Origin of the sequence: Trichocoleus sp. ST-U1, assembly GCF_039961835.1 — a bacterium.
In the GTDB taxonomy this organism is placed as follows: Bacteria; Cyanobacteriota; Cyanobacteriia; order Cyanobacteriales; family FACHB-T130; genus FACHB-T130.
Genome location: NZ_JAMPJZ010000037.1, coordinates 1 through 56,052, shown reverse-complemented (window position 1 = coordinate 56,052; position 56,052 = coordinate 1). Strand labels below are relative to the sequence as shown.

General features: G+C 45.3%; 38 protein-coding genes, 1 tRNA gene, 1 pseudogene and 1 riboswitch. Of the genes and pseudogenes, 16 read left to right on the top strand and 24 right to left on the bottom strand.

Going from position 1 to position 56,052, the window contains the following annotated elements; genetic code table 11:
- Nucleotides 1-84 precede the first annotated feature (84 nt).
- Nucleotides 85-1,158 carry a Gfo/Idh/MocA family oxidoreductase gene (locus NDA06_RS14840; protein WP_190411946.1) on the bottom strand — a complete coding sequence of 358 codons (1,074 nt, stop codon included), beginning with the start codon at nucleotides 1,156-1,158 and terminating at the stop codon, nucleotides 85-87.
- A 384-nt stretch (nucleotides 1,159-1,542) separates the two neighbouring features.
- On the opposite strand from NDA06_RS14840, the gene queC reads away from it, so the two are divergent.
- Complete coding sequence (queC, locus tag NDA06_RS14835) at nucleotides 1,543-2,229, top strand: 7-cyano-7-deazaguanine synthase QueC (RefSeq protein WP_190985912.1); 687 nt, start codon at nucleotides 1,543-1,545, stop codon at nucleotides 2,227-2,229.
- A gap of 52 nt (nucleotides 2,230-2,281) precedes the next feature.
- On the opposite strand, the gene NDA06_RS14830 is transcribed toward queC, so the two are convergent.
- Together NDA06_RS14830 and NDA06_RS14825 are read right to left on the bottom strand one after the other, a co-directional pair.
- Complete coding sequence (locus tag NDA06_RS14830; RefSeq protein WP_190411925.1) at nucleotides 2,282-3,814, bottom strand: hemolysin family protein; 1,533 nt, start codon at nucleotides 3,812-3,814, stop codon at nucleotides 2,282-2,284.
- A 154-nt stretch (nucleotides 3,815-3,968) separates the two neighbouring features.
- Entirely contained in the window at nucleotides 3,969-4,661 is a 693-nt protein-coding gene (locus NDA06_RS14825) for a hypothetical protein (RefSeq protein WP_190411926.1), read from the bottom strand.
- 249 nt (nucleotides 4,662-4,910) lie between these two features.
- Between NDA06_RS14825 and NDA06_RS14820 the strand changes: the two genes are divergently transcribed.
- A tRNA-Met gene (locus NDA06_RS14820) sits at nucleotides 4,911-4,983 on the top strand.
- A 360-nt stretch (nucleotides 4,984-5,343) separates the two neighbouring features.
- Here NDA06_RS14820 and NDA06_RS14815 read toward each other — a convergent pair.
- Nucleotides 5,344-5,766, bottom strand: a complete 423-nt coding sequence (locus NDA06_RS14815; RefSeq protein WP_190667913.1) for a hypothetical protein — start codon at nucleotides 5,764-5,766, stop codon at nucleotides 5,344-5,346.
- Between the two features lie 121 nt (nucleotides 5,767-5,887).
- Between NDA06_RS14815 and pyrE the strand changes: the two genes are divergently transcribed.
- Entirely contained in the window at nucleotides 5,888-6,505 is a 618-nt protein-coding gene (pyrE, locus tag NDA06_RS14810; RefSeq protein ID WP_190985913.1) for an orotate phosphoribosyltransferase, read from the top strand.
- 104 nt (nucleotides 6,506-6,609) lie between these two features.
- On the opposite strand, the gene thiC is transcribed toward pyrE, so the two are convergent.
- On the bottom strand, nucleotides 6,610-7,983 hold the full coding sequence (gene thiC / locus NDA06_RS14805; RefSeq protein ID WP_190682926.1) for a phosphomethylpyrimidine synthase: 1,374 nt from the start codon (nucleotides 7,981-7,983) through the stop codon (nucleotides 6,610-6,612).
- A gap of 6 nt (nucleotides 7,984-7,989) precedes the next feature.
- Nucleotides 7,990-8,086: riboswitch (TPP riboswitch) on the bottom strand.
- 222 nt (nucleotides 8,087-8,308) lie between these two features.
- Between thiC and NDA06_RS14800 the strand changes: the two genes are divergently transcribed.
- Nucleotides 8,309-9,442, top strand: a complete 1,134-nt coding sequence (locus NDA06_RS14800) for a GTPase (RefSeq protein ID WP_190531595.1) — start codon at nucleotides 8,309-8,311, stop codon at nucleotides 9,440-9,442.
- Between the two features lie 418 nt (nucleotides 9,443-9,860).
- Here NDA06_RS14800 and NDA06_RS14795 read toward each other — a convergent pair whose 3' ends face one another.
- The 3 genes from NDA06_RS14795 to nblR form a co-directional block, all read right to left on the bottom strand.
- Entirely contained in the window at nucleotides 9,861-10,052 is a 192-nt protein-coding gene (locus NDA06_RS14795; protein ID WP_190411931.1) for a DUF2949 domain-containing protein, read from the bottom strand.
- Between the two features lie 634 nt (nucleotides 10,053-10,686).
- Nucleotides 10,687-11,223: a DUF192 domain-containing protein gene (locus tag NDA06_RS14790; RefSeq protein ID WP_190531620.1), complete on the bottom strand. Its 537-nt coding sequence runs from the start codon at nucleotides 11,221-11,223 to the stop codon at nucleotides 10,687-10,689.
- Between the two features lie 141 nt (nucleotides 11,224-11,364).
- A complete protein-coding gene (gene nblR / locus NDA06_RS14785; RefSeq protein WP_190411932.1) occupies nucleotides 11,365-12,060 on the bottom strand; it encodes a response regulator transcription factor NblR in 696 nt (231 codons plus the stop codon).
- A gap of 743 nt (nucleotides 12,061-12,803) precedes the next feature.
- On the opposite strand from nblR, the gene metH reads away from it, so the two are divergent.
- From metH to NDA06_RS14770, 3 genes are all read left to right on the top strand, one after another.
- On the top strand, nucleotides 12,804-16,364 hold the full coding sequence (metH, locus tag NDA06_RS14780) for a methionine synthase (protein ID WP_190985914.1): 3,561 nt from the start codon (nucleotides 12,804-12,806) through the stop codon (nucleotides 16,362-16,364).
- Nucleotides 16,365-17,032: 668 nt separating this feature from the next.
- Nucleotides 17,033-19,147 (top strand): carotenoid oxygenase family protein, encoded by a 2,115-nt coding sequence (locus NDA06_RS14775; protein WP_199324085.1) that lies wholly within the window; start codon nucleotides 17,033-17,035, stop codon nucleotides 19,145-19,147.
- Nucleotides 19,148-19,509: 362 nt separating this feature from the next.
- Nucleotides 19,510-25,323, top strand: coding sequence for an AAA family ATPase (locus NDA06_RS14770; protein ID WP_190985915.1), 5,814 nt, complete (start codon nucleotides 19,510-19,512; stop codon nucleotides 25,321-25,323).
- Nucleotides 25,324-25,399: 76 nt separating this feature from the next.
- Here NDA06_RS14770 and NDA06_RS14765 read toward each other — a convergent pair whose 3' ends face one another.
- Nucleotides 25,400-25,555, bottom strand: coding sequence for a hypothetical protein (locus NDA06_RS14765; protein WP_190985916.1), 156 nt, complete (start codon nucleotides 25,553-25,555; stop codon nucleotides 25,400-25,402).
- Between the two features lie 6 nt (nucleotides 25,556-25,561).
- Nucleotides 25,562-26,959: a carotenoid oxygenase family protein gene (locus NDA06_RS14760; RefSeq protein ID WP_348251761.1), complete on the bottom strand. Its 1,398-nt coding sequence runs from the start codon at nucleotides 26,957-26,959 to the stop codon at nucleotides 25,562-25,564.
- On the opposite strand from NDA06_RS14760, the gene NDA06_RS14755 reads away from it, so the two are divergent.
- Together NDA06_RS14755 and NDA06_RS14750 are read left to right on the top strand one after the other, a co-directional pair.
- Nucleotides 26,958-27,152: a hypothetical protein gene (locus tag NDA06_RS14755; RefSeq protein WP_190985917.1), complete on the top strand. Its 195-nt coding sequence runs from the start codon at nucleotides 26,958-26,960 to the stop codon at nucleotides 27,150-27,152. The genes NDA06_RS14760 and NDA06_RS14755 overlap by 2 nt on opposite strands.
- Before the next feature lie 200 nt (nucleotides 27,153-27,352).
- A complete protein-coding gene (locus NDA06_RS14750) occupies nucleotides 27,353-27,811 on the top strand; it encodes a YbhB/YbcL family Raf kinase inhibitor-like protein (RefSeq protein WP_190415089.1) in 459 nt (152 codons plus the stop codon).
- Between the two features lie 104 nt (nucleotides 27,812-27,915).
- On the opposite strand, the gene NDA06_RS14745 is transcribed toward NDA06_RS14750, so the two are convergent.
- Nucleotides 27,916-28,536 carry a hypothetical protein gene (locus tag NDA06_RS14745; RefSeq protein ID WP_190415090.1) on the bottom strand — a complete coding sequence of 207 codons (621 nt, stop codon included), beginning with the start codon at nucleotides 28,534-28,536 and terminating at the stop codon, nucleotides 27,916-27,918.
- A gap of 181 nt (nucleotides 28,537-28,717) precedes the next feature.
- On the bottom strand, nucleotides 28,718-28,969 hold the full coding sequence (locus NDA06_RS14740; RefSeq protein WP_190985918.1) for a heavy metal-binding domain-containing protein: 252 nt from the start codon (nucleotides 28,967-28,969) through the stop codon (nucleotides 28,718-28,720).
- A gap of 146 nt (nucleotides 28,970-29,115) precedes the next feature.
- Here NDA06_RS14740 and NDA06_RS14735 point away from each other — a divergent pair, with 146 nt between their 5' ends.
- Nucleotides 29,116-30,213 carry a tetratricopeptide repeat protein gene (locus NDA06_RS14735; protein WP_347277032.1) on the top strand — a complete coding sequence of 366 codons (1,098 nt, stop codon included), beginning with the start codon at nucleotides 29,116-29,118 and terminating at the stop codon, nucleotides 30,211-30,213.
- A 199-nt stretch (nucleotides 30,214-30,412) separates the two neighbouring features.
- On the opposite strand, the gene mnmH is transcribed toward NDA06_RS14735, so the two are convergent.
- The gene (gene mnmH / locus NDA06_RS14730) at nucleotides 30,413-31,591 is read right to left on the bottom strand and encodes a tRNA 2-selenouridine(34) synthase MnmH (RefSeq protein WP_190985919.1); all 1,179 of its coding nucleotides are present in this window, start codon (nucleotides 31,589-31,591) and stop codon (nucleotides 30,413-30,415) included.
- A gap of 106 nt (nucleotides 31,592-31,697) precedes the next feature.
- Complete coding sequence (locus NDA06_RS14725) at nucleotides 31,698-32,879, bottom strand: aldo/keto reductase (protein WP_190985920.1); 1,182 nt, start codon at nucleotides 32,877-32,879, stop codon at nucleotides 31,698-31,700.
- Nucleotides 32,880-32,951: 72 nt separating this feature from the next.
- Here NDA06_RS14725 and NDA06_RS14720 point away from each other — a divergent pair, with 72 nt between their 5' ends.
- Entirely contained in the window at nucleotides 32,952-33,488 is a 537-nt protein-coding gene (locus NDA06_RS14720; protein WP_190985921.1) for a DUF3421 domain-containing protein, read from the top strand.
- A gap of 158 nt (nucleotides 33,489-33,646) precedes the next feature.
- Here NDA06_RS14720 and rpiA read toward each other — a convergent pair whose 3' ends face one another.
- Nucleotides 33,647-34,357: a ribose-5-phosphate isomerase RpiA gene (gene rpiA / locus NDA06_RS14715; RefSeq protein WP_190415094.1), complete on the bottom strand. Its 711-nt coding sequence runs from the start codon at nucleotides 34,355-34,357 to the stop codon at nucleotides 33,647-33,649.
- Between the two features lie 271 nt (nucleotides 34,358-34,628).
- Here rpiA and NDA06_RS14710 point away from each other — a divergent pair, with 271 nt between their 5' ends.
- The 3 genes from NDA06_RS14710 to NDA06_RS14700 all read left to right on the top strand — a co-directional run bounded on the left by NDA06_RS14710 (nucleotide 34,629) and on the right by NDA06_RS14700 (nucleotide 38,979).
- Nucleotides 34,629-36,569 (top strand): tetratricopeptide repeat protein, encoded by a 1,941-nt coding sequence (locus NDA06_RS14710; RefSeq protein WP_190985922.1) that lies wholly within the window; start codon nucleotides 34,629-34,631, stop codon nucleotides 36,567-36,569.
- Between the two features lie 947 nt (nucleotides 36,570-37,516).
- The gene (locus NDA06_RS14705) at nucleotides 37,517-38,527 is read left to right on the top strand and encodes an EAL domain-containing protein (protein WP_242031472.1); all 1,011 of its coding nucleotides are present in this window, start codon (nucleotides 37,517-37,519) and stop codon (nucleotides 38,525-38,527) included.
- A 59-nt stretch (nucleotides 38,528-38,586) separates the two neighbouring features.
- Nucleotides 38,587-38,979 (top strand): hypothetical protein, encoded by a 393-nt coding sequence (locus tag NDA06_RS14700; protein ID WP_190985923.1) that lies wholly within the window; start codon nucleotides 38,587-38,589, stop codon nucleotides 38,977-38,979.
- A gap of 50 nt (nucleotides 38,980-39,029) precedes the next feature.
- Here the strand turns inward: NDA06_RS14700 and NDA06_RS14695 are convergent, their stop codons facing one another.
- From NDA06_RS14695 to NDA06_RS14665, 7 genes are all read right to left on the bottom strand, one after another.
- On the bottom strand, nucleotides 39,030-39,539 hold the full coding sequence (locus tag NDA06_RS14695; RefSeq protein ID WP_190429814.1) for an RNA-binding protein: 510 nt from the start codon (nucleotides 39,537-39,539) through the stop codon (nucleotides 39,030-39,032).
- A complete protein-coding gene (locus NDA06_RS14690; RefSeq protein WP_242047457.1) occupies nucleotides 39,518-40,255 on the bottom strand; it encodes a transposase in 738 nt (245 codons plus the stop codon). Before NDA06_RS14690 ends, NDA06_RS14695 begins: the two co-directional genes overlap by 22 nt.
- Nucleotides 40,256-40,821: 566 nt before the next feature.
- On the bottom strand, nucleotides 40,822-42,975 hold the full coding sequence (locus NDA06_RS14685) for a caspase family protein (protein ID WP_190985925.1): 2,154 nt from the start codon (nucleotides 42,973-42,975) through the stop codon (nucleotides 40,822-40,824).
- A gap of 53 nt (nucleotides 42,976-43,028) precedes the next feature.
- Entirely contained in the window at nucleotides 43,029-46,565 is a 3,537-nt protein-coding gene (locus NDA06_RS14680) for a tetratricopeptide repeat protein (RefSeq protein ID WP_190985926.1), read from the bottom strand.
- A 108-nt stretch (nucleotides 46,566-46,673) separates the two neighbouring features.
- Nucleotides 46,674-47,831 carry a DUF928 domain-containing protein gene (locus NDA06_RS14675; RefSeq protein WP_190985927.1) on the bottom strand — a complete coding sequence of 386 codons (1,158 nt, stop codon included), beginning with the start codon at nucleotides 47,829-47,831 and terminating at the stop codon, nucleotides 46,674-46,676.
- Nucleotides 47,832-48,020: 189 nt separating this feature from the next.
- The gene (locus NDA06_RS14670) at nucleotides 48,021-53,213 is read right to left on the bottom strand and encodes a tetratricopeptide repeat protein (RefSeq protein ID WP_348251760.1); all 5,193 of its coding nucleotides are present in this window, start codon (nucleotides 53,211-53,213) and stop codon (nucleotides 48,021-48,023) included.
- 58 nt (nucleotides 53,214-53,271) lie between these two features.
- Nucleotides 53,272-53,424: a hypothetical protein gene (locus NDA06_RS14665; RefSeq protein WP_190986996.1), complete on the bottom strand. Its 153-nt coding sequence runs from the start codon at nucleotides 53,422-53,424 to the stop codon at nucleotides 53,272-53,274.
- Between the two features lie 74 nt (nucleotides 53,425-53,498).
- Between NDA06_RS14665 and NDA06_RS14660 the strand changes: the two genes are divergently transcribed.
- Both NDA06_RS14660 and NDA06_RS14655 read left to right on the top strand, forming a co-directional pair.
- Complete coding sequence (locus NDA06_RS14660) at nucleotides 53,499-53,993, top strand: thioesterase family protein (protein ID WP_190531567.1); 495 nt, start codon at nucleotides 53,499-53,501, stop codon at nucleotides 53,991-53,993.
- Between the two features lie 79 nt (nucleotides 53,994-54,072).
- Nucleotides 54,073-54,798, top strand: a complete 726-nt coding sequence (locus tag NDA06_RS14655; RefSeq protein WP_190415674.1) for a 2-phosphosulfolactate phosphatase family protein — start codon at nucleotides 54,073-54,075, stop codon at nucleotides 54,796-54,798.
- Nucleotides 54,799-54,888: 90 nt separating this feature from the next.
- Here NDA06_RS14655 and NDA06_RS14650 read toward each other — a convergent pair whose 3' ends face one another.
- Nucleotides 54,889-55,311: a response regulator gene (locus NDA06_RS14650; protein ID WP_190986997.1), complete on the bottom strand. Its 423-nt coding sequence runs from the start codon at nucleotides 55,309-55,311 to the stop codon at nucleotides 54,889-54,891.
- 251 nt (nucleotides 55,312-55,562) lie between these two features.
- A pseudogene (locus NDA06_RS14645) lies at nucleotides 55,563-56,052 on the bottom strand (hypothetical protein); the annotation flags it as partial.

Here is a 56,052-nt window from a genome sequence, read left to right as displayed (position 1 = left end):
CTTCACAAAGGTTCTACTACTAATTATCGCTACTTCTACAACACACCTTCCATTTTTAATTTTTAATTTTTAATTTTTAATTCTTTAGAAGGAAACAGCTACAGCCGGAGAACTCAGACACCGACAATCCCAGTCTGGTTGCTGCCAAACCTGACCATCGAGAGCCATCTGATCGATCAAACTCGCCAGACGCAAAGCTTTAAGCGCCTGTTCGCCGCCTACAGAAGGTTGATTCCCACCGCGCACGCAGTTAACAAAATGCTCTAACTCCGCGTGAAGCGGCTCAATATTACTGGTGTAGACTTTCTCAATTAACCCATCCTGTCGGTAAAGCACCTGACCATAATCTGTCATATAATTTGCAGTCGTTTGCCGGTGAATCAGAATTTCATTGTTGAGAAAATCTGCCTCAGTTAGAGAATTTTTACAATGGGCAGCAATGCGACGAATTTTGCGGTGTGTCACCTTACTGGCTGTTAGCGTGGCGACAATTCCGTTGGCAAAGCCTAGGGTAGCAGTCACGTAATCTAAATAGCCGGAATCAGAGGCACGACTACCACTAGCGGTCAATTTGACTACCGGCGCAGCGGATAGTTCTAGCAACAGGTCAATATCATGGATCATCAGATCCAAGACGACAGAGACATCGTTAGCCCGTTGCGAGTAAGGACTCATGCGATGAGCCTCTAGGGCAAGCAATTCTTCTGTTTTCAGAACTTTGCTGAGTTCTTGAAAAGCCGGGTTAAACCGCTCAATATGTCCTACTTGGAGAATCGAGTGCGATTCGGCTGCGGCATTGACGAGGGATTCAGCCTCGGCAATACTGGCGGCAATTGGCTTTTCAATCAAGACATGAATCCCTGCTTGCAGGCAAGTCATGCCAACCTCATGATGCAGCCTTGTCGGAACGGCAATGCAGACAGCGTCTACATAGGGGATTAAGTCATGATAGTTTTCAAAAAAGCGAGCGCGATACTTACTCGCAGTATCCAAACCCCGCTCAACATTAATATCTGATACACCAACCAGTTCCACATCTTTAAGCAGACTCAGAACGCGGGTGTGATGCTGTCCCATATTACCGACCCCAATCACGCCAACGCGGATCGGTTGCGGCTGGTTACGCTGCTGATGAGCGTCTGGCTGTCTTGCTGGCATGCTATCTTGCACTCCTGTATGCTCCTCCACCACTAGGATTAAATCAATTGGCAACGTTTAGTCGCCTGAGACGATCCAGATGGTATCATAGTGCCTTCTTTTGTGAAGAATTTCAAAGCTGTGTCTAACTTTCTCAAATTCGTGAGATTTATCTTATCTTCCATTTTGTTGAGGTTTGTAAATTAGTAACTGGTAAATGTGTCACTTTCTCTCCCGTCCATTTGGTGAGGACTGAGGGCTGAGGGCTGAGGGCTGAGGACTGAGAGTTGAGGACTGAGGGCTGAGGAATTTAGTAGCCAGTAAGCGGTCAATTATCAAGACGTGATGGTGGGAAACATCTGAAAGTTGGCAGAAGTAAAAATCTGGGGATGAGGGGGCTGGGACGTGAAAGCGGTTGTTTTGTTGTCTGGGGGGCTAGATTCTTCGACGGTACTGTATCAAGCAAAGGTTGATGGCTGTGAGTGTTATGCCATCTCATTCGATTACCAGCAGCGACACCAGCGAGAGTTAGAGTCTGCGACAGCGATCGCTCGCCTCGCTGGTATACGAGAACATCAGGTAGTGGCGTTTGATTTGCGTCGCTGGGGCGGTTCTGCGCTCACAGACAGTACCATTAACGTACCAGAAGGGCGATCGCTTGATGAAATGGATCAAAGTATCCCCGTGACCTATGTCCCCGCCCGAAATACCATCTTTTTGAGCTTTGCCCTCGCTTATGCAGAAACCATCAATGCCCAGCGGGTTTATATTGGCGTTAATGCTTTAGATTATTCCGGCTATCCCGATTGTCGTCCCGATTATATCCAGGCAATGCAGGAAGTCTTTCGACTGGGAACAAAACAGGGACGAGAGGGACAGCCAATTAGCATCATGACGCCCCTGATAGACCTGAAAAAAACGGAAATCATTCAGATGGGGAATCGGCTAGGCGTTCCTTGGGAGCAAACTTGGTCTTGCTATACCGGGAGCGAAGTGGCTTGTGGCGTCTGTGATTCCTGCCAGTTGCGTCTAGCTGCTTTTGCTGAGCTAGGATTACAAGATCCCCTTCCTTATGCAGCGAAGAGTCACTAAAGTTGGGGATATTCCTGCCGTTAACGAGAGGCAAGTGAAAATCTAAACGCGATCATTCAAAATTTCTGCTGAATCCTGATTCCTGATTCGTTATTTCTGATTTCTTGGTGTCATCTGCTGCAACCTTGGCATCTGAGACATTTGAATCTGAGCCATCTGAATCTGACATATTTGAGACATCAGACCCGTTAGTTTCATTGCTAGCAACTGTCGCCTCTCGTCGGTGAATGCGAATTTGGTGCAGGCGAGGACCCTCGGCGGAAACGATAGTCAGCTCAAGGTTGTCAAAGCGCAAGGTTTCACCTTGGGTAGGAATTCTCTGATAGTGGTAAAGCACGAAGCCGCCCAAGGTTTGGTATTTATCAATCAAGGGCAAGTTGAGATCGAGAAATTCGTTGACTTCTTCCAAATTCATCTGTGCTTGTACCAGAAAAGTTTGCTCATCCAAAATTTGCACAGCTAACTCTTCTTTATCCTCAGCTTTTGGCTCGTAGCCGATAATTTCAGCAATTAAATCCTCAATTGTTACTAACCCCGCGGTGCCGCCAAATTCATCCACAACGATCGCCATTGCCAGGTGACTTCGCTGCATCATCGGCAAAAGTTCGCTTAAAGGCTGTCCTTCCGGCACAAATCGAGCGGGTCGAATCCAAGGCTGAATTGGTGTATCTAAAGTTAGTTCGCCTTTGGCTAGAGGTTCAGCTAACTCTTTGAAGTAGATAATGCCGCGAATATCGTCAAGGGATTCTCCTGTGACGGGATAGCGGGAGTGACCCGTGGTAGTAATTTCATCTAGAAAGATTTGAAAAGTGGCTTCACAGGGAATAGAGGCAATGCTGGTGCGGGGAACCATGACTTCTTCCGCCAACACCTCACCAAACTCAAACACGTTGTTGAGTAACTCTCGTTCTTCAGCTTCCAGTCCCGTAGATTCGCGCTCTGTGGTGATAATCATTTGCAATTCTTCGGGAGTAACGCGCGTATACCAGCCTTGTCCGGTGTACTGAATGCCTACTAGCCGCAAGAGTAAGCGTGTCGATTGGTTGAGAATCCAGATGAATGGGTTGAAAAAGCGGGCGATCGCTCTGATCGGCAGTCCCAAAAACCTCGCCATCTGTTCTGAGTAAAGCAGTGCCACTGATTTCGGGGATAGTTCACCCAAAACAATTTGTAGATAGGCAATCAGGAAGAAAGCAACCGGCACCGAAAGGGAATGAGCGATCGCTGCTTTGACCTCCCAAGATAAGGGTAAGTGCGCGATTGAAGCAGACACGAGGATTGCCATTGTACTCTCACCAATCCAGCCGAGAGCCAAACTAGACAGAGTAATCCCCAGTTGAGTAGTAGAAAGCAGCCGATCGATGCTGCCTTGCAAGTTTTGAACCGTTTTTGCTTGAATATCGCCCGCTTCGACTAGTTGATTGATGCGCGATCTCCGCACCGAAACTATCGAAAATTCAGCGATGACAAAAAAACCATTAATCGCAATCAGTAGTAGCACCGATAATAATCGCAGCAAAACGTCTTGCGCGGTGAGCCTAGGAAAAGCATTCACCGTCAAGATCGCCAACACGGGGGTATCCATCCGTAACCAGGGTATTGGGTATTGGGTATTGGGTAATGGGCAACGAATTGTCGGTAATCGGTCGTCGGTAATAAGTAGTGGGTAGAATCCTCTACCCCCTGTACGGTCATCATACAGAGACAGCTCCTATTACCGACCACTTAACACCTAACGCCTACTTCACCACTGGAATTCCAGACATTTTCAGCTGGAGTTTTTGATCTGGATAATCTGTCAGAGTCAATGAAAGCTGCTTAGCGTCTTCCAGTAAAGCCGTGGGAATACTCACCGTCCCCGAAAAGCTTTGCCCATTCGGTGGCAATTCTCCTGGCAGCCCTTCAGTCACAGCACTTAAAGCTCGACCTTGGTCGTCCGTTACATTTAAGAAGCTATACAGAAACCGTACAGCATTCCCTCCTTCATTCTTCAGGCTCACATTCAGCAACAAAGAACCTCCTTGCTGACGCGCTGAGCCTATCTCCAGCTTCACGCCCTTGTCCTGACTGGTAATCGGGAAATTTTGCTGTTTACTGTCCTGCTCAGAGGTTTCCTCAGGAGTGTTAGGCTTGCTGTCGCTTGTGGTTTCCGCTTCCTTCTGTTCAGGCTTAATAACAGGTTTAGCCTTGCCGCTCATTTGTGCTTTGACACTTGCCAGGATATCAACCTCGCGCAAAATTGCAACTCCTTCTTTACCAGGAGTTGCCCGCTTAGTCCCAGCTAATTTATTGGTAGGGCGCACATCCGGCTGCGTTACTCCTTTAAGGGCTTCATGACCTACAGTAAACCCCCACATCGCACTTACAAAGCCAGCGCCTAACATCATAGCAAGCAAAATTAACGTAAGTGCGACAGTTGAATTTAGTTTCATTGGTTGCTCAAGCTACAAAAATTGCCGCGACACCGATCAACTGCTATACATAGCTTACGACTGACAGCAGTGGAACCTATGATAGCGAATTGGTTAATGTCACGCTGCTAATTTATCTCTATTTTAGAAAACAGCGCTTATAATTTATTATCAGGAATCATACTACGCATCCGCTTTCGAGTGGACTTAGCGTGCATAATTGTATAAAATAACAATCCAGCCAGCAATCTTGGCAACGAAATCAATCACGCGCCCTTGGCCGATTGGGGAGGCAGCGAACTCATAATTCGCCTTCAGACTGGTTCGATTCCGGTAGGGCGCATTCCTATAAATTCGGTATTCTTTGAGTAAATTCCCTAGAATTGCTCTATGGGGAAGTGCAATCCGCTCAGGATAAATGCAGTTTACTAGCGGCTCGCGCTCATCAAGAACCTAATTAATTTAAGTATCTCGGTAATTTAATTTGCTCAGAAATTTCAGCAAAACCTCTGAGAAACCAAAGGTTATCAAATGCTGGAAAGCAACTGAACAAAGTAAGTTGTAACCTCTATTTCAGTTCAAAAAATAGAGTCTATAAAAAACAAGCCCTAGTACCTTGTTTAAATCTCGCTCTGCGAACTTTAAAAAAAGTAGAAGGAAGAAAGACAAGCAAAAATTGTTTGTCTTTTCTTCTTTTTCAGATTTAGGGCTGTGGGGGATTCTCAAACACGAACTCGCTGCCTGTTACGGGTCTACCAGTACCAGTAACGTTTACATTGATAGCTGGGCTTTGCAGAATTGACGAGTTGAAAGGATTCGGGAGATCGGGGGTGCGAATAATAAAGTCACTGGAAGTTTGCTGCCAGAGTAGCTCCCGGTAAAGGTTATCTACTGTCTTAGTGTCTCGCTCGATTTCGTTTTCTGGAAAGCTAGGGCCAATGATGAAATTCAGATCTCGTCGGTAAGATTGGTTGCCGAAAAAGTCTCCAGAGGTTTCACTGATAGCTCGATTAAACAAGTCTGGAATCGAGTTAAAAGTTCCTGACTGGGAGTTAGAGAGTGTAGGCTGAGCGATCGCGCTAGAGGCAATGACAGTCGTAGCGGCACTGAGAACCAATACACTCATGAAATTAGTCAAGCGCATTCCCATCTCGTCCCTCAACTTTGGCTGAATACTATTCTTCAGTTTAAGTTTAGGATGATTGTTGGTCAAATTGTAATCGCTCTACTCTTTTTCTCTCCTAGTGATGATCCACGAAATCCAATCCCAAACTGATTTAACTGGCTCTTATGCTACTGCCGATCTCACAACGCTACGCCAGCAACTGCTGGATTTATTTTGCCATGTGGCTTATAAGGAGGGAGATTTTGTCCTGTCTTCGGGGCAGCGCAGTTCTTACTACATTAATGGCAAGCCAGTCACACTGCATCCCCAAGGAGCTTTGGCAACGGGTCGAATTTTGTTATCGTTGCTGCCGATGAATACCCAGGCAGTGGCTGGATTGACGCTGGGTGCCGATCCGATTGTGACGGCGGTGAGTGTAGTTTCTGCTTATGAAAATCGACCGTTACCGGCGCTAATTATTCGCAAAGAAGCAAAGGGACACGGCACACAAGCTTATATAGAAGGCCCGATTCTCCCTACAGGTGCGAAGGTGGTCGTTTTGGAAGATGTTGTCACGACAGGGCAATCTGCCATGAAAGCCGTTGAGCGGCTGCGAGATGCCGGATACAGCGTTGATGAAGTGATTTCGCTAGTAGACAGGCAGCAGGGGGGAGCGGAGTTTTATCAGTCAGTTGGGCTAAAATTTCAGGCAGTATTCTCGATTCCAGAGATTCAGGAGCGATCGCGCCAACTCAGATAAGGTTTTTAAACGCAAAGAACGCAAAGGTTTTCGCAAAGAACGCAAAGTAATTATCCTCTGTGTTACTTTGCGCTCCCCTTAGCGCTCCTTTGCGTTGAAAATAACTAGCTTTGGGTTACTGGTTCCTTAGCCAAAAACTTCTCTAGTTCTGTCAAAGCATCGGCATCCACTTTAGTCTGCATCGGGCAGAATTTAGGCCCGCACATTGAGCAGAATTCAGCAGTTTTGTAAATATCTGCTGGCAGAGTTTCGTCGTGATATTCTTTGGCGCGTTCGGGGTCGAGGGACAATTCAAACTGGCGGTTCCAGTCGAAGTTGTAACGGGCTTTAGAAAGTTCGTCATCTCTGTCCCTTGCCCCCGGACGATGCCGTGCAATATCGGCAGCATGAGCCGCAATCTTGTAGGCGATTAATCCATTCCGCACGTCTTCAGCATCCGGCAGTCCCAAGTGTTCCTTGGGTGTCACATAGCACAGCATCGCGGTACCGTACCAACCAGCCATTGCTGCACCAATCGCGGAGGTGATGTGGTCGTAACCGGGGGCAATGTCTGTTACCAAGGGTCCCAGCACGTAGAAGGGCGCTTCCGAACACTCTTCCATCTGCTTTTTGACATTAAACTCGATTTGATCCATTGGGACGTGTCCTGGCCCTTCCACCATCACCTGCACGTCATGTTCCCAGGCTTTGCGGGTCAATTGTCCTAAAGTTTTGAGTTCGGCTAATTGAGCGGCATCTGAGGCGTCGTGCTGACAACCGGGACGCAGGGAATCTCCCAGGCTGAAGGAGACATCGTATTTTTTGAAAATTTCGATGATGTCTTGGAAGTGGGTATAAAGCGGATTTTGCTTGTGATGATGCAACATCCACCGTGCCAGAATGCCGCCACCACGCGAAACAATCCCGGTAATGCGATCGCGCACTAAAGGCAAATGCTCAATTAATATCCCGGCGTGGATAGTTTGATAATCTACCCCCTGCTGGGCGTGCTTCTCAATGATGTGGAGAAAGTCATCGGCGGTGAGGTTTTCAATCGTTCCGTGAACGCTTTCTAAGGCTTGGTAAACTGGCACCGTGCCAATGGGAACGGGCGAGGCGTTGATAATTGCCGTGCGAATCTGATCCAGGTTGCCGCCGCCGGTGGACAAGTCCATGACGGTATCAGCGCCATACTTGACTGCCAGCTTCAGCTTATCGACTTCTTCATCCAGATTGGAAGAGTTGGGGGAAGCGCCGATATTGGCGTTTACCTTACACTTCGAGGCGATACCAATCGCCATCGGTTCTAGATTGGTGTGATTAATGTTGGCGGGGATAATCATTCGTCCCCGCGCCACTTCATCCCGAATCAGCTCAACTGGGAGATTTTCCCGCTGTGCTACATACTGCATTTCTTCAGTAATCACACCCTGACGGGCGTAGTGCATTTGAGAGACATTGCTCTGTCCACGCCGCTTAGCGATCCATTCAGTCCGCATATTGAATTCCTCAATTAACAGCTTCCCTCCGCCGGTATTAGCCGGACTCAGGTTCTAAGGGTGTAATCTCAGCCTGTGAATCCAGGCACCCCTAGCTTGATTGACAATATTACCACCAAGCTCTGGTTAGGGCTGGAAGGTTTCAAAAACTTGATGTTTTGCATCACGCTGTGAAGTGGCTACAGAGCGATCGCATTCCTGTGCCGTTTGGGGCATGAGAGCGATCGCACCACTCAGCCTCAACTTTTAGAATTTCAGTAGATTCGCTGAGAGGTTCAAAATTAGACCGCTTACATAATAGCTATAGTTATCCAGAGAATTTCAAATGGTCAACGCAGCATCTGATAGTTGGGATGAGAGAGACTTTTGGGAAAATGTAGAAACTCAATTCGAGGAGAAAGTCCAAGATTTCTCTAAAACTTTGAATATAGCTGTCATCGGCAAGGTTAGTTCAGGCAAAAGCTCATTAATCAATGCACTGCTAAAGCTAAGTCGTAAAAAGGCTATAGCTAATGTGGGCGCTGAGGCTGGTGTAACTACCAAACTAAAAATATTGCGCCTAGATGAACGAGTTAGATTAATAGATTCACCAGGACTTGATGATGTCCGTGCAGAGAATAGTGAGATTACACGAGAATTTTTAAAACATATTGATGTAGGTATACTCGTTGTAACTGGTGCTTCAGATGCCTCTCAGAAAAGATACTTAGATGACCTGCGATCGCACTGTGACTCTGTATTTGTAGTGCTGAATAAAATCGACGAGTGGGATCGGCTAGACCCCTCGGCTTTAGAAAAGGTTATTAATCAGTGGAAAGAGGCACTTCAAATCGAAAAAATTTATCCAGTGTGCGCCTTTGGGTACGATCCCGGAACTCGTCCTGACATTCCACTAGATATTCGTGGTGTGTACGGGCTTCGGGAGGACATTGAAAATTTTTTAGGTTCAAAGGGCAAGGATCTACTACTTGCCCGCCACATGGGTGAGAAAAAACCTTATGTGATAAGTATCATAACGGCGGCTTTAGTTGCAGTGGCTGGTCAAGCTTTCATCCCAGGCTCTGCCGCCTACATCACAGCTACACAAGCTGCCGCAATTGTTTCCTTGTACTATCTGTACACTGGTGAAATTCTTTCGCAAAAATCAGCTCTTGCCATACTACCTGCATTTGCAGCAGAAGCAGCGGGAACGAGTCTTTTCCTGTTCGTCACATCATTTTTACCACCAACAGGGGTTGTTAATATTGCAGCAGCAGGCGTTGCTATGAGTATTACGCTTGCAATATTAGCTACTATCAATCACATACTTGCAAATGGCGCAAAACTTGAGCAAGAGGAACTTCTTAAGTCAAAGTTCCGAACTTACCGCAAGCAAGCAGAAACAGCTTTAAAAGAATTAGCCTTGACAGATGTAAAGGTTTTGCCATCTTGGAAGGCGATTATCGAGAAATTTCTCTAGAAAAGGTTCATTGATTTCACAAACAGCGATCGCACTCACCTATCCCGATACCTATCCACAAGTTAAGAATTTTGGAAAGTGCGATCGCTTTCACGACTAATTACACTTCATCAGGGTTAAGCCCCACCTGGGGTAAGCGTTCTGCTAATCTTTCAGCACGTTTTTGTTCTTCGTTTAATTGGGATGATAATAAAGCGATCGCTCATTGCCAAGCAGCATTTATAAAGGCAGATTATAAGGAAAACTAACTTTTAAAAACTAACAACTAAAAAGAGCGGGTCAAATATTTGACCCGCTCTTTTTGGTGAAGTAAATTGTAATTGAGAACATTTCTTAAGTCTTCGCGGATGGGTCGGGAAAGTACCGACGCCCAATTGCTCTGACATGACTTTCTTGCTCCTCGCCGAATCATCAAGCCTTATGCAGTTTCCAACCAGTCATAGATTTGATCTAACTGTTCCAACGTTACTAAACCGTATTGCCATAGAATCATTGGCAATGGGCCAGGATCTTGTTCCCGACGCCGCAAAGCGATCGCAATCGATGCCTTAGATATTGCTAAATCTTCTTGAAGAAAACGGAGAAATCGAGAAAAATTCGTAGGTGCCATGATGGCTTTTACCCCCTTTGTTGAATCTATTTTGTAATTTAAACCTTGGTTTGTTGAGTAACGGTAGTCAGTATTTTATCTGTCCACCTTTACTCGACTCCTTTTATACTATTTTGCCGCTACTCACTGTAACGCTAGTGTTTCAGATCACCAGCCTGGTGTGACAATTACGGCAGCCGGTATGGGTATTAACAGAAGAATGCTCATACTAGATTCAGGACTTTAGGCATCCCTTCCGGGCTGACCTAGAGAATAAGACTAAAAACTTAGGCTCACTCCCCTTTTTTCTGAAATCTTAGCCGACTGTTGCTAGTGAACTTTGCTTAATATTTTCTTTAGCAATTCACTGAAATCCCTCTGTATTAGGAGAGATTTGCTTGCCTAGAGCGTCTATGCCTCTCACCTCACACCAAATTCCAGGCAAAGCACTCTCATTCTTGGAAGAACCATGTCTCTGGAAGCGAGAATCTAGGTTTAAGCGTAACAATAATTGAAATTTGCAGTCTTAAACTCTCTCTTGGGAAAGAGTAGCTTATTTTTGCGACAAATAGGTTAAAAGAACGAGTAAATTTTTAAATCGTTTCGATAAGGACTATAAAAGACAGCCAGAAAGTCGGTCTGTCTTAGTATTGAGTTACTGAATGGTCACGCGATCGCCTGCCTTCAAACCGAGTTCCGCAGCGCGTCCTCCCCGGAGTTCAATCACCTGGTTAACGGGCGTATTGGGACCATAGGTGGGGCAAAGACTGGTTTTACAGGGAGGGACATCGGCAACGATCTCTTTCACCACTCCATCCAGCATAAAAACCATATCCAGCGGGATGAGGGTATTCTTCATCCAGAAATTGATCGGTTGCGGTGGATTGAAAAGAAAGAGCATCCCGCGATCGTCCGCCAAAGATGTTCTGTACATTAACCCCATTTGCTGTTGTTGGGGAGTCCGCGCTACTTCTAGCTGAATCACCTGACCTGCCATCGTTGCCTTGGCTGAAATTGGCAAAGTTTGACCCCTCTTATTCTGTGCGGGTGATGCTTCCGGTGATGAGTGCGCTTGTTGTGCAGGGGTCGTCGGTGCTGATGTCGGTGCTGATACTGGCGACGCCTGCTGCAATGGTTGCGCGGGTTCCCCACTCTGAGAGGAGGTTGATGGCACCGATGCCGAACATCCCATCAGCAAAACTGCCAGCATCATGACGACTAAACTTGCCTGCTTTTTCACATTGCGATCGCTTTTGGCAGATGTGCCTAAGCGCTGCTCTCTCCAGTCCAAATTCATCCTTAATCCTTGATATTTACGCCCAAAACTCAAAACCTAAGCTTCCCGCAAAACGTATCCGACACCTCGCACTGTCTGAATCAGGCGCTTCTCGCCCTCTTCTTCGATTTTGAGACGCAAATAACGGATATACACCTCAATCACATTCGACTCTCCCATAAAGTCGTATCCCCAAACATTTTCTAGAATCTGTTCGCGGGTTAAAACCTCACGGGGATGCGACATCATATATTTTAGAAGTTCAAATTCCTTCATTGTCAGGTCAATTACTCGCCCATTCCGCATCGCTCTGCGAGTAGACAAGTCTAAAACCAGTTCGCCAAACCGTAACTGTTCGCTAGCACCCGCTTCCGGCTGTAAGTAGAGGCGCACCAGTTGCAAAAAAGCGTCTGTGCGATAGGGTTTGAGGAAGTAGTCATCGGCACCCGAATTTAGACAAGCAACTCGATCTTCTACAGTATCGCGAGCCATCAACAGCAGTACTGGCACGCGAGAACCTGCATTCCTCAGCTGGTTGCACAACTTCAATCCTGAATCCCCTGTTAGCACTCGATCTACGACGACTAAAGCTGGCTGAAGTTCGCAAGCTTGATGAAAACCACTGGTGGTGTCTGGTGCAACCACAGTTGTATATCCAGCCTCTCGCAAATCCATGCTGACACGTTGGACAAGAATTTCGTCGGTTTCGACAAGTAAAACACAGGGAGTGCGGTCAAAAGTAACAGGAGACATAGGCTGCATTGGGGCGCTTTTGCTGCGTTGTTATCTCAGTTTAACTACACTGGCAAGCGTTAGCGAAGCGGGATGCGGTAGCGTCCGTCGCTGCTTTCTTCAATATAGGTAAGTATTCATGCTTAGTATAAAACAGAGGATGGGGAGAGCGAGGGGCAAGTAGCGATCGCCTAAATAAGTTGCCAGACCTAAGATTCCCCTAATTCCCCGATAACTTGAGGAGAACTGGAAAAATCTTCCTTGAAAACAGGGATTTAGGGGGAAAACGATTGTTAGGGTACATAACGACAGGAAACCCCCTTCTAGATGCAAAGTTAGCATAATTTAATTTTCACAAAAACTCTTGTTTTTACTAATAAAAAAAGCAGTTTAATCAGGAGCGATCGCTTTCTTCATCAATTCTTTATAAAAGTCTACTCAGGCTTTCTTCAACCAGACTGGAAGACGCGATCTCTCCCCTTCCTCGGAGCCGGGATTTTGCAAATTTTGTCTAAGTCTTGCCTTAAATAAATGCAAAGCAGGTTTCAGACTGATGGCTTAGCTTTGCTCAATTAAACTACTAATCTCGGTTAAAATAGATTCTGACTTCTTGAGGAAATGACTGCTATGGAACAAAAGACGTCGTTACAGTCTTGCACTTTCATAGTTTTAGTTACTTCCGAAAACGAGAAAGTCTGCAAAATAGATTAAGCTGATCGTTCAAAGCCTAACGCAACTACCTATTCATAAAGACGTCGCCATCTATGACCAGCCCCTTCTTGACTCGCCTCCACAGTCCTGAACGTCCTGTCATCGTCTTCGATGGCGCAATGGGAACTAACCTCCAAACACAAAACCTCACCGCCGCTGATTTTGGAGGGCCAGAATACGAAGGTTGTAACGAGTATCTGGTACACACCAAACCAGAAGCGGTAGAAAAAGTGCATCGGGACTTTTTGGCAGTCGGTGCCGATGTGATTGAAACAGATACTTTTGGCGGTGCCTCGATTGTGCTGGCAGAGTACGACCTGGCGGATCAAGCCTACTATTTAAATAAGAAGGCGGCGGAACTGGCGAAGCGCGTGGCGGTGGAATTTTCGACCCCAGAGAAACCCCGGTTTGTAGCGGGTTCGATAGGGCCAACGACCAAGCTGCCAACGCTCGGACATATTGACTTTGACACACTGCAAGCTTCCTTTGAAGAGCAAGCTGAGGCGCTTTACGACGGCGGCGTCGATTTATTTCTTGTCGAGACTTGTCAGGATGTGCTGCAAATTAAGGCAGCACTGAATGCAGTTGAGGAAGTCTTTCAGCGCAAAGGGGAACGACGCCCGTTAATGGTGTCAGTGACGATGGAAGTCATGGGTACGATGCTAGTCGGTTCTGAGATTAGCGCCGTAGTGACGATTTTGGAACGTTACCCGATTGATATTCTCGGACTGAACTGTGCCACGGGGCCAGATCGGATGGCTGAGCATATCAAGTATCTTTGCCAGCACTCGCCGTTTGTGGTTTCCTGCGTTCCTAATGCTGGCTTACCCGAAAACGTTGGTGGTCATGCTCACTATAAGCTGACGCCGATGGAATTGCGGATGGCGCTGATGCACTTTGTAGAAGATTGGGGCGTGCAGATCATTGGCGGCTGTTGCGGCACGCGCCCTGAGCATATTCAACAATTAGCAGAAATTGGCAAAACTCTGAAGCCAAAAGAGCGCCACTTTAGTTATGAGCCTGCGGCGGCGTCAATTTACAGCGCCCAACCTTACGAGCAGGATAATTCATTCCTGATTGTGGGCGAGCGGTTGAATGCGAGTGGTTCTAAGAAGTGCCGCGACTTGCTGAATGGGGAAGATTGGGATGGGTTAGTGTCTTTGGCGAAGTCGCAGGTGCGGGAAGGCGCGCACATCCTCGATGTCAACGTGGATTATGTCGGGCGCGATGGCGTTCGGGATATGCATGAATTAGTGTCACGGCTGGTAACAAATGTGACGATACCGCTGATGCTCGACTCCACAGAATGGGAAAAAATGGAGGCGGGCTTGAAGGTTTCCGGAGGCAAGTGCCTGCTGAATTCGACTAACTATGAAGATGGAGAGGAGCGCTTCTTCAAGGTGTTGGAGCTGGCGAAGAAGTACGGTGCGGGTGTTGTAATTGGAACAATTGATGAGGAGGGGATGGCGCGGACGGCTGAGAAAAAGTTTGCGATCGCACAACGTGCCTATCGTGCTGCTGTCGAATATGGCATTCCCGCCCACGAAATATTTTTTGACACCCTTGCCCTCCCAATTTCTACGGGTATCGAAGAAGACCGAGCGAATGGAAAAGCGACCATTGAATCCATCCGCCGCATTCGAGAAGAACTCCCCGGTTGCCACGTTATCTTGGGGGTTTCTAACGTCTCCTTCGGTTTAAACCCAGCGGCGCGAGTCGTCCTGAATTCCATGTTTCTGCACGAAGCGATGGCGGTGGGCATGGATGCGGCAATTGTCAGCGCCAGTAAAATTCTGCCCCTAGCGAAAATTGAGCCAGAGCATCAAGAAGTCTGCCGCAAGTTAATCTACGATGAGCGGCAATTTGATGGAGACATCTGCACCTACGATCCGCTGGGAGAATTGACAACGCTATTTGAAGGGAAAACGACGAAACGCGATCGCTCTGGTGATGAAAATCTCCCTGTAGAAGAACGTCTAAAGCGTCACATTATCGACGGCGAACGCATCGGCTTAGAGGAACAACTTACCAAAGCTTTAGAAAAATATGCGCCTCTGCATATCATTAACACCTTCCTACTAGATGGCATGAAAGTAGTAGGTGAGTTGTTTGGTTCCGGACAAATGCAGTTGCCTTTCGTATTGCAATCAGCGGAAACCATGAAAGCAGCAGTGGCATATTTAGAGCCATTCATGGAAAAGAAAGATGCTGGAAATAATGCCAAAGGAACTGTAGTAATTGCTACCGTCAAAGGAGATGTCCACGACATCGGTAAAAACTTGGTGGATATCATCTTGTCAAACAACGGTTACAAAGTGGTTAATATTGGCATCAAACAGCCTGTTGATAACATTGTTGATGCTTTTGAGCAGCACAAAGCTGATTGTATTGCAATGAGCGGCTTGCTGGTAAAATCAACCGCTTTTATGAAAGAAAACTTGGAGGTTTTCAACCAAAAAGGAATTACGGTTCCAGTCATTTTAGGGGGTGCAGCGCTAACTCCTAAATTTGTCCATGAAGATTGCCAAAACACTTACAAGGGTAAGGTGATTTACGGCAAAGATGCTTTTTCAGATCTGCATTTTATGGATAAATTAATGCCTGCAAAATCTTCTGGAAATTGGGATGATTTGCAGGGATTTTTGGATGAAGTTGAGGAAAATGGTCATGCGCCTATTGTACAGGAGGCGTCTCGTGTGCCATTAGAAAATACCACTCAAGAAGCTCAACCCGTAGAAGTAGATACGCGGCGTTCTGAGGCTGTGGCGATTGAAATTGAGCGTCCGGTTCCGCCTTTCTGGGGTACGAAACTATTACAGTCTGAAGATATTCCATTAGAGGAGGTATTTGAGTATCTGGATTTGCAGGCCTTGATTGCTGGACAGTGGCAATTCCGCAAACCGCAGGAACAGTCTCGCGAGGAGTACAATCAGTTTTTAGAGGAAAAAGTTTACCCAATTTTGAAGGAGTGGAAACAGCGGGTTGTAGAGGAGAGTTTGCTACATCCGCAAGTTGTTTACGGGTATTTTCCGTGTCAGGCTAAGGGAAATTCTTTGCATTTGTACGATCCGGAATTTATGAATTGTAAAGATGCGAAAGAAGAGAGGGAGAAGAATGTTGTTGCGACGTTCAATTTCCCTCGTCAGAAGTCCATGCGTCGTCTGTGTATTTCTGATTTCTTTGCACCTATTGAGTCGGGACACGTTGATGTGTTTGCGATGCAGGCGGTGACGGTGGGGGATATTGCGACGGAATTCGCGCAGAAGTTGTTTGCAAATAATCAATACAGCGATTATCTGTACTTCCACGGCTTGGCGGTACAAACGGCGGAGGCTGTGGCAGAGTGGCTTCACGCCCGAATCCGCCGGGAGTTAGGCTTGGGTGCATCAGAACCGGATAAGATTCGGGATGTTCTGGCGCAGCGTTATCAAGGTTCTCGGTACAGTTTTGGATATCCGGCTTGTCCGAATATTCAGGATCAATATAAATTGCTGGAGTTACTAGGAAGCGATCGCATCAACCTTCACATGGATGAAAGCGAACAACTGTATCCCGAACAATCTACGACTGCGATTATCGCCTATCACCCCGCAGCTAAATACTTTAGCGCTTAAACAGTAAGGTGTAGGGTGGGCAACGCTCACCTTACATATCATTAATTATTCCAAAACAAATTAATTGGGCTGTCAAGATTATCTGCAATTACCCAGACTTGTTAAAACAGATAATCGAGGAGCGTTCTGCGCTAGATTGCGATCGCGCGGCGACTGGGTATGAGAATCGCTTAAAAATAATATCCAGCGAACGGAAAATGAATCTAGGAATTTGTAGGTAAATATCAGTTATCTACAGAGGAGTTTCTGTATCGCTTTGAAAACGCTCGGATTCAACACAGGCTAGATATACAGTTTGATGAGCAAATTGGATAATCTCCGATGCTGAAACGGCTGTGCAAAAAGCCAAACAGTTTCAAAGGAGTCAAGTTTACGCAATGTACAGCTTTAGAGATTAGAACTCTTCTTTTTTAAGGAGAATCTAAATTGGTACAGTTTATACCATTTGAGATTTTAAATTTGAATTGTGAAAGCCTTGCCTCTAGGCAGTTTCAATAATTCAAATTTTGCATCGATCAAGCCTAATGGTATTACGTATGCGCTCCCTAAACTCTGCTTTTTAGGAGGGATAAGAAAAAGTTGCACATTGCGTAAGTTTGTTAATTGATTACTTTCAGCAACTTCTTGAGTATTGTACTTCCTTCGATAGAGACACAGACATCAATAACATGAAAGAGCCAATTTTTGACCCAATTCAAGCTGTACCAGGCTGTTGTCCGCCAGTTCCAGAGTCAATAATGACGGCAAATCGCTACGAACTCAGCAACATCAAAATGCAGATTCATGGAGAGCTACCAGATGATTTGCAGGGTCACGTCTTTATCGTTGCTCCAGTAGGCTCTGTCAACTCCGGAGATGCTCCAGATGCTGACGGAACTTCCCTCTTGGCTGGCGATGGGATGATTTATCGGCTTGACTTCGATCGCCAAGGTGAAGTGGGGTTGAAAACGCGGCTGGTTAAGCCGCCATGTTACTACGCCGATAAGGCAACCCGACCTGGCAGCGAGTATGTCAAGTATCAATTTCGCAATCATGGCATTTCGCGATTTTCTCTTTCTCTTGGCTTCCGCAACGAGTTGAATACAGCTTTTCTGCCCATTAAATTTCGAGACGATGCCAACGAGCGTCTGCTAGTAACCTATGATGCTGGTCGTCCCTACGAGATTGATACCGAAACGCTGGAGGTTGTAACTCCGATCGGAGCCAATACAGAGTGGCAATCCGAAACTTCCTTAAAGTTTCCCTTTCCACCCGTTTTGAGTACCGCACATCCAGTTTTTGACCCTGATAAAAGCGAAATGTTTACGGTCAATTACGGTAAATCGGTAGCAAATATTCTCCAAACCATCCCTTTAATTTACGATTTGGATGAACTTCCAGAACAAATCGAGGAACTCCTCAAAGAACTTGCCCGGTTTATCGAAGCACAAGACTTTGTGCAAGATTTTCTCAAGACATTCTCCAATATCTCTCAAAATATCTTGGAATTTTATATGAGGTTGCTTGAGAGAACTACCAACATAGAATTTAAAGATTTCGTCTATTTGATCCGCTGGGATGGTGTAAACAACTTAGAGCGCTGGAAGCTGGTATTACCAGATAGAACCCCCGTCAAGATTAAGCAAACTATCCATCAGATTGGGTTGACAGAAGATTATTTGGTGCTAATGGACACAGCCTTTACGACTGGGGTAGAGCAGTTACTCAGTAATCCTATCCCCCAAAGTAAGGCAACCAAAAGACTTATCAGAGACTTACTTACACTTCGAGAGTTAGCGGATTCTGTCGTGTACATCGTTCGCCGCGCTGACTTGAAAGCGGGACAGCGCCCAGCGTGCAGTCAGCAAGAAGTTGAAGTTGTCGCACGACGGGTTGTGATTCCCCTGGAAGCGGCTCATTTTCTGTTGGATTATGCGAATCCAGATGGAAACATTACCCTCCACGCATCTCATATTTGTGCTTGGGATGTATCTGAATGGCTCCGCGAGTATGATGTCTCTGCCTACAATCCTAAGATTTCTGTCCCGTCTCGCCTGTGTGGGATGCAACACGATGAGATGGACATCAGCCGGATGGGACGCTATGTAATTGATGGAGAAAGCGGTCAAATTTTGGAGTCGAAGGTAATTTCCGATGCTGAGTGTACCTGGGGCGTAGGACTCTATGCTTATCGCCATCTCTTGCCATCAGGTAAGCCTCCGAAACATCTGGATAATCTTTACTGGATCTCTTTTGGGCTATGGAAGCAGTTGCTGACGCAGTTTGTCTTCGACCTGTACAAAGACTATAAGTATCGGGTAGTACCGCGGACGGAGATGCTTCGCCTTGCAGAGGCTGGTATACCCGCTTCTTTGTTCCGGTTAAACACCTCGTCGGAGGAGTCGCTCAAGATTGGCGATCGCTATCAGTTCCCTGCTGGCTATATTGTCAGTTCGCCGCAGTTTATGCCACGCCGCAACAGCGAAGAGAGTTCAGAAGATAGTTCAACCGACGGTTACATTGTTTGCACCGTTTTCACGCCAGACGGCAACGAAATTTGGATTTTCGATGCTCAAAATCTGGAGGATGGTCCCCGGTGTAGATTGAGCCATCCTTCACTGAAGTTTAGCTTGACGATTCACACAGCGTGGTTGGAAAAAATCGCCCCCCGCACAGCCACGTACAACATCCCTGTGCGTCAGGATTACAAGAACTTAGTGAAGCAAAAGTCTCAAGAAATCCAGGATCTATTTGAAACTGAGGTATATCCTCATTTTGAGCCAACTTCGCGATCTGCCTGTTGAGTGAAGCCCTAAATACGCCTCACTGTGTATCGGAAAATATTTTAAGGTAGTAACTTCGTATACAGACGCGATATGTCGCGTCTGTATCTATCTTGGGATAGATTTTTGATATATAAGATTAAGGATGAGGTATTTTTTTGTTTAAAAGCAGTTTCGCAAATACCATTCCACTTTATGCCTGCAACAGCGCTCTCTAGAGCAGCGGCTTGTAAACACGGCGATTGGGGCACAGCCCGATCCTCACGGCATCCGAAGAGCGCATCCGCGCCGCTAGGCGATCGCGAGCGTAGCTGTAGCATTGAAAGAATGAAATAGTAGAAATTTTAGATTTTTTGACTTTTTAAACAAGAAGGGTAAAAGTAATGGTCTTAATATCAGGATACGAAATCACAAATAAAATCTACGAAGGTACAAGAACTGTTGTTTATCAAGGGAAAAGACATCAAGATGAAAAATCGCTTGTATTTAAATTAATTAAAAATAATTATCCAAGTCCTAAAGATATTGCCAGGATAAAAAATGAATATGAAATCATTAAAGCTTTAAATACGAAGGGAGTTGTGAAAACCCTAGGACTCGAGAATCATAAGAATGGATTTGCGCTAGTTTTAGAAGATTCTGGTGGGGAATCACTTAATAAAGTTATTGCCGACAGACCTATAAATTTTAAAACTGTTCTTAAGATAGCAGTTCAGGTTTCAGAAATTATTGGAGAACTCCATTCTCACAATATTATTCATAAAGATATTAAGCCACATAACATCATTTTTAATCAAGAAACAGGGGAAGTTAAAATTATTGATTTTAGTATTGCATCGCGTCTATCTCTAGAGAACCAAACAATCAGCAGTCCCAATTTGATTGAAGGCACGCTTGCCTATATGTCCCCAGAGCAAACGGGTCGGATGAATCGTTCTATTGACTACCGTACCGACTTTTATTCTTTGGGTGTAACTCTTTATGAAATGCTCGTGGGGAAACTGCCATTTGAAACAACCGACGCGATGGAATTAGTTCACTGTCATATTGCCAAACAACCAATCCCTCCTCATGTGTTGGTGCCAGAAATTCCTCTCCCTGTTTCTGAGATCGTGATGAAGTTACTCACCAAGACAGCTGAAGACAGATACCAAAGCGCTGCTGGTCTAAAATTCGACCTAGAAAATTGTTTGATTCAGCTTGAAACGACAGGAGAAATTGAATATTTTATTTGCGGTCAGCGCGATCGCGCAAGCCTTCTGCTAATCCCGCAAAAACTCTACGGGCGTGAAACTGAAGTAGCTACCTTAATGGATGCTTTCGGGCGAGTCAGCCTTGGAGCAACTGAGATGATGCTGGTAAGTGGTTACTCAGGAATTGGTAAGACAAGTGTAGTGAATGAAGTCCATAAACCAATTGTGGGAGTACGAGGATATTTTATTAATGGCAAGTTTGACCAGTTCAAACGAAACATTCCTTATGCTGCTTTAATTCAAGCTTTTTCTGAATTGATGCGACAACTATTAACTGAAAGTTCAGAACAGATAGACATTTGGAAAGAAAAGCTTGAAGCAGCTTTGGGAGAAAATGGTCAGGTAATTATCGATGTCATTCCCGAAGTAGAACTGATTGTTGGCGAACAACCAGTTCTAACACAATTAGGACCATCTGAAGCACAAAACCGATTTAATCGAGTGTTTCAACAATTTATCCGGGTTTTTTGCCAAAAAGAACACCCGCTAGTCTTATTCTTAGATGACTTACAGTGGGCTGATTCTGCATCGCTTAAGTTAATTGAACTGTTAGTAACTGACCCAGATAGCCAGCATCTGTTAACAATTGGAGCATTCCGCGATAACGAAGTTAGTCCAACGCATCCGTTAATCCAAGCGGTTGAGAAAATACAGGTTCTAGGCGCTGTAGTGAATAATATCACTCTTCGACCTTTAGATAGCGATCGCGTCAGCTTGCTAGTTGCGGATACTCTTCATGAAAACGTAGGTACAGAGAGAGGAGAGAAGCAAAATCTCTCCTCTCTCCTTTTTAATAAAACTCAAGGTAATCCTTTCTTTTTAACGCAATTAATAAAAACTTTATACACAGAAAAACTGCTAACTTATAACTTCAGTCAAGGTAGATGGCAGTGGGATATAGAAGAAATCCAAGCGGTTGGAATTACAGATTATAACATTGTTGAATTGATTGCTAGAAATATTCAAAAGTTACCCGATGCAACACAACAAGTTTTAAAACTGGCTGCTTGCATTGGCAATCAATTTAATTTAGATGTTTTGGCAATCGTGAATGAAAAATCTCAATCAGCTACAGCAGCAGACTTGTGGGATGCACTTCAAACAGGTTTGATTTTGCCTCTAAGCGATGCTTACAAAATTCCGCTATCTTTTGACCAGTTACAACAGGAAACTTTGGTTCTTGATGATATAAAGATTAGCTATAAGTTTTTACATGACCGGGTGCAACAAGCAGCTTATTCTCTAATACCCGAATTTGAGAAAAAATCTACTCATCTAAAAATTGGTCAACTGCTACTAGAAAATACTTCTCCTGAAGAAAGAGAAGAAAATATTTTTGCTCTCGTTAACCAATTAAATTTTGGTACTGAATTACTAAACTGTCAATCACAAAGAGATGAACTGGCTCATTTTAATCTCATTGCTGGTCGGAAAGCTAGTACAGCGACCGCTTATCAAGCATCTGTCAATTATCTCAATATCGGTTTAAGACTCTTGGCAGCAGACAGTTGGATTTGCAACTACGAACTGACAAATAAACTCTATGTATCAGCAGCAGAAGCAGAATACCTCAACACGAACTTTGAACAATCAAAGATACTAGCTGAAGTAGCGCTTCAAAATGCGAGAACTCTATTAGATAGAGTGAATATTAATGAAATAAAAATTCAGTATTACATTGCCCAAAATCAGTTGCCAGAAGCCATAGAACTTGGTCAGCAAGTTTTGGAAATGTTGGAAGTGCCCTTAGAGCAGGAACCTTCGCCACACCTAAATGTTGAGGACTGTTATAACCTTCTAGAAATGACCGACCCTTATAAAATGGCAGCCATGAAGATTTTGATAACAATTTCTCCCCCTGCCTTTATCTCAAGTAGCGCGATCGCGTTACCAATTGTCTACACAATGGTCAAGCTGTGTAGCCAATATGGGAATTCTTCCCTAGCTATCTATGGCTATAGCACTTATGGCTTGCTTTTGTGCGGGCCAATGGCAGATATTGATTCCGGATATAAATTTGGCAAACTAGCTTTTCATCTATTAGATAAGCTTTATGCCAAAGAAATTAAATCAAAAATCTACAGTAGCTATTGTGCTTGTATTCTACATTGGAAGGAACATATTAAAGAAACAATAGAATTATTGCGACAATCAATTCAAAGTGGGCTAGAAGTCGGTGATATAGAATTTGCTTGTCATTCTGCTCTATTCTACTGCGAACATTCGTTTCTAGCTGGCGAGTATCTAGAAATTGTTACGCAGAAACAAGCTAACTATATTGAAATGATCGGCAAGTTTAAAAAAGAATTTCAGCTTTACTATGCCAGCATAGGTGGGCAAGTTGTTTCTAATTTAACTGACGACTCATCTAAAAAATCTTGTCTATCTGGTAAATATTTCAATGAAGCAGAAATGCTACCCCATTTATTTGAAACCAATAATTTACAATCTGTATTTGCTGTATATTTTTATAAATTGATGCTGGCTTATTTGTTTAAAGATTACGACAAAGCAATTGAAAATGCTAGAGCAGCATCGCAGCATACTCAACCTATCACAGCCCTAATAGTATTTGTTGAATATAATCTCTACTATTCTTTAACCCTCCTTGCCCAGTACCCTAACCTTACAGCCACAGAGCAACAGGAATACATGGCTATTGTGGCGAAGAATCAGGGAAAAATGCAGCAATGGGCAACTCATGCCCCTACAAATTCTCAACATAAGTATGAGTTAGTACAGGCAGAGATTTACCGAGTTTCAGGTCAAACGCTCAAAGCAATGGAGTATTATGACCGAGCGATAAATGGAGCAAGAATTCAGGGATATATCCAAGAAGAAGCCTTAGCTTATGAGCGGGCGGCTGAATTCTATCTAGCTCTGGGAAGAGAGAAAATCGCTAGAGATCATATGAGTGAAGCATATTATGGCTATGTTCGTTGGGGAGCAACCGCCAAAGTTAAAGAGTTGGAAATAGAGTATCCATACTTAATTTCCCAGATGCAATCAACAGAGCCGAATTCGAGTGAAGATACTGCCACAACCTCAAAAATGACTACTAGTGGTGAAGTTTCAGTGCTGGATTTAGCCACAGTGATGAAAGCATCTCTGGCGATTTCTGGGGAAATTGTGCTGGATAAGTTGCTCGCTTCCTTAATGAAAGTATCTATTGAAAATGCTGGGGCGATAAAAGGTTTTCTCGTCTTACCGAAAAATGGAAAATTGTTGATTGAAGCTGCTGCCTCAATAGATTCATTAGAAGTAGTTGTGCAGCAATCTATTCCAATGGAAACTAGCCAAGATTTACCCATAACAGTAATCAATTATGTAGCGAGAACTCGTTCTGATGTGGTTTTAGAAAATGCAGCTTGGGAGGGAAGATTTACGAATGATACCTATATTCAAAATAAAGAATTGAAATCAGTCCTATGTATTCCTATCATTAATAGCGGTAGGCTTATTGCTATTCTTTACTTGGAAAATAATTTAACGGTTGGGGCATTTACTCCTAATCGAATGGAAGTCCTAAAGCTGCTATCTTCTCAAGCAGCTATTTCTCTAGAAAATGCTCTACTTTACACTAATTTAGCTACAGCTAACGAGCAACTAGAAGATTATTCGCGTACTTTAGAACACCGAGTACAGGAGCGTACGCGAGAATTAAAACTAAAAGAAGCTAGGCTTGCAGAAGCTCAAAGACTGGCACATCTAGGTAGCTGGCAATTTGATATAGAAACGCAAGAAGTTAATTGGAGCGATGAACTATTCCGGATTTTTGGTCTCCACCCCGAACAACCTGAACCCACTTTCAGGGAACATGAAAACCTGATTCATCCAGATGACGTTGACTTATGGTTAAAATCAGTAGACCTAGCGATTGAAAGAGGGAAGGCTTATGAGTTGGAGTTGAGAATCTTTCGCCCAGATAGTTCTATTAGATATATTTTTGTCAAGGGGGAACCTACTTGCAATGCTTCTGGTAAGGTGACTAAGTTATTAGGGACAGCACTGGATATTACCGACCGCAAGCTAGCCGAGTTGGCACAACAACAATCAGAAGCACAATTGAGAGAACAAGCGAAAAAGTTAGAATTGACTTTACGCGAACTACAACAAACTCAATCCCAACTCATTCAAACTGAAAAGATGTCTAGTTTGGGACAGATGATTGCTGGAATTGCTCACGAAATTAATAACCCTGTCAACTTTATCTATGGCAATATTGACTATGCCAATAACTATATCCAAGACCTGCTTGCTTTGATTGGCGTCTATCAGCAGGAGTATCAAAATCCTACACCTGCGATTCAGAAGGCGATGTCAGAAATCGAGTTGGATTTTGTGGTAGAAGACTTGCAAAAACTTTTTGATTCCATGAAAGTAGGGGCAGAGCGTATCAGAGATATTGTCCTTAGCTTGCGGAATTTTTCACGGCTGGATCAAGCTGAAATGAAACCAGTTGATATCCATGAGGGCATCGAATCTACTTTGCTGATTTTGCAGCATCGGCTCAAGAAAGATAGTTTGCATTCTGGTATTGAAGTAATCAAAGAATACGGTCAACTGCCACGAATTTTTTGTTACGCTTCTGAGCTAAATCAGGTATTTATGAATCTTCTAAGCAATGCAATTGATGCTTTAGAGGAAATAAGAAACTCTGGAGAAGAATCAGATAAAAAGCCTACTATTAGTATTTACACAGAAATGGCTTCTTCAAATTTGGCCAGAATTAGAATTGCTGACAATGGGTCGGGAATGACTGAGGATGTAAAAAAGAAAATATTTGACCCATTTTTTACAACCAAGCCTGTAGGTTCTGGTACTGGTTTGGGATTATCGATTAGCTACCAGATCGTGGTAGACAAACACAATGGAAAGCTCAGTTGTGTTTCTTCTTCAGGTCTTGGTACTGAATTTATTATTGAGATGCCGATAAGTCAGTAACCATTGCCAATGCAGTTTGTCGGAATATCCAGGATGCAATATCAACAGAGCGATCGCACTTTACAACCGTTAGGGGTTAATCCCTCGTTCTCGCAGCAGCGTTCCTCATTTGATAGCTGGCGCGGATATCGATTGCTAGTTTTTGTACCATATTGCGATGCCTGGAGCTTAGGGTGGTTTTAGTTGTGGCGATCGCATCTTTGACGATTTCAAAAATGCGATCGCGTTTCACCAAACGTTAGACAGAAGCGCCTAACTGTTCTTCAGAAATCCATGCACCGTGGAAGCCGTAAGGCACGCGCTGAGGGATGAGAACCCGCGCCACTGGTTCAGCAGTCACGTCTTGGGCATTCACCACCACCAGTTCAGAAGTGTCTGTTTCTCGCTCGTGAACGAAGGTGACGAGCCAACCGTCATCTTCAGCAGTAGCATTAGGACGGGGAACAAATACCGCCTCACCGCCATAGCGTCCGCGTCCGAATTTGTGCGTTTCGGACTTACCACTGCTGAAGTCATACTTGATAACACCTTCAAACAAAGGCATGGGATTATTTGCGATCTTTCCCGTATAACCGTACTGCATCGGTCGTCCCATTAGCTGTTCATTCAGACGGGGGAAATCTGATGGCGCATCGTCCAGCATTTCCTCTTTTACCGTACCCGTCTTGAGGTTAAACCGCCAGCGGTACAGACGCGCAGCGTCTCCCTCATTTTCACCGGGTGTCATATCAGTCGTTAAGACACTGGTGGAACTCATGCGACAAGCGACAAGCACTACTTCATCTCCCTCCTCGTAGGCATTGAGAGTATGGAAGACATAGCAGGGGGGACTTTCAAACCAGCGAATGTTGCTGTTATCGCCATGACGGGGGACAATGCCGAAACGACTAGGGCGATCGCGCTCAAACATCAATGGTGGTTTACCCTGCTGCATTCGTGCCATGCTGAAAGTTAGCGGCAGATCCATAAAGATTGTGTAGTGTTCGGTGATGGCAAAATCGTGCATCATCACCCCCATCGGCAAGTCGATGGGAACGGTTCGCAACAGCTCACCCTTCGCTGAAACGACGCTGTATTTTAGGTACGGTGGGGCAAACGAGTAGCCAAAAAACATCATCTCCCCCGTTTCAGCGTCTACCTTGGGATGAGCGGTAAAGGCAGAAACCAGCTTGCTATCGTAAGAGTAAGCACCTGATGTCTCTAAACTGGGAACTTCGATCGCGTGAGGTTCGCCTCCTTCCCAAAGCGCTAGCAGCCGCCCATCGTGCCACACTAGAGCGGTGTTAGCGGTATTTTTAGGAAAATTATAGGGATTGTTGCCTCGTGACGGTTCCATCAACCCCGTCCAAATTGCCTTACCCGCTTCGCGTTCAATATTAAATCCCCGTGTCCGGATATAACGGTTGCGATATTGAGCTTTGCCGTTATTTATTCGCACTCCGTGCAACATTCCATCCCCATCAAACCAGTGATAGTTGCCGATAGGTGGAAATTGAGGATTGGGGCCATTCCGCACAAACATCCCGGATAAATCGGGGGGTAGTTCGCCGATTACTTTCAAGTTGGTGGGTGCGATTTCTTCCCGTACTGGCGCAAAGTTGTCATCTAGATAGGGATTGACTGCGGTTGTGGTCATGCGTTGTGCTGAATCGATTGTCTTATCTATATTTATTTTGATTGAGCTAACGCGATCGCGTCTCACACTATGGTTGTGGAACAAGCCAGATGAAGTGGTTGGGGTGGAGCGAGCAAAGTTTAGAGGAGGATGCGATCGCATCTTTCTCCAGCTCTATCTCTATATGGATGAATACGAACAACTTTTACCCTAAAAAGTCTAAAGCAATCGTGATTGACTACCAGTAAATCGCAAAATATTTCTGTGGCTAAGCCTATTGGTTGAAGAATTTTTCTGTGCCAAAACGCTAATCTACTGGCATTAGCAGGACTATCGCTTAGCGCTTAGAGTTCTGCAAGTAAGAACGATTCGCCAATCACCCCTATCAATCGTCAATCTCTGACACTAAAGACGATGAAACTTGAGAGTACGGCTTTTACTGAAAACAGTGTAATTCCGTCTAAATACACCTGCGACGGCGCAAATATTTCTCCCTCTCTTAGCTGGAATTCCCCGCCAGAAGGTACTCAGAGCCTTGCTTTAATCGTTGACGATCCGGATGCGCCTGGAGACATTTTTGTCCATTGGGTTCTCTACGATCTCCCACCTGAAATTCGCCATCTACCTGGCGGCATTCCCAGCGAAGCAAACCTCGCTGAGGGGGGCGTCCAAGGTAAAAATGATTTTGGCAATTTAGGTTATGGTGGCCCTTGCCCGCCTAGTGGTACGCATCGGTACTTTTTCAAACTCTACGCACTCGATCGACTGTTAGATTTAGCAGCGGGTGCCACTAAAAACAAGGTAGAAGCGGCAATGAATGGTCATATTCTGGCAGCAGCAGAACTCATTGGACGCTACAGTCGCCAGAGATAATCTTGCGGCAGTTCACAATTAATCTACAAAAAAAACACCTTTTCAAAGGTGTTTTTACTGGTGGCTAAAATAAGCCTGCAAATTTGATTTTGAGTCATCAATTCTTATGTGTGATGCCGAGGAGTCCGGGCACCCATAGATGAGCCAATCAGCGATGCTGCTAAACCTAGCAGAGAACCAATTGTAAACGACCAACCTGCCTTCGCTGTGGCACCCGCAATATCACGAGTTTGCTGAGCCGTTACATTAGGCGCGTCGTTGGGTACGTTCACTGCACCTTGTTGCGCTTGATTGACGATTTCCCCAGCATTCGCACCTACAATACCGAATGCGCCTGAGATTCCACTTGCCAACAACCAGGAACTCAATGCCAAAGTTGTCGCCCAAAGAATGGCTCCATTTAACATTGCTGTATTCCGGTTCATCGGACCACTGGCACGGGCTGCTACCCAACTACCCACCAAAAGGGAAATAAACAAAGAGATAATAGACCAAATTCCGACCGCTCTGCCAACATCATCGGCATAGGTTCTAGGTGCGCCGGAACCGGAAATATTAGTAGCACCAATTGCGGCTCCTAAAGCACTCAGAATTAACTGAGTAGCTAAAGCAGTAACAATACCGGCAAAAATGGGACCCCACCTTACACGATCGTGGTACTCAACAATTTGATTGCCAGCAGTTGGCTCAATAACAACCCTGTCTTCTCGATTTGTGTATGACATTGCTCACCGCTCTTCCTGTTTCTATTTTTTATAGAGCTACTTTCTTCTAACTTTCACCCTTGAGTTATACTTTATACTGGTATTTTTCTGGGTATATCTATCAGTAGGAATAATCAGGATATCTATCGATAGAAATATGTGTTCTATTTAAGTGAAAAGCGCGATCGCAATTATTAATAAATTAGTAGAGCTTTACGGCTGTTTCCGTGACAGTAATGAGCAATAAAAAGCCAGACTGGTCGCTGTGCTGCCGCATCCCATTCCGCTCAAAAACTACAGATATATAACTGCCATTCCGTCCGCCGATAATATCATCCAACCCCATCAAAAAAAACCACAGGGCACGACTAGACAAAACGACTTCAGCGGTGATAATTGCTAAATACGCTCTTAACACAGCTTTGTGAACGACATCAGTTGTTGTTACAATCATTAACTGTCCTCGTCAAAATTTCTTTTTAGGCAAATTAGGGGTGTAGACGAGGTAAAGCTCATCCCTCTGCTGTGTTTAGCCATTCTGGATTCATGCTTCCGGAATAGAAACACTGAGCCATTGTAGAAACTCAAGATAAATCGACCGTGCAAAAACAGACTTTATTAGTAGCTAGTCTCTTGTTGGTGCCAGCGCTCGCTACCATCAAAATGCCAGTTGTCCAAGCGGCTCCACTGGTAGCCCAAGGCAGTCAACAGCAGGTGAGCGAACTGCTGCGGCAGGGGCGTAAGTTGGTGGATGCGGGAGATATTGCTAAAGCCTTGACAATTTATCAACAAGCTGCGGATCTCGATCGCGAAAATGCCCGTATCTTCTCCGCCATCGGCTATTTACAAGCAGTTCAGGGCAACTACCGAGAAGCCACTAAAGCTTATCAACAGGCTGTCACCCTCGAACCGAAGAATGCTGATTTTCAGTATGCATTGGGGTACGCTCTCGCGAATCTTGGAGACAATGCCAGTGCCGCAGCCGCCTACCAGCGTGCTGCCCAGATCGACAACAAGAACCTGAATGCCTATCTAGGATTAGGGGTGGTATTACAGCGTCTAAAAGATTATCAAGGCGCAATGCAAGCCTATGAAACTGCCCTCCAGCTCGATCCGAAAAATCTACAAGCTTATGAATTTATCGGCTCCGCCTTCCTGAAGCAGGGGCGTCCCGCAGAAGCGATTCAAGCGCTCCAACAGGCTGTTGCTCTCGCCCCAAATGACAGCGGCGTGCAGTTGAACTTGGGAGACGCCTACATGAAGCAAGGCAACGTCACGGCTGGGATGGCGGCTTTAGAACGGGCAGCCAAGATTGAACCTCGCAATGCTCAGATTAGCCTCCAAATTGGCAAAATTTTGCAAACCGGGAATAATCTGGATGATGCCTTAAAGGCTTATCAACAGGCAGTGAAGATCAAACCCGATCTCGTGGAAGCTCAGACAGCGATCGCTGATATTTTGCTGAAGCAGCAGGACTACCTCATGGCAATTGTTGCCTATCGGCGGCTGGTAGAAATGTCGCCGGAAAATGCACAAGCTTACTACAATCTGGGAGTGGCGTTAAGAAAGCGAGAAAGGGTACCGGAAGCGATCGCAGCTTTTGAGCAAGCCCGCGACCTTTACCAGCGTCAAGGTCAGAAGGAAGGCTCTCAGAGAGCGACTTCCGCCCTTAGAGAGCTTCAAAAAGACAAAGGCTAAGGGCAAATGGCGAATAACTGATGGATAGTTTCTTAAAAACTTATTAAGAGTCTCGGCTTGTGGAAATTTCTGCGGATAAGTTGGACTGCAAGATACCTCCTAACTGCGTCCTCAGCCCCATTGATGTCAGAACAATTTAGAGCATCTAATGGGGCTTCCGTATTTTCAATTTTGATTTTCGACTTTAGATTTTGGATGATTAGGCTGGGGTTGAGCAACGGATAGATTTTGGTTGTTCGCTCGTAGAACTTGCGCTTAAATCTAAAATTTTGACCAAAGCATCAACACTCGCATCCGATAAATCCGCCAGGGAAACCACCCGCTCTAAATTGGGAAAGCAGCGACGGATAGCGTGGTTGTAGCTCGGATCGTAGTGGCACTCAAGCAAGTCTCTCACCAATCTTTCCCACTGTTGGGTATCAATGAGCTGGTACCATTCTTGGAGTTTTTCCCAGCCATAGCGAGATTTCAGTCTGTGCAACTTCGCTTTCAAAACCGCCGGGTGGGCGATTAAGTGAGGATATTCCTGCAAAAGCCACTGAATTCTAGCTTCTACAGGCATCTCAATTTCCACACAGCTCGCTTGTTTCATCTGTTGCCAGAGAGATGGGGGCACATAAATGCGCCCAATTTTATTACTCTCCGCTTCCACCCATACGGGAAAGCTAGGATCGAGGCTTTGCAACTGTTGCAGTAGCAGGGATTCAAAGTGTTTTTGGGATGGCTGAGGCTGGGGATGGGTTTTTGGTAATTGTCCCTCAGCTCCAGATGCGATCGCCCTTGTTTCTACAAGCTGCTCCTCAGCGCCACTCCCACTCTCCCACTCTTCACCCAGGAGAGAACCGCGATGGTTTGCCAAACCTTCCAGATCCAGCACCTGAATGCCAAACTCAGCCAGACGGCGCAAAATGTGGGTTTTACCGCTGCCAGTCATTCCAGATAATATCCGGAAGTTAAAGCGTTCTGGGAGGGCTTGCAGTTGCTCGCGTACCAAGGAACGATAGGTTTTGTAGCCCCCTTCGAGGACAGTGACTTGCCAACCAATTTGACTCAAGACGGTTGCCAAACTGTTAGAACGCTGTCCTCCCCGCCAGCAGTACACGAGGGGATGATAGTCTTTGTCTTTTTCGGCAAAGTGATGGGTGAGGTGACGGGAAATATTTTGAGCAACTAAGGTCGCTCCTAGTTTACGGGCAGTGAAAGGACAAACTTGTTTATAGAGCGTTCCGACTTTAGCGCGTTCCTCGTCATCCAGAACGGGCAGGTTAATGGCACTGGGTATCCGATCTTCAGCGAATTCGCTGGGTGAGCGGACATCAATAATTTCGCTGTAAGTTTCTGTCTCAGATAGCTGAGTATAATTGGGCGATCGCGGCATTGTTAAATATGAATGGCTAATTGCTGATGGCTAATTGAAGGATTGTTCAAGAGCCACTTTTCGATTAGCCACTCTTTGATTAGCCATTACCTCAACTCATACCATTTTAGGTTTGGGATAAGCGTTTGAGGGTTTGACCGCCTAGCATTCGGTCAGTTTCTTCCAGCAATGCGGGAATTTTGTCGGCGTGGGGACTATGGGTAAGACATTGGCGGAGGTCTAGTTCTCGAACCCGATCCGCTTTGGCTCCAGGAAACCAGTGGCTGGCGTTGCCCAGCAGGTTGTAGCGCATTTTAGCGTACTCGATCATATCGTAGGCGATCGCTAGATTTCTCAGCCACAAAATCACTTGGATATTTAGTCCCCCCGGCGTTGCTTCTGGCTTTGGTAAACCAACGTGCCAGGTTTTTACCCAGTCTTCCCCTAAGGTAGCGATCGCTTCTTTCTCTAAACGATGCAGAATTGGCACCAAAACCGCCTCTGCATTCTCTAATAGCGGCAAGGTCTTCAAGTGTTCGTCAAAGTCCTCTGGTCGTGACGCCCCCACACTAAGAGTATGCACCTGCGGATGACTCAGGCAGAACAAATCGTTAAACACGATTGGACTGAGGGGATAGCACAAATCCACCAATTTTTGTGGCGGTTTAAACAGCATTCCTCCTTTCTCGGAAGGACTGATAATAAAAACGCCCATATCGTGCCGAGAAGCTGCCTCAATGGCAGACCAGTTGAATTGATTGATGTAGTACCAGTGCAGGTTAACGTAGTCAAACTGGTTCGTCTCAATCGCCTTCACAATTACATCACTTGGCCCGTGCGTCGAGAAGCCAATAAACCGAACTTTGCCTTGCTCTTGTAGCTGTCGCGCTACCTCCAAACAGCCGCCCGGTTTAATGCTGTCGTGCAGCAACTCATCGGTATTGACACCGTGTAGCGACAGCAAATCAACGTAATCTAGCTTTAAGTAAGCTAGGGACTTCTCAAATTCTTGGCGAAATTCTTTAGCGTCCGCTTTAGGGCTGATTTTCGTCTGGACAATCAGTTTTTCGCGGGGAAAAGTCGGCAAAATTCGCCCTAACTGCATCTCAGAGGTGCCGTAGCCACGAGCAGTTTCAATATGATTGATTCCGACTTCTAAGGCTCGGCGAATCGTTGCTTCTACATTCCGTTGATTATCGCGGGGAACTCGCCATCCGGGGACATCCTGCCACTTAAACTGATAGCGCATCCCCCCACAAGAAAACACGGGCATTTGTAATTCTGTACGCCCAAATCGCCGATACTGCATCTTTCTAAATACATAAGAAAACTGCTGAATTGTGCTTGTAGTTAAGCACAACTATTTTTAGGGTAATTGACTATGCTTGCAAACGTTGTTCGGGCTACCTTGCTATCTTTTTTACCAGCAACCCTGCTGCTGGCATCGAGTTCTGCGATCCTGGCTCAGAATAGCCCCCGTCCTGAAGGAGCCATGAATTGGGTAGGTGCATCGAATGGAGACATCCCCCCCAATGCCGTGATTGGTGGATCTGAATCGGGGCGTCGTTTGTACATCTGTCGCGCCGAATATAACGGTGGCGTGCATCCGGGAAAAGTTGTTGCCAACAATTGTAATTTTGGTTGGGGTGGAGAGGAAATTCTCGCCCCTTTCTATGAAGTTTTAACCGCGCCCCGAAACGTTCGGATTGTTTGGATAGAAGCATCGAACGGACGGGTGCCAGCGGGAGCGATCGCGGGTGGGATAGAAGCAGATCGAGATCTATTTATCTGTCGGGCTTCTCACAATAAAGGCGTCCATCCTGGGAAAATTGTCGGTAGCCATTGCAATATCAGTTGGGGCGGACAGGAGATTCTCAAGCGCAACTATCAGGTAGCCGTGCTTAGGAGAAATCGTTAAAAATCCGAGTTTAAGCTGGTGCGATCGCTACAGTTGAACGTAAACCCAAAAACGCCTGAAACTCAGGATAGGGTCGGATTTTGTCTCGCACGGGAAAAGAGACAAAATCCAGGTAGAGAGCAGATTAGTAATTTTGCTCGGAGGCTCGCAAAAGAAGATTAAGCTTCTCGCACAATGGGCTTCCCATCTACCACTTCGCCCACTAAAACTAAATCTGTGACGCCCACAAATAAACCATTTTCCAAAACGCCAGGAATATTATTAAGCGTCTTTTCCAGTTCTCCAGGATTATCGAGGGTGTCAAACTTTACATCAATGACCAGATTGCCTTGATCCGTGACAACGGGACCCGCTTTTTTGACGCCCATCCGCAGTTCTGGCTTCCCGCCTAGCTTTTCGATCGCCCGCATCACGGGTGTTATCGCCATCGGAATTACCTCGACTGGCACGCGGAAGGTGGAACCCAGCTTGTCAACCAGCTTGGAACTATCGACCACGACGATAAACTGCTCTGCCAAACAATCTACTATCTTTTCCTGGGTGTGGGCAGCACCGCCCCCCTTAATCAAATTGTGCTGCGGATCGACTTCATCGGCTCCATCAATGGCAATATCAATCCGATCGGCTTCATCCAGGGTGGTTAAGGGAATTCCGTACTGTTTAGCCAGCACGGATGCTTGAAATGAGGTGGGGATACCTTTGATGTCTTTGAGGTCGCCAGACTTCAAGCGATCGCCCAAAGATTCAATTGCATAAGCAGTCGTCGATCCGGTGCCCAGTCCCACTATCATCCCCGACTGGACGCGGGCGGCGGCGGCTTTCCCGACTTCCTGCTTCATCACCTTAACGGGATCTTGTTCTGCACTCATTCTTAAAACTCCTGGCGATATTGACAACTTAGCTCTGTAGGCTAGGATCGCTTAGCAATACTACTCGGTTCACTTTTCCCCATGCCTCTCCACCTCGGTTTAAACCACTCCTAAAAGACGAGTGTTTTTAGCGACTAGGAGAGTCCAACCCCCCTTCTCTCCGCGAGAAGGGGGGTGTGAGGGGTTTGCTCCGCTCCGAAAAGTATGCGATCGCGTAAACCTAAACCAACTCAGCTGCAACAGTCAGTCTACTATCTGGAGTTCCCTTCCTATGACTCAGGGTGAAAATTTTTCTCAGGAAGATTATCAACACGACTCAAATCTGACTCCAGAAGCACACCATCAAAAAAATCAGGGTGAGCAAACAAGCACTACACGCAAAGCCTTATTGCTGTTTGAAGAAGGATTAAAATTAGCCGAAATAGGAAAGTATAAAGAGGCTGTTGCTCATTATCAAGAGGCTTTAGGTCTTCAACCGGATTCTGATAAAATTTTATACAACTATGGACTTTCCTTATTTTATTTAAGCCGCTACAACGAAGCTGTTAGTTGCTACGACAAAGCGATAAAGTTAAATCCAGATTATTCCGAAGCTTGGAGCGATCGCGCCCATGCACTGATCATGTTAAATCGTGGGAAAGAAGCACTAGCGAGTTGCGAACAGGCTTTGCAAATTCAACCAGAATCTTATCAAGCCTGGTACAAGCGAGGCTGGGTGCTGAGTAAGTTAAATCGCCGCAAAGAAGCGATCGCTAGCTGCGATAAAGCTTTAGAGATTAATCCAAACGGCTATGAAGCCTGGTGTACCCGTGGGGCTGTGCTACCTTTACCAAAACGCCGCCAAGAAGCACTTTCCAATTTTGAAAAATCTTTGGAAATCAATCCAGCCTACCAGCGAGCTTGGTACAATCGGGGTTCATTACTGGTAAATTTAGGGCGGAATGAAGAAGCACTGGCTAGCTTTGAAAAAGCTACTACAATTCAACCAGATTGTCAAGAATTTTGGTTTCCTCAAGCCTGGTACGGTCGAGGCTTTATCCTGGCAAAATTACATCGCTATCAAGAAGCGATCGCTAGCTTTGAGAAAGCCTTACAACTTAAGCCAGAATATGCGTCGGCTGCATTCTATAAACTCATCTGCTTGCTCATAACAGGTAAAATTTTTCCGCATTTATTAAATTCTGAAAAAAGGACTCACCTATTTAACGATCTAAAAATTATTGTCAATGCGTTTAAGTATCAGTTTTTATTTATTGCAACATTTATTTTTGTCATCAGTTCTGCTCAATCGCCTTGGGCAACAAATTTTAAGCAAATATTTTCTACGTTATTTTCGGTTGCAATTATTTGGTTTATCTTAGGGGATATTTGGAAAAACAAGTCCCAATTAAGTTGGGTATTAGCAATTTATTTTAAAAGTGGGATTTTAAGTTATGTCCGGGCAGCTTTTATTCTTTTTGTTACCTTAACGACATTTGCAGTAGTAAACCCATACGTCCCCCAATTTATGCAATGGGGATGGGCTAGTGCGGTTTTCGGGAATTCTGGAAATATTATATTTCAACCGTTTGATACGATTAAAAGCATTCAACCTCCACCACCAGATAATATTAATTCTCAACTTCCCAGCCCCAGTGAAAGCTTACCGTCCGATGAAAAATTTGTAATTCAACCCAAGCAATCACCCGATGAAAAAGTTGGAACCGATGAAAAAGTTGTAACTCAACCCAAGCAATCACCCAATGCAAATGTTGCAACTCAACCTCGCCCGATACCCAATGAAAAGGCTGCAAATAAGACTTATAAAGCAGTACCGACAAACAGTACGACTCAGAAACTCCCTTTTGATTACACAAAAGTTTTGATGGTTGTTTTTTGGATATGTTTAATTTTAATGGTTCCGTTTTGGGCTGGATTGGAGGAAAAGATTTTTCGTCAAGGTGCTAACACCTGGAAGCAGATAATCGGGAATTCTACAGCTTTTGGTTTAGTCCATATCACCGTAGGAATTCCTATTTATGCAGGTTTTCTGCTGATTATTCCAGGTTTCTTATTTGCTTGCCGCTATAAATTTGTACATGACCAGTCTTTCAAAAAAAATAATAATGAAGAAATAGCTCAGGAAGCAGGAGTTCAGGCAAGTACAGCCGATCATGCAATCTACAATGCAATCCTGATCACTTTTTTGGTTTTTGTAATGTTAACTGCATAATTCATATAAGGATGCGATCGCGTCCTATCTTCTCCTATTACTCACCTAATGCCGCGCCAGCAGTATTCCCGGTTATGGAAGCGATGCACTAAGCTAGCACTTCCAGCAGCAGGGACGAAAGTCGCATTCGTCTGTCCACAACAGACTTCTTGACTTACAAAGCATACCCGACGGCTGTAAGCGTATCAAAGCAACCTTTGGCTGTACTTCAAACAAAGTCCGCGCAGGCAGACGATATAGCAGTTCTCATTAAGCGTGCAATCCACCCGGAACCCTACCCCATGCCTATTTCCGCTTTTCGGTCAAAGGCAGGGGGATTAAACTTTGCTGCATCCAAACAAGAATCCCTATATATAAAGATTCACTGAAGCAGGCTTAGTTTGTATAGCTCTATGCTTGAGTCTGTTAGCATGAGCGAAGCATCTGGGAAAGAGCGACACGTTAGCGATTCTCTGTCGTGATAGCTTCGCTTCACGCGCAGCATGAAGCGAACTTATGGCGGTTCTCTCTCCTAGTGTGCCGATTTACAAGAAACCTCCCTGTACTAAATGAAACTTTTGAGTGCCTATATCAAGGTATTGCCCGATTACGGCATGATTTTGTAGGAACATCTCCTGTGGGTTCGCAGAGGATGGCAAAGTTTTGCCTAAAACGGCTCATGGCAATTTGAGCGCAGCCTATAAGCACATAATGTTTACTACGAGCTTCCCATTTTTTGAAAACTAACCTATAGTACCGTTGGGAATACCTCTTACGCCCTCAGGCAGAAGACAGTTTCAATGGATACAGGGTATTTCCTGGTTTGATATATCTTTATTCCTTAGAAAAAAATATTGGTAGTCTCTGCTGTAATGTCACAGATTCATCCGCTTAATCTGGTTATCCAACCTGATGACAAGGAAACTAGCTGCTGTCTTTCCAGCATTGGGTTTCAGGAGCTTCCTGCCATGCCTCAGCTTCTCTATCAAACTGTAAATAATCGTGAACTGGTTAGTATTTTCGTCAAGATCAGCCAAGTCCTTTCAGAAACCAGTCAAGCTTCCTCACGCTTTTTTCTAACGCGAACCGAGCAAAAGGATTCTTCTATTGAGACATCGTCACGCGATTATCAAAATTTACTAGGAGATTTTTTAAAAGCGCAACCGATTAGTACGATTACCCAGGCGGTTAAATATGCTTGGTTTTTTCAGATTTTAGCGAAGCAGCAAATATTTTTTCACTATCAGCCTATTTTCAATTTATCAACCGGCGAAATAATTGCTTATGAATGTTTGGCACGCGCCAAAGACGAACGCGAAGGACACTTCAGCGGTTATCAATTAATTGAAGCAGCCCTTTCGACAAAATTGGCTTACGAGTTTGATGAACTGGCTCGGACAATTTGTTTACAATCAATTGCTAACACCAAGAGTCATCAAACATTTTTTATTAATATCTTACCCAATGTAATCAGCAAAGATCCTGCATCCTTAGAGCAGAACATCAAATTAATTCTCGACCTGGGATTACAGCCCGAACAAATTGTATTTGAATTAACCGAAGTAGAAGCGCTGGTCAGCTGTCCAAAACTCTTGAAAACCATTAATCGCCTAAGAGAACGGGGGTTTGGAGTTGCTGTAGATGATTTGTGCGCCTGTGTTTCGCCTGACAACTACTTCATGGAGTTTTGCCCCGATTTGATCAAGATAGATCGGCGATTGGTACATGGTTGCAGCCAGCATTCTCTCAAGCAGGTGATGCTCAAAAGTTTAGTGAATTCTGCTCATAACTTGGGAATTCGAGTTGTCGCTGAGGGACTTGAAGACAGGGAAGATGTTGAATTTTGCCGCGATTTAGGGGCAGATTACGGGCAGGGATTTGGCTTAGCAATGCCACAGGTAACTTTGCAGCAGCAACGGCTCGATTTTGTGAAGTCGTCGCTCAGGATTTTGTCTTACACAGATCCCTGCACCTGTTAAAACTAGATGCTGTAACCAGATGCTGTAAGATGCTTTCCTGGTACAACTGACTCTTATCTATGCAGCTTGAATTTATTCCAGTCGAAGAATTTTATTTCGCACTAACCTTAGCCGTCAAAACTTTGGAGGAAGTGGAGCAACCGGGTTTAATAGAACAAGTGCGATCGCGCCTCAACCTCAAATACGGTCAGCCTTCGACCGTTGCCGCAGCCACCCAGAATACGTTTAATTATGTATTTCGGGTTTTAGAGCTAGACAACAGCCCTGCAAGTCAGCTGATTGTCTCAGTAGCAGACTGGCAAGGCAAATTGCGTCTAAGCAGTGATTATGGCTGGACTCTCGATCAAGATCGCAAGCCCGTTCGCACCGAACGATTTAACCAGCGACCAGAATTTACCAAGCAGCTACGCAGCTACCTGCAAGACTGGTTGCAACTTCCTCTGAGTAATTAGCTTTTAGTTGCTTAGTCATTAGTCATTAACCTTTGACTAATGACTAACGACTAATTGCTTTGAGCAGCCAACAGTTCCTTCAGCTTCGCCAATTCGCCAGCCCAGCGGGGGTCGGGTTGAAAGGTATCTGATTCATTATTAGATGTTGTCCCTTCAGAGCGTCGCGACTTCTTGTTGCTGCCACCACGACGACCACCGCCGCCTGTGGGAGCGGGAGCGGGAGCGCCACCGCCGCCGCTAGCAGCTTTGTTGGGATCCTTAATAGGAGCTGGAGCTGCTGGGCGAGGTTCTTCTTCCCCTTCACCCTTAGCTCGTGGCAATGCCTTTTCTATTTTCAGCGGGCTTTCTTGGAACATCTGACCGTTGAACTTTTCAATAATTTCATCAGCCAGTTCATCCGTCTTCACAGTTACAAACGCAAAACCCCGACATTTGCCGGTTTTCCGGTCTTTAATCACCTTGGTGGAAACAGAATCGCTCATGTCCCCAAAAAGAGCTTGTAACTCCTGACGGTCTACTTCTTCTTTGGGCAGATTGCCTACATACAAACGGATAGACATGGAAAAATACCTCCAGACTCAATATCTTTAGACAAAAATTGCGATCGCGCACAAAGCGTATACTCGATTGGGCTGCTCGCACTAAACCCGCTCTTCGGTGACAGCTTCTCCCAATCAACCTTACGGCTTATTTGGAGATTTCTCGTTTCAGCGAGAGCCTTTTGGTCTACCCCAACTCCACAGCCTGATGGGATGACCGCCGCCTTTTTCTTCATTTTCCTGAAAACGTTTTCATCTCGATTAAGAGCCAATCCGTCATCAGAATAGAAAAACCATCTATCAGCCTGCGTCTTGAAAAATTCCGCCTCACAGCTAGAATCTTCTTGAATCGTGCCAGATGGATGTACTAGCCCATAGAAACGCCTTCCTGCAATCAACCCCTTAAACGCCGAATAGCGCTTCTTCCCGGCACCGATGAGCGCCAAGATAGACACGAATTTTTCCCATCCAGCACCCGTAACAAACTTTGCCAATTTGCTCCCGGCGAGTTTTTTGTTGATCAAGTCTCGATCGGCAACCACCATTAATTGCTTCAATAGCCAGTTGGCAACTTGTTGGTAAAAATTTTGACGCTGGTTTGCAACATTTAACGGTGACAATTCAATCTGCTGGACAGCTTTAACTCGATGCTTACTGCCCTGTTTCTGGCGAGACAACTGACGCTGTAACCGCTCAATCCGCTTCTGGGCTTTCCTATTGTATCGAGGGATTGCCACCTGCTCAACGCAGTTTTGTAATAGTTGAAAAAAAAGTCTTTTATCGGCTGGAAATAAAGAGTTTATTTTTTTAAAATTGCGCTTTTGGCTGCAAGAATCTAGCTTATCTCTAATTGATGCGATTGAACAACTGCTTTGGCAATAGCAGTTAGTATTACAACCTTTTTGTTTCCACCAGTTAAAGCGTTCAGCCAACCGATAATTGTACTGCCATCTGAGCGCTTCTATCCATTCCTCCATTGTAACTAACTGCTGCTGACTTGGGCGCAATCGATACTCATGGGCGATTCTCATTAGAGAATTGTATCCTAAATTACTGTAATCTTTGCACTCGACCTTTAGGGATATCGAGTGGTTTACAGCAGTATCGAGGCGAGACGTTTGCGATCGCTCCTAATTATTGCAAGATATTAACATTATTTTTAAAGGTATCACGGTCTCTGCTATGGGGCTAGTTTAAACAGCAGATTTCCGTCTTTAGCAGTATCTTCAGGCGTGAAGCACTCAACCTCCACCCCCAAGTGGATCGGTTCTCAAGATACTGCTTTGTGTTTTCGCCGGAACGGTTAAATAACTTCAAAGGTAATCGACATCGCCGCCATCTGAGTTGTATCTACGTTACTCACGCCTTGGGGAGAGTTTCCAGTGCCGCGCGTGCCTTCCGCGAGGTCATCCAGCAAATCGCCGACCACTTGAGTTGGCTCCGAAAGAGCTACGGGGCCTCTTGTATCCCGTGGTGCTAGGTTCCGCAACGCTTGCAGGGCTTTCCGCAGGGGCGTGCTACTGGCAACAATCAAGACTTCTGCGACTCCTTTGGGTTCTTGGGTGACAAGGTTAAATTGATCGTCAGTCCCAGGAATTTGTAGTGTTTGCCCAGCCTTCACCTGCGTAACATCATCGGTCGCCGTCCACTGATTCGGGAAGATTGCCGATATTTCTCCCGTTGGGTCAATGACTAGGACGCTGAAATAGAGGTCGCGCGGCTCGTTATTTGTAATCTGGAACTGCACCGACGTTCCAATTGGTAACTTGCGGGCATCTGAGGGAAGATTTCCTGAAGAATTATTGGAAGAAGTTTTTTGACCGAGACTGCGATCGCTACCGCGAACCGTGAAAGCACTAGCCAAAATTTCATTTTGACCGGCTCGATTCATCGAAGCATTGACTTTTAGGCGCGATGAATTGGTATTCAGAGTGAGTTTGACAATCCTGGCTGCTAGTAAAGATTTCAGTTTGGCTTGCAGGCGATTGATAGCATCGGCTACGGTTTCACCGGCAGTGCCAAAGGAGTCAGGAATCGGCTCCATCGCTGGCGAAAATAGACCTAAACTGCCCTCACTCTTCATCCTTCCAAAGATGTATTGCACCTCTTGCTGTTGTAAAGGTACAGCTTCAAGGCGCTTGATCGCTTGCAAAGCTTGCTTCGCCTGCGCGGTGTCGTTGCCTAAAGAGGGATCAAGACCAATTTTTAAAGTTACATCACTGGGAATCCCGCGAGTGCGTTCCTGCAACAGCGATCCGGGTTTGGCAGTTTTTAACAATTTGCCGCGTCCGATTAAGCCTTGACGAGATTCTAACTGCACGACTCCTTGTTCGCGCCCTTGGGAGTCTACTACGGTGAGAAGGGCATCTTGCTCAAAAGCCGCTAAACTTTGGGGGTTAAGTCCGCCCAGCCATAATTGAGCTTGGTTGCCTTCTACTTTAGTGATCACAGCTTCCGCTGGAGGCGTTTGTTGACCAATAAAGTACATCGGTTGCTTGAGATTATTGCTGCCTGGTTTTGCCTCAAATTCAGGGTTTTGACGAGATGACATCCGTGTAGTGTTACGACCAATATTGGGGAGGGCGCTGGCAAAAGATTCGCTGCCAGTTTGTTGCCACAGATATTGAGTCATTAAATAAGTAAAAGCACCGGCATAAAAGTCGCTAAAGGGGGCATCTGCGGCATACTGTTCCCGCTTGGCGGAGGCGATGACGACACCTTTGGCGACACCCTCGCGACGGCGGCGCACAAATTCAGCAGGTGAAAGATTCAGGCGAGAGAGCCATTGTTCCTGATATTCTATTTCGGCGGGAACTGGTTGAAGTTGGGAACCCCCATCACGCGATCGCACGACTAAATTCCCCCGTTTGCCGCCACCTGAGTGACAGCTATCCAGCACTGCGGTAACGTTCTCTGTCTTCAGGGCATCCATCAATAAAAATAAGGTGTGCCCCATGATGTCCTCGACAACGCCTCTTTCATTGGGAAATCCGGTAGGCAGCGCACTATCGATGGGCACAAAGGTACTATTAAGACACTTCCCTGTCGGGTCTTTGAAGTCGCAGTCGGGATCGGTTACTTGGGAACCATGCCCTGAGAAGTGAAAGACCACGACATCCCCGGCTTTAGCTTGTTTAATCAGGTGTTCTTCAAAGGCATTTAGAATGCCCTTGCGGGTCGCTTGCCCATCAGTCAAGAGCAGAATGTCTTTCGGATTAAAGCCAAATCGGTGAATCAGCAGTTGTTGCTGCAACTCGACATCAGTGACGCATCCTCGCAACGGTGCTGTTGGATAGGCATTAATCCCCACCAGCAAGGCAAGTTTGCGAGGTGTTCCTTGAGCGATCGCACGACTAAAGCGATCTCCTTGCTGCATAATCTCCAGCTGGCTCAAACCCAGCGTTGCCAAAGTCGATCCAGCAAACTGCAAAAACTGACGACGCTTAATGTAAGGCATAATCACTTCTAACTAGATTGGTGTTACTGTCTTAACTCAAAACTCAAAATTTTTTAAAGTCCATTTCCTATCAAAATGAACGGTGCCCAATAGTAAGGATGGTCAAATTTTGACTCAGCACCGAGAGGATTTTTGCTTCTAGAATTGGGTATTGCTTCAACATTAATACTGCCGCGACTATCAACATTATTAGGCGCTGGGGTTGAGAAATCACTGTGCAGCAAGCCCAGTTGAGATTGGCGAAGGGCTGTAGCTTTTGTTATGGGTGTCTGTTGCGTACTTTGAGCTAAATAGCTGTAGAATTTTTGCATCAGCTGACTGGTGCTGCGATCGTCCACCAGCCACAAGGAAGCGATTACTGCCTTGGTTCCAGCATTGAGGAAATAGTAGCTGATGCCAGCAATCTCTACACCGTCTTGGTCTGGCCCACCCAGTGCCGTTTCGCAAGCTGATAGCACAACCAAATGAACATTGCCCAAATCTTGTAAAGTTTGAATCTGAGAAATTGTTAATTTCTCACCCGTACCTAATAGCAGAAATGAATCGTCTGGGCGTCCTGGCACAAATTGACCGTGGGTAGCAATATGCAAAATCTGATGACCTGTCAGATTATCTCGCAAGGTAGGAAAATCAAAAGCATTGTTGAGAAATTCGTTTCCCGGATAAATTCCTGTTGTGTCGTTTGGTTTCTTTTGCACGATTGCATCTAATTCTGCTGGGACATTGGGCAGGGAATTAAAGCCAGCAACTGCATGAGATAGCCCTAACGCTAGAACGGAGGTATTTTGAATGCCAGGAGGAAGGCGATCGCGTACATCTGTTAAGTCAGCAGATAGCACCGTAGAAACGGAGTAGTTCTCAATTAAATATTTTTCGCCATCAAACAATGCACTAATGGGAATGTAGCGAGTAACCCGATCCATCGAAAAAACTAAATTTTGAATTTTATTCCCTTTAAGTTCGGGTTCAATCGGTTTAATGAGCCAGTCGTAGAGTTGTTTACCCGTCGCCTTGACTTCGGCAATGTCAGACCGGGAATCTTCTACTAACTGGCGGAATTTTAAAACAGATTCGCCTAATTGCCGTTGCGTCACGGGAACTTCCAGGCTTTTAACAATACCTCCTTTCGATGCCCATAGCAGCCAAATTTTGTCCTTGAGTACGAAGGGATAAATCAGCACGGTACCTGGTTGAGATTCGACGATTTCTTTAGCTTTACTAAGTTTATTGGGGTCAAAAAATGCATCATCTTGAGCGCGACGGCTGCGGATTTCTTTTTGAATAGTTTCAATTGTCTGATTATATTGTTCGGTCAAAGCCTGAAGCCGATCGTTGAATTGGCTCAATTGGCTGCACCGATTCTGCTTGCACTGTTCAACTTGTTGCCCAAAAGCGATTAAGGTTCCATTTTCTTTGAGAATCTTTTCTTCAATGGGATTTAAGGCGATTCCTGAAGTTTTATCCCCAGCTCTCGCATTTTTTGTATAGTTGGGTAATTCTTGGATTTTCAATAGTTCTAACACCTGTTGAGCTTCTAAAATTCGCCCTTGGGACAGTAACAAGTTAGTGAAGGCGCGATAGGTGTCGGCAATGGTTTGAGTATAGGATTCCTGTTGCTCTCGTGGCAGCACTCGTAAATCTTGGCGAATTACTTCTGTGACATTCACGGCTTGCTTGTAGAAAGCGATCGCTAATTCTGGCTGATTCTGTTTCTCTAACAAAAAACCCATATTGCCAAGCGCAATTCTTTCGCCTGTCTTATCGCCAATTTCTCTAGCAATTCCCAATGCTTGCTGAAAAAACTCTAACGCTTGGGGATACTGTTCTAACTGGTTGTAAACTCCCCCAATGTTATTAAGAGTCGCCCCAACGCCAGCCCGATCGCCAACGGTTTGACGAATCGCTAAAGCTTGCTGAAAGAACTCCAGCGCCTGGGGATACTGTCCCAACTGATTAGAAACGACTCCGATATTGTTGAGGGTGACTCCCTCACCCGCCTTGTCGCCAATTTCTTTGAGAATCTCCACCGCCTGCTGATAGAGTTTCAACGCTTCGGGATATTGACCCAAATTGCGGTAGGTTTCTCCAAGATTGTTGAGAGTCGTTCCCTCGCCTGCCTTATCGCCGATTTCTCGACGAATCTCCAAAGCTTGCTTGAAGAATGCGAGTGCCTGAGAATACTGCCCTAAATTTTCGTATACTCCTCCAATGCTGTTGAGGGTATTTCCTTCACCCGCGCGGTTGCCAATAGTTCTGCGGTTAGCTAAAGCTTGTTGATAGAATTCCAGTGCTTGGGGATACTGACCTAAACTATCGTAAACTCCCCCCATGTTGCTGAGCGTGCGCCCCTCACCAGCTTTGTCACCGATGGTTCTAGCAATCTCTAATGCCTGCTGATACAATTCCAGTGCTTGGGAATACTCGCCCATGCTGTAGTACACTCCCCCAATGTTATTGAGAGTCGCCCCCACACCTGCCTTGTCGCCGATGGTTTTAAGAATTCTCGACGCTTGCTGGTAAGACTCCAACGCTTTTGGATACTGCCCCAGACTGTCATAAACTGCCCCGATACCAATGAGGGTGCGCCCTTCACCTGTCTTGTCACCGATCTCTTGGCTAATTGCTAAAGCTTGCTGATAATATTCCAGAGCTTGAGGATAGTTGCCTAAGCTGCGATAAACAACACCAATGTTGTAAAGGTTACGCCCTTCATTGGCGGGATTGCCGATATCTCGGCTGATTGCTAAAGCTTGTTGATGGACTTCTAGGGCTTGAGGATACCTGCCTAGCTTGCGATAAGTGATGCCCAAGTTATTTAGAGTGCGGACTTCACCCAAGCGATCGCCAATATCCCTAAGAATTTTTAAAGCTTGTTGTTGAAACTCTATCGCCTTTTGATACTGTCCCTGACTGTCATAAACTCCACCAATCGTATTCAGAGTTCTACCTTCGCCTAGCTTGTCATCTGCTGCTTTCGCCGTTTCCAAAGCTTGCTGGAGGAACTCTAGTGCTTGCGGATATTGTCCCTGCCCGCTATAAACAATACCAATGTTATAGAGAGTATTGCCTTTGCCTACCTTGTCGTCTGTTGTTTTCAGAATTCCCAACGCTTGTTGTAGAATCTCCATTACTTTAGGAAACTGTCCTAACTCGCGGTAAGTAGCACCAATTTCTGTTAACGTCCGTCCTTCGCCTACCTTGTCGCGCGCTTCTTTGCGGAATGACAGTGCTTGCTGTAAGCTTTCTAAAGCTTTGGCGTATTGACTCAAGCCGTTGTACACTTCCCCCAGGCTAGTAAGTGCTTCCCCAACCCCTGGTTTATCGCCAATTCTTTTGCGAATTTCCAGAACTCTTTCTAGGGTTTGCAGAGCTTCTTTAAACTGGCTGTTACGAAATTGCTGAATGCCTAGTTGAAACAGCCGATCTGCCTCAGTTTTTTGCTCTTGTCGAGAGGCGATAAACCGCATTTTTTTTGCCGGTTCCGCCAAAAATCCCGGTAAGGCTAAGGAGTTCGCTGCCACTGGGGAGAAGCAACCGAAAGATAAAAGTAAGGCTGTAGTAAAGCTAAGTTTCTGAACAGGGGGACGCATAAAAATACTGCTACACAAGCGGATTAGCTTTAATATCCTTCATCGCGTTTCTTTTGCGGTAAGTAATTGATATTTGCCAGTCTTACCAGTAAAAGGTTTATCCAATCGTCAGCGCGATCCTCCTCCTTGCGTCCCGCCAGGAACTGCAATTTCCGCAGGATTGTAAGCGCCACCTCTAAGCTGGGTTCCGCCCCCTGCCTGCCCTTTAGGTGTATTTAAAGCACCAGCAGGTTGAGAGATTGGTGGAGTGCTTTCCTGTGTTTGCTGCGGAAGTAAGGGTGCGGTAGCGATCGCCTCAAGTCCCACTGACTTCAACAAATCTTCCCAGGCTGTTGCTAGCGTAGAATCGTTAGGGCGAGAGCGACGTAGCTCAGCCAGAGTCGTCAGAGTCTCATACCAGATGCCAGCTTTTGCATAGATAACTGGACGCTCTTGGGGAGATGCTTGCTGTAATTGACTGGCAAGAGAGGCGCTTAATTCGTTGCGTCGAATCCAGCCTTCAACCGAAATATTACTCCCCCGGTCTTCAGGGTCGCAAAGCAGTGCTAAGGAAAAACGGTATGTTTTTCCAACTTGTAGCGATCGCGCATTTGCTTTTTCAGGGAGGCTAACGCTAACAACACCAGGATTTTGAGAAATCTTGAAAGTGGTCTCGTAAACAACCTGTTTTCCCTCTACATCCCATACCATCAACTCTGCTGCCTGCGGGATATTTTTAGGAATATAAAAGAAGAAGGTTGGGTATCCTGTAACCGTCACCCCAAAATTCTTACCAGGATTCTTGCCTGGTACCAATGCAGTTAGACGCTTTGCATCAACAATACAGGCGCTACTACCACGCGAGGCTCCTGGTTCTCGAATATTTGGAACTTCCTGCTCTGGAGGATTGTAAACGATACCCCTCAAAGGGAATCCTCCACCTTCCTGTCTATTCTGTGTTCTTGGCTCAAAAGAGACGAGATTGTTAGGAAGTCCTATAACACCCGTCAATTTGGCAAGATTCAAATTCACCCTGGTTAAGTTGGCATTGGTCAAGTTAGCACCAGACAAGTCAGCGCCACTTAAGTTGGCACCACTCAGGTTAGCTCCTCTCAAGTCGGCTGCAACCAATTTGGCACCAATCAGGTTGGCATCACTAAGATTGCAATTCAAGCATTTATTGGTTTCCAGCAACCGTTTAAGGTGTTCGGGATTTTCCGCTCTCACTGGCGTAGCGAACCAGAGAGCAGACAAAAGTCCAACGGCGGCTAGAATTCTTTGTTTCATTGCATTTGTTGCCTCTCCTAAGCGTTAAGCGCCTCTAGTATAGCCAATTGCCAAAGCATCAACTATCTGAGTTGGGCGTGTTATTATCCATTTCTAATCAGCATCAGAGGTACCCAATCGTAAGCAAGAAGGTGAGAAATTTTTCCCATCTCTTTTACCTTTACCAAGTACCTGAATTTTGATACTTTTTTAAAGTCCATTTCCTATCAAAATAAACGGTGCCCAATAATAGGGGTGAGAAAATTTTGAGCCGTTGCTGGGGGCTATCGGCGGTCGAGAGCCAGGTATTTGTTCCACAACAATGCCACCACGAGAATTGGTATTAGCTGCTGTTGAGACATTGCCTTGTAACAAATTGAGTTGAGCTTGGCGCAACGCTTCCGCTTTAGTCATCGCCTTTTCAGAGGTGCCGTTAGCTAAATTTTTATAAAATTGTTGCATCAAGAGACTGGTACTGCTATCGTCCACAAGCCACAGAGAAGCCATCACCGCTTTTGCACCCCGGTTTAAGAAGTGGTAAGCCATACTAGCAATTTCTATGCCGTCTTGACGGGGACCAGCCAAAGCGGTTTGGCAAGCTGACAGCACAACCAAATGAATGTTATTTAACCCGGTTAAAGTTTTTATCTGAGGAATCGTGAGTTGTTCGCCGGTTCCTAAGAGGATGTAAGATTTATCTGCGCTATCAGGAACAAATACCCCATGAGTCGCTAGGTGTAAAATTCTATAACTTTTCAAATTGTCTTGCAGAGTAGCAAAGTCAAAAGAACGGTTTAAAAACTTTTGGCCGGGATAAATTCCCTGATTATTTTTAGTTTCTTGACGCACAATCGCATCGATTTCAGCAGGCACATTTGGTAGAGAACCAAAACCAGGGACAGCATCAGATAATCCCATTGCCAAAACAGGGCTATTTTGAGTACCAACAGGTAGTTTATCGCGGGTGTCAGTATCTTCTGTCAATACATTGTAGATGGTGTATTTTTCAATTAGGTATTGTTTCCCGTCATAAAGAGCGCTCATCGGAATATAGCGCGTCACTCTATCGAGGGCAAAAACCAAGTTTTTCACCTGGTTATTCTTATTCTGAAGTTCCGCCTCTAAGTCTTTGATTAGCCAGTTATAAAGTTTTAGACTAACTGCTTGTATTTTAGTAGCTTCAGCAGAACCGCAATGAGCAGCGTTCTCGCACTCCTTCATTAAATCGCGGAACTCTTTGACCGTTTTTCCTAATTCATCTCTTCCGACGTTAACTTTAACGGTTTTGACCGCACCCCCTGGGGCATATAGTTGTAACCACAGTTCGTTTTCTAGCACCAAGGGATAAATCATCACTGTGCCTGGTTGCGCTTCGACAATCTCTTGAGCTTTTGCCAGTTTGTTTGGGTCAAAGAAAGCGTCATCTTTGGCACGGTTAGCGCGAATTTCTTGGTCAATCTTCTGCAATTGTTGGTCAAATTCAACAATCAGAGAGGTACGACGAGTAGTAAGCTCTTTAAGTTGACTACAGTTGGTACTTTCGCACTCATTAATTTGCCTTGCTAAGGCAATAATAGACTCGCTTTGAGCAGGAATCTTTGTCTCCGTTGGAGAGAGTGGAATATTAGGCTTATCCCCCGTAGCACTTCTAGGACTGATGGCTTCGCGAATTTCCTGCTCTCTCATCAGTTGTTGTACTTGTAGGGCTTCTTTATCCCGTCCTTGTGAGAGCAACAAAGCTGCTAACTGACGATAAATATCAGATACCTTCACCTTGTCGAAATCAACTGTTGCATCTAAGAAAGAGTTTTGTAACTCTTGTGGTAAGCCTTCGATACTGCGTCTGACTTCCTCAATTTTGTTAATCGATTGCTTGTAGTAAGTAATGGCAACACTTGACTGATTTAAATCTTGGTAGATACGCGCTAATCCTGAATAAATGAAAGCATCAGCGCCAGGAGCTTGATTATCGGTTGCGATCGCAAGTGCTTGTTGATATACCTCAATGGCTTCTTCTTGGCGTCTAAATTTGCGATGGATATGTCCAACCAGAGTAAGAGCTTGTTTTCCCCAAACTTTATTTTGGACTTTTCTAGTAAAATTCAACCAAGTTTGAGCGGCTTCCATTGCTTGTTTGTCATTACCCAATTGCCCGTAGCCAAGACTCAGCAATATATTAGCAAATGCTTGGATTTGCGGCTCTTTAATTTCTCCAGCAATTGCTAATCCTTCTTGAGCGGATTCAATGTTTTTTTGTGGATTTCCTTGGGCAAAATAGTTTTGGGCGATAAAAAGCAGCACAAGGCTTTCGTCAAAGCGATTTTTGAGTTGACGTAGTATGGGCAGTGCTTGTTGATAGAATTCGTTACTTTTTTGGTAATCCCCAAGCTCAGCATAAACAATCCCCAGAGAAGTTAGAGGTAAGGTCTGTGCTGCTGGAATATTAGTTTCACGGGCAATTTTCAAGCTTTGTTGAAGTGAATCCCATGTTTTCTGATATTCACCTAAATCTTTGTAGCGGTTACTCAACCGAGCTAAAGCATGGGATTCTAGCCTACGATTTTTTAATTCTCGCGCAATTGCTAATCCTTGCTCTACTAACTGTTTGCCTTCTGTGTATTTGCCAATAATTCCGTAAGAGTTTCCTAACTTGATTAGTAACTCTGCTTCTTGTTCGCGATTATTTATTTTCCTTGCCTGTGCTAAACTTGGCTCTGCAACTGCAATTACTTTTTGATATTCTCCCAAAGCCTCATACATTCCACTAAGAATAGTCGCCGCCGCTACTTCTCCAATGAAATCTTTGTTTTTGCGCGATATCTCCAAAGACGTTTGTCCTACTGCTATCCCCTGTTCGTATTCTCCTTGAACTCTGTAGGCGTCGCTGAGAGCATTTAAAGCTAGGGCTTCACGAGAAGTATTTTGCCTTTGTCGTGCTAAAGTTAAAGCTTGCTTGGCTGTTTCCACGGCTTTGGTAGTATCACCTAACAAGCCATAACTCTGGCTTAGGGACGTTAAAGCACTGATTTCATAGTTGTTCAGTTTTGCCTTTTGTACTACTGCCAACCTAGCTTGAGCAAACTCCACCGCTTTTTGATAGTTACCTTGGTTGGAGTAAATTTTTTCAAGAATATCCAAAGCATTCTGCTCTAGTTGGGGGTTTTCTAGCTGCTTGGCAATTGCTAAACATTGCTCAGCCGACTGCAATGCTAAGGGATAATTTCCCTGTTTGTTGTAAGCGCTGCTCAAGCTTGCCAGTGCCTCTGCTTCAAGGGAGGATTCTTTGATTTTCCGCGCAATGGTTAAGGCTTGCTGACTGACTTCAATGGCTTTCGGAACATTTTTGAGAGGTACATTGTATAAGAAAGCCAACCGCAGCAGCGCGTCTACTTCTAATTCAGGTTTACCCAGGGTTTGTGCACGCTTTAATAGCTGTTGCGCCCAATCAATAGCTTTGTCATATTCCCCAAGATTGCTGTAACTCAGGCTTAAGCCATCTAGGGCACTCGACTCTGTGCTTAACGCACTATCTTGTAAATTTGGCAATAGTTTAGCGATTTCGATTTGTCGCGCTGCGGCTAATGCTTGCTGGTAGGTTTCGACTGCCTTTTGATTTTCTCCAAGTACGTTATAGGTGCTGGCTAAAGTGAGTAAAACATCTGCCTCACCCCGTTTATTATTTTGCTGTCGTGCAATTTCGACTTGTCGCAACCTGATTTCAATATATTTGCGAGAGTCGTCCTGAGTATTGTAAATGCTAGCAAGCTGAGTCAGAGCTGAGTCTTCAATACCTAAATCCTTGGTTTCTCGCGCAATGCTCATCGCTTGTTGTAACACTTCAATCGCTTTTCGCTCTTCTTGAAAGAAGCTGTAAGCTGCTCCCAGATGAATTAAAGCACTTGCTTCTGATTTTGTTTTTTTCAATTCTCTGGCAAGGTTTAAAGCTTCCTGTGCCAACTCTATCACGCGAGAATACTCTGCTTTTGCTTGAGGATACACCCCTCTGTTGACAAATGATATGGCTGTTGAGCTATATATTCCACTTAACAAGATTAGGGTTTCTAGTTGAGCGGGTTTATCCTTGATTTCTCGGCGAATAGCTAATGATTTTTGAAGGAATTCAATGGCTTGCTCGTCTTTACCTTGCAAATAGTAAGAACTTCCGATTAGAGATAGAAAGTTAGACTCTTGGGGCTTATCTTGGGTTTCTCGTGTAATCGCCAGTCCTTGTTGATAGAATACGATCGCTTGCTCATATTGATTTTGACTAAAGTAAATATAGGCTATTCCAGAGAGAACATTGGCTTCTTGCGCTTTATTGGGAATGGCTTGCGCGATTGCCAGAGCTTGTTGCTTAAAGGCGCTCGCTTGCTCGTATTGCTTGAGACTGCTGTAAGCCTTCCCTATGAATAGAAGAATGCCAACTTCTTGGGACTTATTCTTTACTTCTCTAACAACAGGGAGGGATTGTTGGTAAAAAGCGATCGCTTGCTCATATTGTTTTTGATTAAAGTAAGAATCTCCCATTCCTTCGAGAATGCCAGCTTCTACTAGGTGAATTCCTACGGCTTGAATAAGAGGCAATGCTTGCTGATAAAATTGCAAAGCCTGGTCATACTTGTCTTGATTAAAGTAAGTTAAGCCGATCTGATAGAGAGTTTCCCCTTCACCTACACGGTTTTGCACTTCGCGGCTGAGGGCTAACGATTTCTCCAACCACTCCAAAGTACGAGGATACTCTTTCATGCCTCGATAGACTGTCCCCATTCGGCGCATAGTAATTCCTAGTAGAAATTTATCCCCTAATTCTTGTTGGATTGCCAGCGCTTGCTGTAAGCTTTCTAAGGCTTTGGGATATTGCTGAAGACCACCCGCGTAAAGCGTGCCAAGACTACTGAGGGTTTTACTTTCTCCTGCTTTGTCTTGTACTTCCCGACGAATCGCCAAAGCTTGTTGCAAGGTTTCTAAAGCTTTGTCATTTTGGTCATTCCAGAAATAACTCAAGCCAATATTATCTAGGGTTTCTCCTTCCCCTGTACGATCTTTTAATTCTCTGCGAATATCCAAAGCTTGCTGCAAAACATCTAAAGCTTTGTCAGGTTGCCGCAACCAGTAGTAAACCTCGCCGATGTTGTTCAGGGTTTGCCCAATTCCGGCTTTGTCATTCAGTTGTTGCTGTATTTCTAGCACCCGTTGATAGGTGGCGAGTGCCTTTGGGTATTGCCCTTGACGATACTGCTGTACGCCTTGTTGGAAAAGTCGGTCTGCTTCAGTTTTCCGGTCTGTAGAGGTTGGTACCTGTGCAAAAGCGCTTCCGGAAGGATGAAGGATGAAGGATGAAGGGTGAAGGGTGAGAAGCAGGCTAATCGTGAGAAGACTGACGTGATAGACGCGACGATGCATTGGGCAACTCCTCCACAAGCGGTTTAGCAGATGGCTGGCTTAGAAATTGGTCATTTCATCAGTAGAGAATCGGCAAAAGCCAGATGCTTTCTGAGGAAATCACGGTTGGCAAGCAGAAAATTTCTATGCTACTGGAAGAGATCCACGCTTGCGATCGCTCGTTACGGAAGAATCGCACTGAGAATAGCCCTCGCGCAGGAAGAAGAGTCATCTAACGATCTCAGGAGGCGATCGCGCTCAGTCTAGAGGTACAATCCTCTAGGTGTACTGAGGACGATAGGCAACGTGTCAGAAGAACCACAAACCTCGCCATCACTGCCACCTACGGGCGCGATTGAAAGCGTCTCTCTAACAGCTACGACAGAGAACTGGTTTGAATACCCAGTCAAGGCGCATCCTCACCATACTGACTATGCAGGGATTGTCTGGCATGGCTCCTATATTACCTGGATGGAAGAGGCGCGGGTGGAATGCCTGCGCTCAATTGGCATCGAATTTGCAGATTTAGTCGCTTTGGGATGCGATATGCCGGTTGTGGATCTTTCGGTGCGCTACCACCGCCCTCTGCGGATGGGAATGAGTGCGGTGCTGAAGACGCGCATGGCAGATACCGAGGGCGTCCGCATCAATTGGGATTATCAGATTCAATCTACGGATGGGCGAGAGTTGTACGTCACTGCCAAAGTCACATTAGTGGTAGTGGATCGAGAGAAGGGTAAGATTATGCGCCAGTTACCACCGACCATGAAAGATGCGTTAGCACGACTTTCGGCGGTTTAATCTAAATGGGTAAGCTTTTGTACCTAATGCTCCCTAAAATGTTAAGTCAATAGTTTTGATTGCAGGTAAAACCTTAATTGTGAAGTTATTTGTATACCACACGCCCGAACTGACGCCCTCCGACAGCGTACCAGAGTGCGCGATCGCCATCGATGTACTCCGCGCTACGACTACTATCGCCACCGCGCTGAATGCGGGTGCTGAGGCTGTCCAAGTCTTTAGCGATATGGGAACCTTGATGCAAGTCAGCGAACAGTGGCAAGCCGATCTCCGGTTGCGCGCTGGTGAACGAGGCGGTGCTAAAGTGTCTGGCTGCGATTTGGGCAATTCTCCTCTGGATTGTACGCCAGAGCGCGTACAGGGACGACGATTATTTATCAGTACTACGAATGGCACTCGCGCCCTAACGCGAGTACAGAAGGCTCCAGTGGTTCTGGCAGCAGCGTTAGTGAATCGTCAAGCGGTGGTAGAATACGTTCTCAGCAAGCAGCCAGAGACGGTTTGGCTGCTGGGATCGGGTTGGGAAGGTAGTTTTTCTCTGGAGGATACGGTGTGTGCAGGTGCGATCGCTCATTCTTTGCAAGAGAAAGGTTCGCTAGAAATAGGTAACGATGAAGGATGTGCCGCGATCGCTCTTTACCAGCAGTGGCAAAATAATTTACTAGAGTTGTTCCACCACGCCAGTCACGGTCAACGGCTGTTACGCCTCGATTGTCAAGAAGACCTGAAATATTGCTCCCAAACCGATATTTTAGATGTGCTGCCGATTCAACGAGACATTGGAGTGTTGGTTAAGAATATCTAAGCACGCCTTATTACTTTTCTCCGTCTGTGGAATGCAGTTTACTAAGCGAATACCAAGGGGAAATGTATTACTTATAAAGTCATGAAGCATCTAACTGGGTGGATTTGCGATCGCTCGATTAGATGCATCACTACCTTTAGAATTCAGCAGTTGTTTGATTTCATTCAAAATGATGTCTAACCCGGCATCTTTGGCTAAAAAAGCATCTGCTTCCGGACAGATTTCTCTACCAAACTCTAGCTCATTGGCACTAATAAAGCCGGTTGCTAAAACTAATAAGGGAGGATTTATAAAATCATTTTTGATATGATTGATGATCTCGCAACCATCCATGCCTTTTTCATAAGGAGCGGGGGGAATAGAAAAATCTATAATCAGTAAATCGTAACTTTCTATTTCTTGTAAAAAAGTAAAGACTGTTTTATAAATATGAACTTCAAAATCTTTTCGTAAAAATCGCTCGATAATCAAACACCAATTTTCATCATCATCCAATACACCTATCTTGTACATGGATTTTGATCCCTCTCTAATCAATAGCTGGGCGAAGCCCAAACCTAAAATGTATTTGCTCAGCTCAAAGCAATCTACTCTCAACGAAACTCATTCTTTATTCTCTATTATAGTTGGGACATAAACTCAATTAAATAAACGGGGTGGGCATGAGTTGGGCAATCATTTCTTTCAACAAGGCTACGCCATCAGAGTAGGGGAAGAACAACTTTGCTCCCCTACTGTCAGTGGCAATTAGCAATGGGTTGAGCCTAAATTGAAAAGTAAAAACCCAACAAGCGTTCCATCACACAAGCCGCAATCCGCTCGGCGGATCCCGCTTCTCCCATGCGGCGGCGTCCATTCTCAGCAATCAGTTGCAGCCGATCGGGGTCGCGTAATAAATATTGCACAACCCCGGCGACTTTAGCGGGTTGTTCTACCAAAATCAGGGAGGGTCCTAGCAGGCGAGATTGAGCTTCGGCAAAGGCGCTCGTAAACTGAGGACCTTCTCCGGGGATCGCGATCGCGGGTTTCCCCAATCCGACAAACTGCTCGGTTGCCGTACCAGCCATTGCGATCGCTAAATCGGCTTGATTTAAGCAATCGTTATAAGCGTGCTGAGTCAGAATTAGAGTGCCATTTTCTTTCGTAAAAGTCAGTGCTTCTGGGTCAGAAATCGGTGAGGGAGAGAATTTCTCACTTTCTCCCGGTGCATTAGATTCTCGCCAATCCTGAGCTATAAGGGTTTGGCGCAAAGGA

Bases quoted from the DNA above. Each gene is read 5' to 3' on its own strand.
- NDA06_RS14840 (WP_190411946.1), bottom strand. From the start codon at position 1,158: ATGCCAGCAAGACAGCCAGACGCTCATCAGCAGCGTAACCAGCCGCAA.
- NDA06_RS14830 (WP_190411925.1), bottom strand. From the start codon at position 3,814: ATGGATACCCCCGTGTTGGCGATCTTGACGGTGAATGCTTTTCCTAGG.
- NDA06_RS14825 (WP_190411926.1), bottom strand. From the start codon at position 4,661: ATGAAACTAAATTCAACTGTCGCACTTACGTTAATTTTGCTTGCTATG.
- NDA06_RS14815 (WP_190667913.1), bottom strand. From the start codon at position 5,766: ATGAGTGTATTGGTTCTCAGTGCCGCTACGACTGTCATTGCCTCTAGC.
- pyrE (WP_190985913.1), top strand. From the start codon at position 5,888: ATGATCCACGAAATCCAATCCCAAACTGATTTAACTGGCTCTTATGCT.
- thiC (WP_190682926.1), bottom strand. From the start codon at position 7,983: ATGCGGACTGAATGGATCGCTAAGCGGCGTGGACAGAGCAATGTCTCT.
- NDA06_RS14800 (WP_190531595.1), top strand. From the start codon at position 8,309: ATGGTCAACGCAGCATCTGATAGTTGGGATGAGAGAGACTTTTGGGAA.
- NDA06_RS14795 (WP_190411931.1), bottom strand. From the start codon at position 10,052: ATGGCACCTACGAATTTTTCTCGATTTCTCCGTTTTCTTCAAGAAGAT.
- NDA06_RS14790 (WP_190531620.1), bottom strand. From the start codon at position 11,223: ATGGGATGTTCGGCATCGGTGCCATCAACCTCCTCTCAGAGTGGGGAA.
- nblR (WP_190411932.1), bottom strand. From the start codon at position 12,060: ATGTCTCCTGTTACTTTTGACCGCACTCCCTGTGTTTTACTTGTCGAA.
- metH (WP_190985914.1), top strand. From the start codon at position 12,804: ATGACCAGCCCCTTCTTGACTCGCCTCCACAGTCCTGAACGTCCTGTC.
- NDA06_RS14775 (WP_199324085.1), top strand. From the start codon at position 17,033: ATGAAAGAGCCAATTTTTGACCCAATTCAAGCTGTACCAGGCTGTTGT.
- NDA06_RS14770 (WP_190985915.1), top strand. From the start codon at position 19,510: ATGGTCTTAATATCAGGATACGAAATCACAAATAAAATCTACGAAGGT.
- NDA06_RS14755 (WP_190985917.1), top strand. From the start codon at position 26,958: ATGCGTTGTGCTGAATCGATTGTCTTATCTATATTTATTTTGATTGAG.
- NDA06_RS14760 (WP_348251761.1), bottom strand. From the start codon at position 26,959: ATGACCACAACCGCAGTCAATCCCTATCTAGATGACAACTTTGCGCCA.
- NDA06_RS14750 (WP_190415089.1), top strand. From the start codon at position 27,353: ATGAAACTTGAGAGTACGGCTTTTACTGAAAACAGTGTAATTCCGTCT.
- NDA06_RS14745 (WP_190415090.1), bottom strand. From the start codon at position 28,536: ATGTCATACACAAATCGAGAAGACAGGGTTGTTATTGAGCCAACTGCT.
- NDA06_RS14740 (WP_190985918.1), bottom strand. From the start codon at position 28,969: ATGATTGTAACAACAACTGATGTCGTTCACAAAGCTGTGTTAAGAGCG.
- mnmH (WP_190985919.1), bottom strand. From the start codon at position 31,591: ATGCCGCGATCGCCCAATTATACTCAGCTATCTGAGACAGAAACTTAC.
- NDA06_RS14725 (WP_190985920.1), bottom strand. From the start codon at position 32,879: ATGCAGTATCGGCGATTTGGGCGTACAGAATTACAAATGCCCGTGTTT.
- NDA06_RS14720 (WP_190985921.1), top strand. From the start codon at position 32,952: ATGCTTGCAAACGTTGTTCGGGCTACCTTGCTATCTTTTTTACCAGCA.
- rpiA (WP_190415094.1), bottom strand. From the start codon at position 34,357: ATGAGTGCAGAACAAGATCCCGTTAAGGTGATGAAGCAGGAAGTCGGG.
- NDA06_RS14710 (WP_190985922.1), top strand. From the start codon at position 34,629: ATGACTCAGGGTGAAAATTTTTCTCAGGAAGATTATCAACACGACTCA.
- NDA06_RS14705 (WP_242031472.1), top strand. From the start codon at position 37,517: ATGCCTCAGCTTCTCTATCAAACTGTAAATAATCGTGAACTGGTTAGT.
- NDA06_RS14700 (WP_190985923.1), top strand. From the start codon at position 38,587: ATGCAGCTTGAATTTATTCCAGTCGAAGAATTTTATTTCGCACTAACC.
- NDA06_RS14695 (WP_190429814.1), bottom strand. From the start codon at position 39,539: ATGTCTATCCGTTTGTATGTAGGCAATCTGCCCAAAGAAGAAGTAGAC.
- NDA06_RS14685 (WP_190985925.1), bottom strand. From the start codon at position 42,975: ATGCCTTACATTAAGCGTCGTCAGTTTTTGCAGTTTGCTGGATCGACT.
- NDA06_RS14680 (WP_190985926.1), bottom strand. From the start codon at position 46,565: ATGCGTCCCCCTGTTCAGAAACTTAGCTTTACTACAGCCTTACTTTTA.
- NDA06_RS14675 (WP_190985927.1), bottom strand. From the start codon at position 47,831: ATGAAACAAAGAATTCTAGCCGCCGTTGGACTTTTGTCTGCTCTCTGG.
- NDA06_RS14670 (WP_348251760.1), bottom strand. From the start codon at position 53,213: ATGCATCGTCGCGTCTATCACGTCAGTCTTCTCACGATTAGCCTGCTT.
- NDA06_RS14665 (WP_190986996.1), bottom strand. From the start codon at position 53,424: ATGACTCTTCTTCCTGCGCGAGGGCTATTCTCAGTGCGATTCTTCCGT.
- NDA06_RS14650 (WP_190986997.1), bottom strand. From the start codon at position 55,311: ATGTACAAGATAGGTGTATTGGATGATGATGAAAATTGGTGTTTGATT.